This window comes from Pseudomonas sp. Bc-h (genome assembly GCF_002080045.1).
GTDB lineage: Bacteria > Pseudomonadota > Gammaproteobacteria > Pseudomonadales > Pseudomonadaceae > Aquipseudomonas.
The window spans coordinates 285,761-343,431 of the sequence record NZ_MUIN01000007.1 but is presented as its reverse complement, the minus strand read 5'-3'; the positions used below and the strand labels follow the sequence as shown (position 1 = coordinate 343,431).

Sequence of the window (57,671 nt, the reverse complement as noted above, 5' to 3'; positions counted from 1 at the left end):
AATCACCTTCGCTCCACATGTGTGGCGCAATCATGTTGTCCACGGCCTCCTTGGCGATCGCAGGCTCCAGCTTGAAGCTCTTGGCGAGGATGTCTGCGGCATGGTGCGGGTTGTCATAGATCGCTTTGACGCCCATTCGGCGGCCTTCGATGATCGCCTTCAGGCGGTCCGGGTGCGCCTTGGCGAATTCGCGAGTAGTGATGCCAACTGAGGTCGTCATCGGTGGCAACAGGTCGCTGGATATGTACAGCGTGGTGTATTGGTCTTTGCGCAGAATCGACAGAGGCTCGATCAGCACGGCGGCGTCGACGGCTTTCTGATCCAGCAGCGTCAGCCCGTTCACGTACCCGCCGGACGCGACTCGGGTCACCTTGTCGGCGTCGATACCCTTGGCTTTGAGCGACATCAACAACAGCATCTCCGACACGCCTTTTGGCGAGGTGATGGCGACCTTCTTGCCATCCAGTTGAGTAATGTCCTTCAGCGGTGAACCTTTAAGCGTGACCACCGAGGACTCGGCCACCGAGCGGGTGCCGATATTGACGATGACCAGATCCAGGCCTTGACGCTGAGCAGCCAGCGCCGCGGCCACGGCTACCTCGCCGTAGGGTGTGTCACTCGCCAGGATGTTGCGCACGGTGGTGCCACCACCCCCTGAACCGAGGATGCCGGTGATGTCGATGCCGGCTTTCTTGAACAGGCCGTCTTCCATGGCGATGGCGTACGGCAAGCCATACAGGCTGGTGCCCCATTGGGTCACGGAGATTTCATCGGCTCGGGCGATCGAGGCCACCAGCGACAATGCCGCCAGGCCGGCTACGGCGAGCTTTCTTGTAGAACGCGAAAGGGCTTGCTGTGCAGTCATTCTCCAAACTCCTAATAGCATCGGGGTGCTCTGGTCATGGCAAGAATAAGGTTTTAGCGGCGTTTTTTTAGTTTCTGTACGCTATTAAAAGTCTCTCAGCAAAATGCAGGCCAAGGGTGTTGGTGGTGCTAATACCTGATTCTTATTTTCTCAACTATCTGATAAATATAGATTTAAAATAAAATACGAATAGATGCTGCCTTTGTTGCAAATCATCGACACGCGTCCACAAACAAGCGTACACGTTGAATTGCGCGCGATTTCGGGTCATTGCCCCTAATGGCTGTGCTCGTGGCTTTGGCGTCCTTCTTTGGTGCGGCTCTCCAATCAGTGGCACTACACTGGAGCGAGTAGCGTGTACATCGTAAAGAGCGTCTAGACGGCTTTAGTATAAGGATGTCTGTTGTCAGCTGATTCTGCGTAAATTACAGACATGACTAATTTTTAATTCGATAAAAATCAACGTATTAGATATATGTTATTCGTACTTCAACTTTCTGTTCGGCGTTTTGGCGCCTATTTTGCTAACTCCTTATATCTAGCGTACACATTGTAAGTTGAGCGCTTTCGGCCTTGTCAGGCTCAAGGTTCACCAGCCGATCTGGAGGAGTGAAGAATGACGATTGCATTGAAAGGTGGTCCGGTCGAAACGTTGCGAGCCGCTCCGGATGCACGCACGCCGCATGTCACCCTGAGTCAAGTGACTCGCTCATTCAAAAAGGCTGGCACCCGCGAAATGTTTGCAGCGTTGGGGCCTATCGATCTGACGCTGAACAAAGGTGAATTCTTTTCCGTCGTCGGCCCATCGGGCTGTGGCAAATCGACGCTGATGGACGTGCTCTCCGGGCTGGCCCGTCCGACTTCTGGCGAAGTGATGTTCGAGGGCAAAGTCATTTCCAGTGTGCCGGACGGCGTTGGTGTGGTGTTTCAGGAAGACGCGTCGTTCCCGTGGCTGACCGTGCGCGACAACATCGCTTTCGGCCTGCGCCGCAGCGGTGTCGATGGACCCGAGGTCGAGCGTCGCGTTGCTTATGCGCTGGGCTTCATGGGACTGCGCGATTTCGCCGGCGCGTACCCGGCGCAACTGTCTGGCGGGATGCGCCAACGCGTATGCATCGCTCGCACGCTGGTGATGCAGCCGCGCCTGATTCTGATGGATGAACCCTTTGGGGCCCTGGACCAGCAGACCCGGCTGTTGATGGGGGATGAACTGCTGCGCTTATGGCGCGAAACGTCCGCCACTGTATTGCTGATCACCCACGCACTGGATGAGGCCGCGATGCTCTCGGACCGGGTAGGGGTGATGTCTTCTCGGCCCGGCCTGTTCATCGACATGGTCGAAACCGGCTGGGATCGCGACCGCGACAGTCGGGTGGTGTCGACGCCGCGGTTCGGCGAGATCAATGCGCGCCTATGGGAAAAGCTGCGCGTGGAGACCATGAAGGTCATGGGCACGCAGCACTGATCCGCCAGGTTATTTAAGAGGACATCGATTTGAATACCGAAAGCGTACTGCGATCCGCGTTGGTCGCCGGTTTCATCGGGCTGATCGAGTTGCTGTGTCGCACTCATGTCATCCCGCAAAGCGTGTTGATTCCACCGTCCACGATGTTTACGCACCTGGTGGCGCTGGTGTCTGACGGTCATTACGGCAACGACATCCTGTTCAGTTTCACCAATATTCTGGTGGCCGCTTTTATCGCGATCATCAGCGGGTTTTTCATCGGTCTGGCGGTGCATTCGATGCCGCGGTTTCGCTCCGCTCTGGAGCCATTGCTGGCGAGTTACTACGCCGTTCCGACGTTTATCTTCTACCCGGTTTTCATCGTCGTATTCGGGGTAGGTCATGGTTCGATCATTGCGATTGCCGTGCTGCTGGCCATCGTGGCGATGATCACCGCCACGCTGACCGGTCTTGATCGCATCCCGCCTGTGCTGCGTAAAAGTGCGGCGGTGATGCGCATGTCCCGGCTTGAGACGGCGTGGCGCGTGGAGCTGCCGGCGGCGCTGCCTTACCTTTTCGGTGGGGTCAAGCTGGCCGTGGCGTACTCGTTCATCGGTGTGATTGCGTCGGAGTTCATCCTGTCAGGGGCCGGCATCGGTTACGCGATTGCCTTTGCCTACAACAATTTTGAAAGCAACAACATGTACGCCCTCATGTTGCTGGTATTGATCAGCGTCACGCTGATCAATGCGGCGCTCAACTTCTTCGACCGCCGCTTGCAAGCGCGTCGTCAACGGTGACTGCCATGCAGAGAATTCTTCCGACGTTTTTACTGGTGGTCGCGCTGATCGCGGCGTGGCAACTGTTGCATCTGGCGATCGGTGCCGGAGCACTGACATCACCGTGGATGACCCTCACTCATCTGGTGTCGATGATGGGCACGGCCGAACTGTGGGCCAACGTCGGTGAAACCGCCAAAGCCTTCGCCTATGCCATGAGCCTGGCACTGATCGGCGGCATCGTCCTGGGCGTCTTACTGGGTGTAAATCGCCTGGCGGGCGCGGTGGCCGAGCCGATACTGCTCAACCTGTACGCCATCCCCAAGGTCACGCTGTACCCGCTGGTGCTGCTGTGTTTTGGCCTTGGACTCTCCTCGAAAGTGGCGTTCGGCGTGATGCACGGCCTGATCCCGATTCTGCTGTTCACCATGAATGCCATCCGCCAGATGCGCCCTGTGTATTTGCGCACCGCCGGGACGTTGCGCCTGACGCCGCTTCAATCGCTGTTCCATGTGCTGCTGCCGGCGATCCTGCCAGAAGTCGTGGCAGGCGTAAGGCTGGGGTTCGCACTGACGCTGCTGGGTGTGTTGATCGGCGAGATGTTCGCCTCGCAACGCGGCCTGGGCTACATGGCCGTCAATGCGATGGGCCTTGGCGATATCCCGACGATCATGGCCGTGGCGCTGTTGCTCACGCTCATTGCCGTCACCTGTAACAGCCTGATGCTGATGCTCGACAAGAAATTGCAGCACCGATAACCGACGTTCACCGAACTGTATCCACACATAGGGGTAACCACGATGTATGACGTATTCCAGACTGACCGCCTCATCGACCTTTGGCTGGCCGAAGACATCGGTTACTGCGATCTGACCGCTCAGGTGATGATCGAAGCGGACGAGGTCGGCGCTTTCTACATGAATGCCCGCGAGACGCTGATCGTGTCCGGTATCGACATTGCCGCTCGGGTCTTCAAGCGCTACGACCCGACGCTGGAAGTGATCGTGCGCGTCAAGGACGGCCAGAAAATCGAAGCGGGCACGGTGATGATCGATGTGCGGGGCAACGCTCGCAGCGTGCTGACTGCCGAACGCACTGCACTGAACATCGTGCAGCGCATGTCCGGCATTGCCAACGAAACCGCCAAGTACGTGGCCGCTGTAGCGGGCAGCAACGCTCGCCTGATCGACACCCGCAAGACAACGCCGGGCCTGCGCATGCTCGAGAAGCACGCGGTCACCTGTGGCGGCGGTCTGAACCATCGTCTCGGGCTGGACAACGGCGTGATGATCAAGGACAACCACATCGCCGTCTGCGGTGGTATCACTCAGGCCGTCCAGCGTGCCCGTCGCCAACTGCCCGTGCTGACCAAGCTCGAAGTCGAATGCGACAGCCTGACCCAGGTGGCCGAGGCGCTGGAGGCCAATGTCGATGTGATCATGCTCGACAACATGAGCGTGGTGGACATGACGGAGGCCGTGAAGATGGTCAACGGGCGTACCAAACTGGAAGCCTCGGGCGGTATCAACCTGTCTACCATTGGCGCCATCTCCAGGACCGGCGTCGACTACATCTCCACCAGCAAACTCAACCAGGCGGCGGTGTGTGTAGACATCGGCCTGGACGAAGCGGAGTAAGGCACATGGCGCAGGGCATCTTCTTCTTTGTTGTCGGCCCCAGTGGCGCCGGTAAGGATTCGTTGATCGAAGGCGCCCGCGCCCACCTCGGTGACACCGGTCGGTATGTGTTCGCTCGCCGTACGATCACGCGCCCCACGGGCGCTCCGGGCGAGGATCACAACGGCGTAACCGAGGCTCAATTCAGATCGTCCGTGAGCGCAGGAGAGTTCCTGATCACCTGGGACGCTCACGGCCTGTCCTATGGTTTGCCAGTCGATCTGCTCGCAGCGTTAAGCGATGGCTGCAATGTTATCGCCAATGGTTCGCGCAAGATGATCCGCCAGCTGGCAGGCGAGGTCCCCAGGCTGATCGTGGTGGAGGTGACGGCCTCGACCGACGTGCTCGCGGCACGGATTCTGGCACGCGGCCGGGAAACAGCGCTTGAGGCGCGGGCGCGAGTCATGCGCCAGGTCGAGCCGCTGCCAGTGGATATCGAGACCATCCGCGTCAACAACGACGGTGCGCTGGAGCAGGGCATCAACGCGTTTATTCATGCACTGGCCAATGCCACTCAACGCGTGCGATTACGTCGAGTGCCGGTGTCCACGGGACTTGAGCGGGTGGCGTATTTGCCCACAGCCGGTGCTGTCCTGTCGGTGGCCGATTATCTCGGCGGTTCGAAGGTGGACCTGCTGGCCGAGGGCACGTCCCTGAGCGTGCAGATTCATGGTCTGGATTCGGCTGCGTTACTTGCGCCCGATGAGATCGGCCTGAGCGAGGAGGCGTTCGTGCACTGGGGCGTGGCCGAAGGCGCCGAGATCGCTTTACGCCGCACGCCGTCGCCGGCCAGCCGGCAGGCATTGATCCAGAAGGTTCAGGGTCATGAACTGGGCGAAGCCGAGTACGAAATGCTGCTGCGCGACATCATCGAAGGGCGGTACACGGACGGTGAAATCAGTGCGTTTCTGGTCAGCGCCACGCGTAGCCTGTCCGACGCCGAGGTCATCGCTCTGGCTCGGGTACGCAGTCGTTTCACACCCACCATGAAGTGGGATCGCCCCATCGTGGTCGACAAGCACTCGATGGGCGGCGTTCCGGGTAGCCGTATCACCCTGCTGGTGGTGCCGATCGTTGCCGCCCACGGCATGGCAATGCCCAAGACCTCATCGCGCGCGATTACCTCTGCAGCGGGCACGGCAGATGCCATGGAGTCGGTGGCGCGGGTGGACCTGACCACCGCGGATGTGCAGCGCTGCGTGGACCAGGCGGGCGCGTGCATTGCCTGGAATGGCCGCCTCAATCATTCCGTCGTCGACGATGTCATGAACGCGATCACCCGTCCGCTCGGGCTGGATTCCAATCGCTGGTCGGTTGCATCCATCCTGTCCAAGAAGCTCACGGCCGGCTCGACCCATGTGGTCGTCGATCTTCCTTACGGCCCGCGCACCAAACTCAAGACCCAGGCGCAGGCTCGGGAGCTGGGGGATTTGTTCGAGCGCGTCGGGGCGGGTCTGGGGCTGACGGTGGTCGCCTTTGCCACCGACGGCAGCCGTCCGATTGGCCGCGGTATCGGCCCGTCGCTCGAAGTGCGCGACGTGCTCGCGGTACTGGCAAACGATCCGACGGCACCCCAGGACCTGCGCGACAAGGCGGTGTTTTTTGCGGGACAGATCCTGGCCTGGGACCCTGCGGTCGGCAGCGTGGAAGCCGGTAGCCGATTGGCCGAAAAATTGTTGGCAAGCGGCGAAGCGCATGACGCATTCGAGCGAATCATCGACGCGCAAGGCAGAAGAACAGCCGTGCTGCCGGGCGCGCTGACGTACTCGGTGTGCGCGACGGCCGAAGGGCAAGTGAGCGAGCTGGACGGGTGGCGCATCGGCGAGATCGCCCGACGCGCCGGTGCTCCGGCCGATAAATCCGCCGGCATCGACCTCAAGGTCGGGCAGGGAGATCGCGTGACACAAGGGCAGTGTCTGTATGTGATTCACGGCTCCAACAGTGCAGACCTTGAATCCGCCAGCGTGCTGGCACAGATGAGCGATGGCGTGAAGATCACGCGATTGCCGTGACCTGTGCCCGGAATAGACCGGGGTGCGGGCAAGAACCGAGGTGAGAACATGCGAGAAGCGATAACGACCACAAAGCGTTGGGTCATCCATGTCGAGAGTCGTCTGATCGCTGCAGCTGGCGGCTTGAACATTGACGCAATACACCGGCTGGCGGCTGAGGTGGCGACGCTGCACCAACAGGGCATCGAAGTGGTCATGGTGTCAGCCGGTGCGACCGCCGCTTGCGCAAGCCCGGCCGACGGCGACATCGTGCCGTTGCACGAAGCGCAGGCGCTGGCTGCCATCGGTCAGATCAAACTCACCAATGCATGGGCGCAGGGTCTGGCTGCGTATGGGTTGCAGTCTGCGCAGATCCTCCTGACCCAGGATGATCTGTCCCATCGCAAACACTATCTGAACGCCCGCAGCACGCTGCAGGTGCTACTTGGAAAGGACGTGGTGTCGGTGGTCAGTGAGAATGGCACTGTCGCCAGCCATGGTATTCGTGCGGGCGACACCGGCAGTCTTGGTGCGCTGGTGGTCAATCTGGTTCAGGCTGATGTGTATGTCCTGCTGACCGAGGTGAAGGGGCTTGTGATGCCGGATTCGATCCTTGACCTCGATCAGGCCGACGCCTTCATCGATCAGGCACCGGCAGCTGACTCCGCCCTGGATCGTTGTGCTCACGAGATGACTGAACGCTTTGGCTTCGACGTGCGCTCCTGGTTGCGCTCGGCACGGTTGGCCGCACGTTCGGGTGCGCACACGGTGATCGCAGACGGGCGCGAGGCGGGCGTCCTCGGCGCCATTGCCAGTGGCGCAAGCCTGGGAACACTGCTCACGTCGGACACGCACCCAACGGCTTCGCGGGACCGCTGGCTGGCCAATCAGCTGCCCATGCGCGGCGTGCTGGAAATCATCACCGGTTCAAACGACGGCGTTCCGGATGCGAGCGGCATTACTGCGCTGATGATACTGAGGGTGGAAGGTGTGTTTCAGCGCGGCGACATGGTGGTATGCCGAGGCGCGGACGGGGCCGAGCTGACGCGAGGGCTGGTCAATTACAGTTCTCAGGAAATCCAGAAATTGCGCGGTCAGTTCGTCGAGGCGTTCCCCCGGCAAATCGGGTATGTCGCCGAACCGGACATCATCAGCCATGAAAACCGGGTGACCTGCCCGGTGCTCTGACAGAGCGCGCCGGGGCGGTCCTCCTGCCGCGAACCTCAGTGCCGCCCATGGGAAGGCTGCCTGTAATGACCCGCTGCAAAATGCAACGCAGCGGGTCATGCTCGAAGCGGGGCAGAGCACGAGCGGCTTTCACGCGAGTTTGATAATGCTCGCGTCTCCAGTCTTTATGTCATATGCGACTAACGCTTCTTGAACAGCATCGGCACTGCAAACCCTTTCACCTTGACTGTTCCAGACGGCAGAACAACCTGCTGCTACAAAGTCATCGGCGGGACCTACACAGTTCGCCATTACCACAGTCATGGAATGCTTTTTAGCAATCATCGGATAATGACGGTTGGCCGATGCAGTACCTCGCTCAGACTTTGCCACGCTTGCCAGATACACCTGAGCGCCAGACTCTGCCGCTTCTTCAGCGTGGCGTGGTTGCAGTGATTCGTAGCAAATGGCAGGGGCGAGGACAACATCTGCCTGCCTCAATACGAGTCTTCGGGTGCCCGGAGTGAAAAAAGGTAATTCCTCGGCGTGCAGATACTGTTTTGAATAGCTCGTGCGCTCCAGCCCGGGCTGGAAACTGATCATGCTGATCTCGGTGCCTTTAGCCCCCCGGGTGGGCGCACCAACAGCGATGAGCATTCCATACCGGTCGCTCAGTCTCTGGAACTCATCGAGACGGCTATCACTCGGATCCACCGCCAAGGCCTCAGCGAGCCCCGGTTGATAACCGGTGAGGGAAAGCTCGGGAAAGAGCACGAGATTGGCACCTTGGCCGGCGGCCATATGGATGAGATCAACGTGTTTGGCGATGTTTTCTTCGTATTCCCCCGGCACAGGGAGGATCTGCGCAGCGATCAGCTTCATTTCCCGTCTCGCATCCATGTGTTGTGTTAGCGTCGACAGCGACTGGACTGACGCTTAGCCCCTGCTTGAACGTCAGCGCATGCTGCACGAACGTCGGGTTTTTGAAAAGTGCGCGGTCGAGAATTGCCACATCCCGATGTCAGCAAGGCGATGATCGACGATACGATCCGAGTCTGTATGTTCAGCACTCTCGCAAACGTGATCGCGGTGGATACGGAGGACACTGATACTCACGGTTTGCATGTTTCCCTCTACTGCCGCGCCAGTGGCAGCAAATGCGCCACGCACTACCGAAACGGCCATGAAGAAAATCAAAGGTAATATTTTCATGTTTGAACCTGCAGCTAAATTGAATATTCGGTGGTGATGTTTCTGTGCCGAATAGTATTGGTGCATCAATGGGCGTGATCAAACGTAATAACGGTGTGCTCGTTAGTTTTTTCGTATGGCGCGATAGTACGTTGGTATGTTTTTGGGGGGGTATATATGAACACTAAACGTCCGGGCCAAAGAATCGGGGCGTGAGCGCTATGTCTAGACAGTTGATAAGGCTTTGTCCATCAAAGGGTTTGGATAAGTAACAACATGCCCCAAGTCTGGCGGCGGCAAGACGTGGAGCCTCATCGGCAGAAGCGGTAATAAAAACCACGGGAATGTGATACCCCTGCATCAGCAGGTGTTGATACATCTGCAACCCGTTCATCCCCGGCATCTGGATATCGGACACCAGGCAATCCATGGAAGTCGCCATGGGTGAAGCGAGAAAACTTTCCGCGTCGTCATACAGGTGTACGGAGTAACCATATGACCGCAGCAGGCTGTCCAGAGATGTTCGAACGTTGTCATCGTCATCGATAATTGCTATTGCTGGGCGGGTGACCAATTTGGGTGCCTTCCGATGATAATGCTCAAGTCCGCAGACTGTCCCTTTTCATACCCTAACTCCTGTCCGCTCATCCTTGATTAATACTTGGGTATAAATATGTTATTTGACGTGTGTGGGTTTCAGGGTTTGCGCCATGGGTACCCACTCTGCAACTGTCCTGCGAGGGACGAGCATCCGCCTTTACAGATGCTGCATCGCCCCTGACGCGGTTCGCCAGTCTTTCCAGTGGCAGACTTGGGTACAGGGGCCTCGACTTTAAAACCCCTTCGTCTACGGGATATGACGAGAATTCCCTGACTTCTGCCAAGGTTCAATATTTCAAACTTCCAAATAGGCGGCAATGACAAGTAACGCGCTTTTCACGCCATGGGAATGATGGGATCACAACCCTGTTAGCGCCTCTCAAACCGTCATGGCAGGCTCAGGGCCATCAGTCAAAGCGACTCTTGATTGTCATTACGACTGCAAAGAAATGCGTGTCAATATGACTATTGTAGTTTTAACTTATTGAATTATAGGCACATTTATCTGTGGCACGGTTTCTGTTAAGCGTAGGCAGCGATACGTCCCAACCAACGGCATTAAGGAAGCAAGATGAATAATGAGTTCAACAACCGCTTGGCTGTGGTCACTGGCGCCAGCTCTGGAATCGGTCTGGCACTCACCGAAAGCTTGCTTGCTGCAGGCTCGTCCGTGATAGCGATGGCGCGGCACTCAGGAGGGCTTGATACGCTGCGCGACGTGTATGCGGATCAGTTGCATTGGCTGACTGGGGACGTCACGCACGCCGCTGATCTAAACCGCCTAAGTGACTATGCAAAAGGTATCGCGCCTGTGGATTTTGTAGTGCCAAACGCAGGTGTGGCCATGTTGGCAGCGGGTACGGACAATGCTGCGTTCGATCAACTTTGGGCAGTGAATGGAGCCGGTGCGTTGAATACGTTGGCTTCACTCAGGGCACAGCTGGCGAAGCCGGCATCGGTTGTATTCATAGGGACGTTCTTGTCACGTTTGGCGTTTCCCGGGCTGGCTGGATACATCGCTTCGAAAACAGCGCTCATCAGTCATGCGCGTACGCTGGCGGTGGAGCTGGCGGCCGCGGACATCAGAATCAATGTGGTCTCGCCCGGACCTACCGCCACGCCAATCTGGAACTCGTTAGGCCTGGGAGATTCGGAACTCGCTGCAGTGGCGAATATGGTGAACAGTCGCTTGCTCGACGGCAAATTTCTCGAGCCTCAAGCAGTAGCGGACGTGGTCATGTTTCTACTCTCCAATGGCGCTCGAAGTATCTGCGGACAGGAAATCGTTGTGGATGGCGGATATACCTTGCGCTGAAAACATGCATGGCCTGCTCCGGGGAGGAATAACCCGCAATCATTCAGAAGCCAGCAGGGGCCTCAGGAAGGTGTTCCAGCATTGATCCGGGGTCGCTAATCGATCATTCGGGTGGTCACGTTGCGCCGTTAATACTTGAGTATGTTTGCTTCATACCTTGGGGGCACTAAATGCAACTCAGGCTGTAAGAACTCATGCTGAGAGATCAAAAGGATGTTCTCCAGGATAAGTGCCTGCCGCTTCTTCGCGACTTAACGTAGCCGGTGTTAACACACCAACGAGGTCGTGATGAAGATCAAACTAATCCCGTTCGCCCTGTGCTTGAGCGTATCACTGGCCGGCAACGCTGCCGACTTTTCCCTGACCAGCCGAGATATTGCTGACAATCGGCCGCTGACCAGGCGTGAGGTATTCAACGGTTTCGGTTGTGAAGGGGAGAACACGTCCCCCGAGCTTTCCTGGAGCAACGCCCCGTCAGGTACGAAGAGCTTTGCTGTCACGGTCTACGACCCGGATGCTCCAACGGGAAGTGGGTGGTGGCACTGGACGGTAGTCAATCTCCCGCTGTCAACCAAAAGCCTGTCCAGCGATGCTGGGCGACACCTTCCACCTGGGGCGGTCCAGGGGCGGACTGACTATGGCCAACCGGGATTTGGCGGCGTGTGCCCCCCAGTCGGCGATAAGCCCCATCACTACCAGTTCACGGTGTGGGCGCTGAAAGTGGAGAAGCTGCCGCTTGATGCCCAGGCCGGCGGCGCACTGGTGGGCTATATGCTCAACGCTAACGTTCAGGGCAAAGCGACTATTACGCCTATCTACGGGCGTTAGTACCGCAACCCGCTTTCAGGCAAGCATCCGGACTCCTCCGGCACTGCGTTATATGGCTGCCGGATGCTCGAGACTTTCCGATCCCCCCTTCAATGCTTGCCACTTTATGGTCGTTACCTGGATGGAAAAGAGTCTGCAAATATTGTGGGAAGACGGCGAGCGCGTCATTTACCGCGAGCGGTGCATCAGCGACGGCACCACCTCGACACTGTTAGCGGTATCGCCCGCCATTGAGCATCCTCTGCGGGGTACGCTAGACCGTATTGCCCGTGAGTATGAGTTGAAGCGTGCACTTGTTGACGACTGGGCGCTGAAACCTCGGGAGCTCAGGTCTGAAGCCGGTCAGGTTCAGTTAGTGCTCGAAGATCCGGGTGGAGAACCCTTGGCACGATTGCTGGTTGCGCCAATGGAGACTGGGCAGTTTTTACGTCTGGCGTTGAACACCGCCAGAGCACTGAGCAAGCTTCACCAACACGGACTTTTACATAAGGATGTCAAGCCCTCCCATATCTTCGTCAATTGTCCTGACGGGCACACGCGCTTCACCGGTTTTGGTCTGGCCTCGCAGGTACAGCGCCATCGGCAACAACCCGAACCGCCCGACACCATCGCTGGGACTCTGGCTTATATGGCTCCCGAACAAACGGGCCGAATGAACCGATCTATTGATGCCCGCAGTGACCTGTATTCACTTGGGGTCACCTTTTATCAAATGCTTACCGAGTCGTTGCCATTCACGGCATCTGATCCGATGGAGTGGGTACACAGTCATATTGCAAAAAAGCCTCAACCCCCGAGTGAGCGCTTAACAACCATCCCTAAAACGCTCTGCCAGATGGTAATGAAGCTACTCGCCAAAAGTGCCGAAGAGCGTTACCAGACTGCTGCTGGCGTTGTGCATGATCTGCAACGCTGTCTGGAGGAGTGGCAGCGCGAACAACGAATAAGCGTCTTTGTGCTGGACGAGCACAGCATTCTCGACAAGCTGGTGTTCTCCGAAAAACTCTACGGGCGGGAGCACGAAGTTGAGGTTCTGACCGCTTCATTCGAGCGGTGCCTTGAGTTGGGTACGACGCAGCTGGTGCTCGTGTCCGGGTATTCCGGAATCGGTAAGTCTTCCGTAGTCAATGAGCTGCACAAGGTAATGGTGCCAGTCCGCGGCATGTTTGCCGCTGGTAAGTTCGATCAATATAAGCGCGATATACCTTACTCAACACTGGTCCAGGCTTTTCAGGGATTGGTGCGCACATTGCTCAGCAAGAGCAATCCGGAATTGGCTGAGTGGCGTGACTCATTGCTGTCAGCGCTAGGGCCTGAGGCTCAGTTGATGACCGATCTGATTCCTGAACTCAAGCACATCATTGGCGAGCCGCAGCCAGTTCCTCCCTTCCAGCCGCAGCAGGCTCAGCGTCGATTTCTGCGTGTTCTGCGTCGTTTCATAAGCGTGTTTGCAACGGCTGAGCACCCGCTGGTACTGTTCCTCGACGATTTGCAGTGGGTGGACCCCGCGACGCTGGATCTTATCCAGAACATATTGAGCCGTTCAGCGCCAGGGCATTTGATGCTGATTGGCGCTTACCGCGACAACGAGGTGGATGACTCGCATCCACTGGCGTGCAAGCTTGACCTGATCAAAGCGTCGGGCGTCAGGATCGAAGAGATTGTTCTGGCGCCACTTGCTCAAGAGCACGTCGAACGACTGATTGCCGATGCCCTGCATTGCGAGCCCGCGAATGTGCAGCCGTTGGCAAGGCTGGTCCAGGACAAAACGGCGGGTAACCCTTTTTTCGCGATTCAATTCTTGCATGCACTCGCCAGTGAACATCTACTGAGCTTCGATCATGATTCCCGGCGGTGGCGCTGGGATGCTCATCGCATCCACGCTAAAGGCTACACCGACAACATCGTAGACTTGATGGTGAGCAGGCTGGTTCGTCTGCCGAGTGAGACCCGGCAGGCATTGCAGCTGCTCGGTTGTCTCGGCAAGGGTGCAGCGGTCGGGACGCTCGCCACTGTTCTGGGCATTACGCAGGCACGCGTTCATGCGGTGTTCTGGGACGCGGTTTGTCATGAGATGGTCGAACGTCTGGGCGATGTCTACGCCTTCGTGCATGACAGGATCCACGAAGCAGCTTATGTGCTGATGCCGGAGTCTTCCCGAGCATCTGTGCATCTGCGAATCGGTCGGCTGTTCGCTGAGCAAAAATTGCCGGAAGGGTACGAAGAAACAATATTTGAAATCGTCGGGCACCTCAACCGTGGTGCAGCACTGATCACTGCTCAGGACGAGCGGGTGCAATTGGCCCGATTCAATCTCGCCGCAGGTCTTCGGGCCAAGGCATCTACCGCCTATGGCTCAGCGCTTGCGTATTTTTCTGCCGGTATCAGATTTCTGGTCGGTGGCTGGCAAAGCCAACATGCACTCAAATTTGCTCTGGAAATCCATTGTGCTGAGTGCGAGTTTCTCACGGGGCAGATCGGTGCTGCAGACGAGCGGCTGTCGGTGTTATCCGATATGGCTCAAGCAACGGTCGAACTGGCGGAGGTTGCTTGTCTGCACATAGACGTCTGCTTGTTCTTGAACAGGAACGATCGAGCAGTCAACGTCAGTCTCAACTATCTCAAATATGTCGGTATCGAATGGTCTGCCCACCCGAGCGATGATCAGGTCCGTACCGAATATGACCTGATCAGCCGATTGCTGGCTGAACAGAAAATCCCGGATCTGATCGACTTGGCGCCGATGCAGGACGAGACCGCGCTGGTGACGGTAAGAACCCTGATGACGCTGCTATCGCCAGCCTTTCATACCGATGAAAACCTGGCGTGCCTGACCGTCTGCAAGGCCATTAATCTCAGCCTGGTTTACGGTAACAGCGATGCTTCCTGCGTAGCCTACGCGAATCTTCCCAGGATCGCCGGGCCGCGTTTCGGTGACTATCAGATGGGGTTTCAATTTGGAAAACTTGGCTGCGATCTGGTCGAACGACGCGGGCATGAGCGGTATGAAGCGCGGACGTATCTTGCCTTTTGTCTTTTTGTCGCTCGCTGGGCAAGACCTGTACGTGATTGCACGGCGCTGTTGCATCGTGTGTTCGACGCAGCCAATCGATTCGGAGACCCTCCATTTGCGGCGTTTGCTTGCAACATCCTTGGTTCGAATCTCCTTTTTGCAGGTGAACCGCTTCTGGAGCTGCAAAGCGAAGTCGAACGCGGCCTCCAATACGTCAAGAAGGTAAGGTTCAGTCTCGTCACGGGCTTTCTGGAAAACCAGCTTGCGTTGATCAGGATGTTTCGTGGCCTGACGCCCGTTTTCGGGTGCCTGGACAGTGAATCGTTCAGTGAGACAGATACCGAAAAACGCCTCCCGCAAACCTCCCGAGTGCTCGCTGCATGGTATTGGGTTCGAAAATTACAGGCTTGTTTTTTTGCCGGTGATTACCGTGCCGCCGTTCACGCTGCATCCGAGGCTGGGCCACTGATCGCTGTTGCGCACTCCTTCCTCGAGGAGGTTGAGTACTACTTCTACGGAGCATTGGCCACGGCTGGCTTGATCGACACCGTTCCAGCCGACAACCGACAACTTCATCTGGAAATGTTGCTGACATTCGAGAAAGAAATTCAGACCTGGTCGCAGCTCTGCCCAGAGAATTTCGGATGCCATCGGATTTTGGTCCTTGCCGAAATCGCCCGTATCGAAGGTCGCCCGCTCGACGCCGAACATCGCTATGAGCAGGCTATCGAGTGCGCTCGTCAGAGTGGCTTCATTCATCTCGAAGCGCTGAGCAATGAACTCGCGTCGCGTTTTTACGCCGGACGCGGATTCTTGAAAATCGCTCGGGTGTATCTGCAAGATGCCCGATACGGTTATCTGCGCTGGGGAGCGGATGGCAAGGTACTGCAACTTGATGCAGCCTTCTCATTTCTGAAGAGCGAACAACGTCTAACAGGTCCGACAGCCACCATCATGACACCCATTGAACAACTTGATCTGGCAACGGTACTCAAAGTCTTGCAGGCCGTTTCGAGCGATATCGTTCTGGAGAAGTTAATCGATACGATCATGCGCACAGCGATCGAGCAGGCTGGGGCTGAGCGTGGTCTTCTGGTTCTGCTGGACCGTGGTGGGGCGTACATCGCTGCGCAGGCGACAGTCGAAATGGGTTCCACCCAGCTGCGACTGACCAATATGTCGGTGAGCGCGACGCTGGCGCCGGAGTCGGTCCTGAATCATGTTCTTCGCACGGGCGAAAGCGTCGTACTCGACAACGCATCGGTACATAGGGTGTTCGCCACAGATCCTTACGTCCAGCAACACCTTGCCCGGTCGGTGCTGTGTCTTCCCTTGATGAATCAAGCCACGCTCACGGGCGTCCTTTATCTTGAAAACAACCTTTGCGTTCAGGTCTTCAACTCCGCTCGTCTCACGACACTCAAATTGCTTGCTTCTCAAGCTGCCATCTCGCTTGAAAATGCTCGGCTGTATAGCGAGATCGCAGATCGAGAAGCCAGGATACGTCGCCTGGTGGACGCGAACATAATTGGCATTGTCGTCTGGACCACTGGCGGCGACGTGCTGGACGCCAATGACGCGTTTCTCGATATGTTGGGATATCAGAAGCAGGACATTGCATCGGGGCGCTTGCGATGGAGAGACCTGACCCCGCCAGAGTTTCGAGATGTCAGCGAGCGCTCCATGTTGGAGGCCGTCAATCGTGGCCGGGCGAGCCCCTTCGAAAAGGAATACTTCAAAAAGGACGGGAGCCGTTTGCCCGTCATTGTCGGTCTGGCCATGTTCGAATCGAGTCTTGAACAAGGCGTAGCCTTCGTGCTCGACCTGACCGAACGCAAACAGGCGGAGAGAAACGTCAGTGAAAGTGAGCAGCGCTATCGACAAGTGCTCACGGAGTTGGCACATGCCAATCGCGTCGCAACGATGGGCCAGCTTGCAGCCTCTGTTGCCCATGAAGTTAGCCAGCCAGTGGCTGCGACGCTTAACAACGCTCATGCCGCATTGCGTTGGCTGGATGCGCAACCTGCCGATCTTGAAGAAGTAAAACTGGCGCTCACCGGCATTACCAGAAACGGAAAACGGGCGGCGGATGTTCTGGCGCGAATTCGTGGGCTCATTCGTAAAGCACCGCCGCAGAGAGAGTCGGTGGCCATGAACCTGGCTATCCAGGAAATGGTCGATTTAACCGGTAATCAGGCTGCCGCAAGTGGCGTCGTCGTGCACACAGAGTTGATGGACGGGTTGCCATCGGTCCACGGAGATCGGATCGAACTGCAACAGGTATTTCTGAACCTAATTATTAATGCTTTCGAGGCGATGAGCGATGTGAGTGACGGAATGCGCGAATTGAGGATCAGTACTGCGCTCAACGACTCCGGAGATGTGGTGGTAGCAGTTGCCGACTCGGGTCCAGGCTTCGACTCGACATCCTCGGGGCAAATCTTCAGCCCTTTTTACAGCACCAAAGCCAACGGCCTCGGGATGGGGCTTTCGATTTGCCGCACGATCATCGAGGCGCATGGGGGACAAATGCTTGCTAGTTCCAACAGGCCACGCGGCGCCATCGTTCAGTTCAATGTTCCTTTGATGCATCAGACTGATGAAGAGAGTGTTCTGGACTATCAACGGCACACTCATCGGGGCCAATGAGGCTTCTGCCCGTTTCACTCATGCCCCGACGAGTAACGCCACTCAACCGGTCGCTGCGGGGCGGTCTTCCGGGAGGGTCGCTCGCGTCTTGGGCTTGCCCAGAACATAAGTCACGCCACCGTCCTTGGTGCTCGCCACAAACCCCAGCAAGCGCCACCCCTGATCGAGTAGCTGGTTAGCTTCCTGGGCGGTGTGGGCTTCTTTGACAACGGCGATGGTTTCGAACGACATATTTGGCCCCGGCTGATTGATCCTCTCTTAACGTAGAGCATCGAGCCGGCGTCGGGGTTCCATCAGCGGCGAAAGGCTTCGCGGCGTGGCGCCCTGCAGCGCCATTGATCCGGGGCAGGCGTCGTCAAGAACAGCCCGGCTGTGCAGCGATGGTTCGCCCCAGACTCTTTTCATAATGACTCAAAAAATATTGCCACTCCGATTCGCTCCAGTAAGAGTGGCGTTTGAGCTGTGCGATGTCGTGTCGTGCTGCCCGCAGGGAGCTTGCCCGGCCGTGGGACTTTTCGAGATCGAGCAGGGCGAGGTCGAACTCGGGACCGTTCGACGTCGTGTTCACTTTTATAAAGATGTGCTTGGAGCGCATGCAGCCGTGCTGCCAGCGGCCGAGGTGCATTCGCGCCAACAGCGACGCGAGTTTTTCAAGGACCTTGTCGTGCTCGTTCGAGGTGAGCTGGGCCCGTGCACCTTGGTCATACCACGTGTCCAGGTCCTGGAATCCGTTTAGGTCCTTGGTGACCAGGATGCCGTGCCAGAGACCTTTGATCTTCTGCGCACCATAGAATATTGGCTGAGGTGCGTTGACGCCCAACTGCAGCAACTTCGAGAGCGCGCGGCCTTCGCGCATGGCTGTGGGACGCCCCAACGGGTATTTCAGGCTGCGAAACAGATGCCCGGTCTGACGCTTTACATACACAGTGCTGCCGTCATGCATGACGCGCTGCACGCCACTGGTGCCGCTGCGCCGCACATTTGGCTCCTCGACCCACGGCCCTGAGGTATTCCACCAGTAAGAAAAAAGCTGCTCGGATTGGCGCATTGCGCACTCCTGTCTTGGAATTATATTCAGAGGCTGTTATCAGGCTTGCGCCTAGTCTGTTGTTAGACGACGTCGGTCCTGCTGTTCAAATTTCCGCGCCAATACTAGGCGAGTTCGGCATGATCGTCAGCTTATCGTTTGATGCACTGCGCAGATACTGACGTGTGGGAACTGCATTAGTTGACGCAAATCATTCATTTGAGTTGATTTACCAAAGCCGAGGCATGCATTTAACCTCTTCTTCTTTCTTGATCTTCTCGTGACTGGTTTTTCTTCCATGCGCTGAATACTAACTAACGTGGGTATCTATGTTTCGAGGCGCAATGCCCAAAGTGATAAATAGATCCGTTGCAAGCGCTCAGCAGGAGACAAGGAGGTTTTCATGCTCAGCGCCTTGACGTGGCCTTATTTGGAATCCGATTCCCATCATGTTGGCAACGCACTTCTTGTTGCCAGTGCCGATGCCTATCTCCGCGCTCAGCTCAGCTTTCGGCTGAATTTGGTCTCCATCACGATATGGGATGAGGTGTGGGCGACACCCTTGATTGTGTTGATTCGCGTGAGCTCGGCATTGAGTTCGCTCAAGGTCGAGGTGGCCAAGTGGATGATGAAATCGGATTCGCCGGAAACGGCGTATACCGCCTGCACCGCGTCCATCTTGCGCAGGGCGGTCATGACGTCGGTGTAGCTCTTGTTCGTGCAGGAGGTCATCGTGAAGCAATTGATGGTCTGTTGCAGCCGGTCCTGATCGATACGCACGCTGTACCCGGTGATGACGCCAGCCTTTTCCAGCCGAGCGATGCGCTCCTGCACCGAGGAACGCGACACGCCGAGTTTGCGGGCCAGCGACGCCGTGGCTTCGCGGGCGTTGGCTTGAAGCAGGCTAAGCAGTTGCCTGTCTTTGTCGGTCAGGTTGAACAACGGGCCGGGCTTCTGTGCTTCCATGGACGCTACCTTGACCTGGTTCTGATTCAGTGGGGTGACGCGGCCTTGCGCTGGGAACGTGTTTCCTGGAAGAAGTCCATGATCTTGAGGCCAGCGTAGACCGTCTGCGCTGCAGCAGGCCCGAGGGGGCCGCCGTTCCATTCCAGGCCGTAGGCATCGAACAGGCGGTAGCGATCGGTTTCGCCGCAAATGGCTTCTGCGATCACACGTCCGCCAATAGGCGCGGTGTTCATACCATGGCCGCCAAACGATGCACAAGCCCACAGCCCGGTTCCGAGCGGCGCGATGTGGGGCATTTTGTGCCGGGCATATCCCATCAGGCCGGACCAGGCTTTTTCGATCCTCACACCCCGCAGCTGTGGGTAGACATCGAGGATGTCGGCGGTCAGCAATTCTCCCAGGCGCTTCTCGTCCTGCAGGTTTTTGGTGGTGATGCGCCCACCCCAGAGCAGGCGGTCGCCGTCGACGATTCGGTAGTAGTCGGAGGCGCGACGATTGTCGCCCACAGCGTCGGTGGTATTCACCGCTTGTGCCAGCCGTGAACCCAGGCGTTCAGTCAGCACAGCGTACGTTGCGATGGGCAGGAAGGCTCGGCGCAGAGGGCCGAACTCAGGGCCTCCATAGCCGCCACAGCAATACACCACATCCCGGCAGTCGACGGTTCCCGAATGAGTGACTACCCGATGGCCCGCGTCTCGACGCTCGACCCGCACCATCGGGGATTGTTCATGGATCTTGCCGCCACTGCGTTCGATCAGCCCGGCCAGGCCGAGGCAGTAGTTCAAGGGATGGAAGTGAAAGCCGTGGTTGTCGCGCAGCGCCTGGAAATAGAGGTCGGTTTTGAGCTTGTCGCGCACCGCGTGGCGATCCAGATAATCCAGGTGAAAGTCGAAATCCTTCGCCATCTTGTCGCGTAATCGCCTGAGATTATCGGCATCGTCATAGCGAATCACGCTCAACTTGCCGGGCGTCGTTGCGCAGCCTGGCAACCCATGACGGACAATGGTGTCGCGCACGATGTCGACTCCCTCCAGCGACAGTTTGAACAGCGCGGCTGCGGTGGGTTTTCCGCAGCGTCGTTCGATGGCGGACAAGCCTTCGGACCAGCCCTGAAGCACGAATCCGCCGTTACGGCCCGATGCGCCCCAGGCCACTCGTCCCGCCTCGAGCAACACAACGGACTTTCCCCGCGAGAGCAGCTCCCAGGCAGTGCTCAACCCTGCGAGCCCGGCGCCGACGATGCAGACATCCGCGCGAACCTTGCCGGAAAGCGGGAGCCGCTGCGTCGTCTGCTGCATCGTCGCTGTGTAGTAGTTGTTGTTGTAGGTGAACATCGAAACCGTTGTCCTTTTCCGAGGGCGCAGGTATGCAGAACGCCGCGTCGGGGACGGGCGTCTGCAGTACAGGGGTGGGTTTACTGAACCTGGGTGAGGTCGGCGCCGTACCATTTTTCCGAGAGCTGCTTCAGCGTGCCGTCGGCTTTCATGTCGGCGACGATTTTCGTCAGCGCGCTGTCGAACGCCTCATCGCCTTTATCCACTGCGATGGCAAGAGGTTCGTAGTAGGCCGGCTTACCTTCCACCCTCACGATGGGGTAGCCATTCTTGACCGCTGCGACAATGGTCGGCAGCGCGGACAACGTGGCGTTCAGCCTGACGCCGTTACCCATGCGCAGATCGTCCAGCGGGCCCATGCTGTCGCCATAGGTCTGCACCTGACCCGGCGTCACGTCGTAGGTGAAGGCAGGGACGTCCGCCGCGTCGATCTTGAGACGACGGTTGATGTAATCCTCCGAAGTCGTACCGGCCTCGACGCCGATGGTCTTGCCGTTCAGGTCCTCAGGTTTAGTGCCGGCGGCGTCTTTATGCACCGCAAAGACATACGGGGTGTAGTAATAGATGGCGGGGAAATCCAGCACTCGGGCGCGTTCGGTCGTAGGGGTCATGGAACCGACCGACAAGTCCCAGCGTTTCGACCAGCGCCCTGCAGTGATGATCCCGTACTCCGGCGTCACGAACTCGGTCTTGCTGCCCAGACGCTTGCCGATTTCGTTCGCCACGTCGATGTCGAATCCTTGCAGTTTATTGTCTGGCCCCAGGAACGATTGCGGGGGCCAGTTGGCGGCAGTGGCCACCTTGATCACTTTCGTCTCATGGATACGATCAAGGGTGGCGCCTGCCCAGGCCGCTCCCGTGGCGAGGGTGAGGGCAGTGGCGACAGCGGTGGCAAACAAGCGCGTGAAGGGGATCATGGGTAAGCTCCGGATGTCCTGATTGGTTTTTGTTTTTATCGTTGACGCTGGAAGGTACGGCGATGCATCTCAGTGACTGAGAATCTGCGACAAGAACTCCCGGGCACGTTCGTGTTGCGGGTTGTCGAAAAAGTCGTTGGGCCTGGCCTGCTCGATGATGCAGCCCTGATCCATGAAGATGATTCGATCGGCCACCCGCCGGGCGAAACCCATCTCGTGGGTCACGCAGACCATGGTGATGCCGTCGTGCGCCAGTTCACCCATGACATCCAGCACCTCCTTGACCATCTCGGGGTCGAGGGCCGACGTGGGTTCGTCGAACAGCATGATGCGAGGGCGCATGCACAGGGCGCGAGCGATGGCCACGCGCTGTTGCTGTCCGCCGGAGAGCTGGCCGGGGTATTTGTCGGCCTGATTCCTGATTCGCACGCGGTCGAGGTACTCGTAAGCCAGTTCGCGGGCCTTCGACTCACTGAGCCTGCTCACCAGCCGAGGCCCGAGCATGAGGTTTTCCAGGACGGTCATGTGCGGGAACAGGTTGAACTGTTGAAACACCATGCCGATCTGCCGTCGGATGCCCGCTACGCAGAGGGCATCACGGGTCAACTCGACACCGTCGATGAACACGTGGCCCTGCTGAAAATCTTCCAGCAGATTGAGGCAGCGAATCAGCGTGGATTTGCCGCTGCCTGACGGCCCGCAGACGACCACGATTTCGCCGGCCGCGATATGCAGGTCGATGCCCTTGAGCACGTGAAAGTCGCCATACCATTTGTGCATCGCCTGAATCGAAACGGCCGGATACGAAGCCGAGGCTGCTGAACCTGAAAGCTGATTCATCGTCGTGTTCCTGTCAGCGGTGGGCGCGGTTGAAGTGTTTTTCCAGGCGTGCCTGAACGGTTTCCAGCACGATGGACAAGAGCCAATACAGCACGGCAGCGGTGATGAGCATTTCCAGGTGACGGAATTCGGCGCGGCCTTGAGTTCGTGCCAGGAACATCAGTTCCCAGACGCCGATCACGGACACCAGCGAGCTGTCCTTGAGCATCGAGATGAACTGGTTTCCAGTCGGCGGGATGATCAGTCGCATGGACTGGGGAAGGATGACCCGCGTCATTGTCTGAAAGGGCGTCAAACCAATCGCCCGCGACGCCTCCCACTGGCCGCGCGAGATACTGCTGATCCCTGCCCGGAAGATCTCCGTCATGTAGGCGCCGTAACACAGCGAGAGCGCCAGAATCCCTGCCGGGACGGCCCCGACCACATAGCCGAGTTGCGGGATGCCCAGGTAAATCAGGTAGATCTGGATGAGCAGCGGCACGCCGCGAAAAAAGGAGGTGTAGAAGCTGGCGATGGCAATCGCGAAGCCGTTGGAAGACAAACGCGCTGTCGCGCCCAGCAACGCCAGGACGAACGCGATGGCAATGGAAATGGCGGACACGTAGACCGTGGTGAACACCCCTTGGGTGATCATGAAACCGACTTTGGTCGCGATGAAGCTATAGGAGAGGTTGAACGTATCGAAGAACAGCAGGAACAGAACGAGCAGTTCGAACCAGACCGTGATGATCTGAGCCCGTAACGGGAAGCGACCCAGCAGAAACAGGTTCAGCATGGCCGTCAAGGTGAAGGTGCCACCCACCGCCAGGTTGCGCGCCAGCGGTGACTGCAGATCAAGAACGATGGGGCCCATCAGGTTTGAAAGTCGACTGTCTCCGACGCCGCAGATCAGCGTGATGCTGAAAATGACTGCGGCGATGGCGCCCATCATCACGACGCTGTCGGTGAAACGAGCTTTGACAATATGGTCTTTGTACATCGCTTGCTGGCCTCAGGGTGAACCCCGTTTGTTGTTGTGAGGCCATTATGGGCGGACGAAATGCCGGGCGGCAGCCTGCGATATGCCGGCTTTGCAGGTTAATTTCGCAAGATTCGCAGGTAGTGACCCTACGTCTGTCGGCAATTGTCGAGAGTGCGCCGGGTAAACCCTATTCGTCCTGACGCCGCGTGTAGTGCAGCAGGCGATCGGTTTCAGTCTTGACCACCAGATAGCACTCGCAACTCAAGCGTTCGAGGCGTGGACGATCCAGCACGGTGATCTGGCCGCGGCTGTATTCGATGACGCCCTGGCGCTGGAGTTTGCCCGCCGCTTCGGTCACGCCTTCGCGCCGCACCCCGAGCATGTTGGCGATCAATTCCTGGGTCATGTTCAGGTGGTTGCCGTGCAACCGGTCCAGCGACAGCAGCAGCCAGCGGCACAATTGCTGATCGATGGAGTGGTGGCGGTTGCAGAGGGCGGTCTGTGACATCTGGGTGATCAGCGCCTGGGTGTAACGCAACATCAGCAGCAGCAGATCGCCATGGCGGTTGAACTCCTTTTTCAACTTCTCACCCGGCAGACGGAAGGCGAAACCGGCGCTTTGCACCACCGCACGACTGGAGGTGCTTTCGTCGCCCATGAACAGCGCGATGCCGATCAGGCCCTCGTTTCCGACCACGGCGATTTCGGCGGACGAGCCGTTTTCCGTGACGTGTAACAGGGACATGATCGCATCGGTCGGAAAATACACATGCCGCAACGTGTCGCCCGGCTCATAGAGCACGTCGCCCAACGCCAGGGACACCTGCTCCAGATGCGGGGCAAGGCGCTTGAGGTCGTCGGCCGGAAGCGCTGCTAGCAGATGATTGTGGCTGGGTTGGGGTGGGGCATGCATGGCGAAGCACCGTGGTGAAGGAGAGGCGTACCGGGTCAGGTTACTCCCCTGCGCCCGCGCACTGGGGTTCAATCGCTATTCATCGACGGCGTGCTCAAAGCTCAGCGTCTGGGAATGAGGAGTACGATGGCAACAGTTCGGTCTGCACGAAAAGCTTGCTGAAGGCCGGGTGCATGGCGTCGTTGCTCGGCGAGGTCAGCACCACTTCAGCGTAGGTGGTGATCTCCAGCGCCTTGGTCGACGACGCGCGGTTGGTGACGTGCAAGCGGCGCAACTCGATGTCGTCCTCGGGCGACACGACAATTTCCAGGTGGGTGTCGAAATCCAGATTGCGTGCCCTGAACTCGGCGCGAGAGTCGCTGAAAATGGCTTCGTGGCTTTCAGGTTGATGCAGCGTGGGTTGATGCGCAGCTGACCAGACCGTCGCGCTCTCGACATCGCGCAGATAGCAGAACATGCCCCAGTTATCCTGGGTCGTGTCTTCCTGCCAACGGGTGACCGCCATGTCGTTGCGGCGACTGTAACCGCCGCCGCTGGTCAACATCACGTGGTAGCGACCGTTGGACAGCAGCTGCACGGCCGGGCGTTTGCGGCCTGGATCGGCAAATACTCGGAGGCCCGGATCCTGACCGGCATCGCCACGCACCGGCGATTGCGCGGTCTGCAGATACGGCGCAGCGGCCTTGGGCACGCGCTCCTGTAGCAAGAGCAGCGCCGATTGCAATACCGGGTCAGTCTCGAAGCGTCGCTGCATGGGCTGATCGAGCAACAGGCTGGTCAAGGCCAGCAGGCTCATGCCCTGATGGTGGGCCATGAACGACTGCACCACCGCGAACGGCTGTCCCCGTGGCAAGCGCGCTTCGGTGTAATCCACCGCTTCATACAGGCCGAAGCGCCCCGATGAGCCTTGCAAGGCCAGACGTTGCAGGTTCTTGCAGGCCGCGTCGGCGTCAATCATCAAGGCCAGTGCGCTGGCGTAGGGGGCGATCACCACGTCGTCGCTCAGCCCGCGTTTGAGACCCAGACCCTGAACCCCGAACGCGCGATATTGATAATTGAAATGCGCATCGAGGGTGTAATACCCCGACTCTGACACGCCCCACGGAATGCCCAGGGCGTTGCCGTGTTCGATCTGCACCGCCACGGCCGCGCGGCAGGTCTGGTCCAGCAGGCTGCCGTCGTAGTTGGGCATCACCAGCATGGGCATCAGGTATTCGAACATCGAGCCGGACCAGGAAAGCAGCGTCGGCACCCCGGCGTTTTCCCCCAGCAACCTGCCGAGGGTGAACCACGCACGTTGGGGGATTTGACCCTGGGAGATGACCACGAAGTTGGTCAGCCGCACTTCAGACGCCAGCAGGTCGTAATAGCCGCTGTCGAGACGACGTTCCTCGGCGTTGTAGCCGATGACGAACAGGTCGCGCTGGCTGTCGTACAGCAGCGAGAAATCCATCTGCGCCATCGAATTCGCCAGTGCGGCCAGCCGATCCAGGTTTTCGAGTCGTTCACCGGCGAGACCGCGAACCCGCTCGACGTCGTCACGGTGTCCGGCATCCGTGGTCGTAGTCCATTTTCGGCAGGACCGACGGCAACAGGCTGAAGGTGACCAGCCAATTGATCAGGCTGATCGCCAGGCGGCTGGTCATGATCAGGCAGGGTACCGCCAGCACCAGCAGTGCCAGATCCGGCATGGAGTCGCGGTGTGCGGACGCCATCAATGGCCAGGCGAATATGAATGTCAGCAGCGACACCGGCGCCAGGTAAAACATCAGGGGGGAGCGTTGCAGCAGGCGTTTCCATCGCTCATGAATTGGGACCCGAGCTTTGAGGCGCTGCTCCAGCGCGGGCAGCCCGGCGCCGATCAGGTAATACCCGACATGATGCGCCAGCAGCTCGCAGGAGGCCGTGGCGGTCTGGGCAGTGGCGAGGTTGATCGCAAGCCGCGCTACCTGGATTTCCGACTGCTGCGGGCTGCGCCGCGCCAGACGCTCGACCACGTGCCGATAACTGTCTCGGGTGCCGAAATCCATCGTTCGATAGACTGCTGCCGGGTCTTCACTGAGGATCTGTTCGACGTGGCTCATCGACTCGACTAACTCGCGCCAGTCGGTGGCGGACAGCAGCCTCAGGCTGCCAATACTGTTGCTGATGGAAACCTGATCGGCGGCCTGTTGCTGTGCGTCGAGTTGAACCTGGCGCTCGGTGCTGGAGCCGGTTTCGCCGAGCATCTGCTCTATCCAGTTGAGGGGCAACGCAAGCGCTGCACTCTGGCCCTGCAAGCGGCGGGTGAATTCGGCCACGAACGCGGCGGTCATCGGCGGGGTGGAGCGGGCCATGTCGGCCACTGTCAGCACGACGCTTTTGATATCCCGCTCAGAGGTCTCGATCAGACGCTCGGCCCAATCATCGGCCAGGTTGCGATCATCGGCGTTGGCCATCACCCGTGACGCCACCCTTCGCAGGTTTTCGATCAACGCCAGCCGCAACATGATCGGGATCGCCCACAGCTCGCCGAGCGCCAGCGGCATCACCGTCTGGTAGGAAAGGATGAAGCTGCTCAGACTCTGTTCGTCGACGCGCCCGTCGCCATGGGAAATGGTCTCCAGCGCAATGTCGTAGACCCGGGGCAGCCCTGCCGACGGGCCGTTGATCAGGCGCGGCAGCTCACGGCTATAGCCCTTGGGCAGGTGAGTTCTGGCGGTGCGGATGTGGTCTTCGATCAGGAAATAATTGTCCAACAGCCACTCGGCGGCCGGGGTGACACGGCGGCTGGACAGCTGCGCCTCGGTGAGTGCCGTGCAGCTGAGCTTGAGCAGCGCCTCGTTGTCGTCCAGCCTGCTCAGCATCGAATCCCGAGCGGACAGGGCCGTCAGCTGATGCTGCCCGGCCAGAGCGATGCCGTGGCTGGCCATCTGATCGGCGCTGAACAGCTCAGAGCGCAGAATCGGCTCATATTCGAATCGGGGTTGGGAAAACGAACCGGTTCGGTAAAGCCCGGACGAGCGAGCAACCACCCTCCGTACGCGTGTCCATATGCTGTTCATAAGGTCCTGAGCCTGAAACGCACCGTAGTGATTGCGCGCGTTTTGAGAGTGCGCAGGCGTCGCGCGCCAGCGCCGAGCAGCGCCTTATAGGACGTAGCTTTCCAGCGTCAGTGTGTCCATTTGCAGGTGGGTTCGTCTGTGCGCTGGCGAACATAGCGCAGTTAGCTCAACTGAAGGGTTACGTCGTCACAGGGGCGTGGATCACTTCCAACCTCTCCTGCGGGACGCGAGCCGTTTCAGGTTCAGGAAAATAACTTCCACGGTGTGAAACACGCGGTATCTGGCGCAGATAAACCGAACCCGCCACACTGGCGGGTCCGGGCAGGGCGGTCAGAGTTTTGGCAGTTGGCCGATGCGTCCCATCATTTCGGTGACGATCTGCAGATCCATCAGGAATTGCTCGGTGGTCTTGAATTCGCTGTCGGTGTGGCCGGTGTATTTGACGTCGGGCTTGGCCAGGCCGAACTGGACGCCGTTAGGCAGTTCGTGGACCGAGGTCGCGCCGGCGGAGGTGCCGAACTTGTGTTCCATACCGAGGTTTTCGGTGGCGACCGCGAGCAGCGACTTGACCCATTCACCTTCGGGGTTGCGGTACATCGGCTCGGCGATGGAGTAGTCGAACGCAGGTTTGATGTGGCTCTTCTGCGTCCAGGCATCGAGCTTGCCGGCGATTTCCGATTTGAGTGTTTCGGGGGATTTACCCTTGGGTACACGCAGGTTGACCGCGAGTTTGAAGGCTTTGTCGTCCATGGCCACGTAGGTCAGCGAGGCCGTCAGCGGGCCCATGAACTCATCGGCAAAGCCGACGCCCAGTTTGCTGCCCAGGTAATCCAGCCCCCAGTTGTCCGAGGCGTAACGAGCGGCGTCGGTGATCGGGTTGTGCTTGAGCGCGACCTTGCCGTCCAGGCTGTTGATGAAGTCCAGCATCCGGGCCACCGGGTTGACCCCAGACTCCGGCTCGGATGAGTGGGCGGAAACGCCGGTCACGGTGAGGTTGACGTTTTTGCCGTCGACCGTGGCGCTGATCTTGAAGTCGCCGCCATTGTGCTGCGCATACTCGGCCCCGGCTTTTTGCAGCGAGGCCGCCAGTTCGGCGGGTTTGTCTGTGACGAGGATGGCGACCGAACGCGAGGGAATCTGGTTGGTGGCCATGCCGCCGGTCATCGAGATGATTTCCGCGCCCGTGCCTTCAGCCTGACGTCGCGGGAACCTGGCCATGACCGTGCCGTAGCCCTTTTCGGCGATCACCACCGGGTAGCTGCCATCCAGCGCGAGATTGTATTCCGGGGTCGGGTTGCGCTCGAAGTAGTAGGGGATCGCGTCACCGGCGGTTTCCTCGGTGGTGTCGATCAGCAGCTTGAAGTTTCTGGCCAGCGGCAGCTTCTCCTCCTTGATCACTTTCATGGCGTACAGCGCCACCACGATGCCGTTCTTGTCATCCTCGGTGCCGCGACCGTACATGCGGTCGCCAATCAGCGTAACCTTGAACGGGTCCAGTCGGGTGCCATCCTCCAGCACCCAGTTTTCCGGCGTCACGGGCACCACATCGGCGTGAGCATGGATGCCGACCAGTTCCTTGCCGCTGCCTTCCAGCGAGATCTCGTACACGCGGTTGTCGATGTTGCGGAAGTTCAGATTGAACGACTGCGCAAGGCTTTTGATCTTCTCGCCGATCTTGATGAACTGAGGGTTCTCATGCTGGGCCACGCCGTCCACGCGAACCGTCGGGATCTCCACCAGCTCGCGCAGGGTTTCGGTCGCCGCGCTGCCGTATTTCACCCGCGCATACAGGCCTAGCAAGCGATGGATCTCGTTCTGCTGCTCTGCCGTTAACGTCTTGTTGCCGAGGAAGGCATTGATGGCCGGGGAGAGGTCAGCGGTTTTCGCGACATCGCTCTTGGCCACACGGCTCAGGAATTCCCTGAAATCGCTGACCGAGGCGTCATTGAGGGTGCTTAGAATCTGCGCGCTCTGCTGGGCGCTGATGTTGGCAGATGCAGGAGCAGTGAAGGCACATAGGCTGGCGAAAACCAGAGTGGCGGCAGCGAGCTTCTTGAGTGAAAAGTCCATTGCTGGGGCATTCCTTTGCAGGCAGTTTTTGAGAAATAGCTGATCAGACGATCAGAAAGATTCGCAAACTATCATCCTGAGCGAATCAACGGGACCCTTGATTCAAGATGTGTCGCCCTGAAATGCGAAAGCGGCGCAGATATGAAAAAACGCGAAAGTGTTTTCAGTCGTCCGGGGCACTGCGTCGCTGAGTTCCGGGCATGCCGGGCCACTGACCTGAATGGACCTCGCTGCCCCGGTCACAGCCTCAAGTCACTGCTTCAATCTCAGGTGCGCGTTGACCTTTTTGGTTGCGGGATCGACGAACCAGTACTCGTTGTTGGCGGTCTTCACCTGGCTGCATTCTTTCGGGTAATCCTTCGGTATCACGCAGACCACACCATTGGTGAGCGTCCAGCTTTCTTTTTCCGGCGGGCTGCCGGACATCAGAAACACGTCCGTCCCATCTGCCGAAAAGGTAATCGAGTAAGGGTAATCGCCTTTGCGCGTGGTTCCGTACAGTTTCTTGTTCATCATCGTGCTGCGAATCTGCTGATCGTCGAGCGTTGTGGCGGACGCAGGCACTGGCGGCGGTTCATAAGCCGAGGCGCTGGAGCACCACGCCAGACTGAGCAGAAAGACCGATGGGCCGAGCTTTGAAGAGGTCATATCGCACCTTCCTTGTTATGGCCGGAAACCGTTTCCGGCAGGTCAAGCTTAGGCAGCGCTGGCTGGGAGCCTGCGGCAGGTGCTGAACGGTCGGTTTTCAAGGGGTGCATGGACAAATAACGCATCCTGCGGACAGATCGCGCAGGGATTTTCATTCCTCGGAAAACTGTAATATTCGGTCTCAATTCGACACAGATAGTGGGCAGCCCCAATGCTTTTCCATGAGGCTGTATCGAGTTTCAACGTCTTCTGTGTTCGCTGTCCGTTCTGAGCCTGTCCATCGCCGCTGCCCACGCCGCCGAGACCGCCGCACTCGATACCCCGCGATTGACTGGTATCGATAACTTCCGGGATATCGCGGGCACCACCACCGCGTATTCGACAGCCAATGACGGCACGATGCGGGGCGGTGTTTTCTACCGTTCCAACGCACTGACGCCTTCGGCGGTGGATCTGGCGACGCTGAACGGCCTGGGCATTACCGCCGTATACGACCTGCGCACCCCAAGCGAAATCGCCGCCACGCCAGATACGATGCTGACGGGGGCGACCTACAGCAACATCGACATCATCGGTAGCGGCAGCTCGGCTTCGAACATCACCAGCATTTCGGTCAGTAGCGCCGCCGACGCGATTGCCATGATGGAAGGCGCGAACCGTTCCTTCGTCAGCGATGCCGGTATGCGCAGCCAGTTCAATACGCTGTTCAATGAGCTGGCTTCTGCCGATGGTGCTGCATTGTTCCATTGCACCGCCGGCAAGGACCGTACTGGCTGGACCGCTGCGGTGTTGTTGAGTATTGCGGGTGTCGACAGCGGCACGATCATGAACAATTACCTGGCGACCAATGACTACACCGCTGCCCGTGTGGCGGCGACACTTGCCGCCATGCCGGCGAGCATGGCCGCTGTCTACGGGCCGTTGCTTGGCGTGCAGGCCAGTTATCTGCAGGCCGGTCTGGATGAGGTGACCGCCGAATACGGCAGCATGGACAACTACCTCAAGCAGGGTCTGGGTCTGTCGCAGGAGACCATTTACGTGCTGCGCGGCAAGATGGTGTTCTACAACAGCCTGCCGGGCCAAGTGGGGTTGACCGGTAACGCGGCCGCCGGAGCGGGGTTGTTACAGCAGTTGCAGAACACCGGGTTGTCAGGCACCTACAGCGCCTACAACTACTACCTGCAATCGGCCATCGATGCCGGCACCCTCGGCGGCGTGGAGGCCACGGTCGGTGGTCAACTGCATGCCGACGCTGCCAGCTATCTGCTGCGTCAGGACGCAATGATCGAACAGGCGGCCGCGCCTTACGCCAGTGGCACCGACCTCAAGGTCGGTCAGTCTCGCCTGTGGAGCACGGCGCTGGCGGGGTATCTCGGCACTGACGGCTCGTCGCACGCCGCCAGCAGCAACGAACACAGCCAGGGCATGATGATCGGCCTGACCCAGCGCTTCTCTGAACAACTCAGCGGTCGCGTCGGCTTTGGTTACAGTCGCGGTACTGTCGGTTCGGCGGGTGGCGAGGCGGATACCGACCTGACCTTCCTCAACCTTGGCGCACGCTTCGCACCGGATGGCCTGGAACGCGGCCTGTTTGTCGACGCCAATGCCAGCGGCGGCTGGATCGACTACGACAGCAAGCGTGATATCGGCGGCGGACTGGGCACGCCCAAGGGCGACAGCCATGGCACTCTGGCGGGCGCAACGCTGGTGCTGGGTTATCGCCTGCCTATGAGCAGCGTGGTGCTGGAACCAGGCCTTGGCCTGCGCGTCAGTCACCTGGACCTCTCGGGCTTCAGGGAGAAGGGCAGCGAGCTGGCACTGGACGTCGACGGCATCAATGAAACCCGCCGCAGTGCGGTCGCCAACCTGAATGCATCACTCACCCCGATAGCGCTGGGCAGCTGGCAACTGACGCCGGGCGCGCAAGTGGGTTACGAACATGTGCTGGGCGATCATCAGGTCGACAGTCAAGGGCACCTGCTTGGGCTGGACGTCGAGCAGCGCGCAGCCTTCGACAACCGCGATCAGTTCACCGGCGTCGTCAACGTCATGGCCAGCCTTGGCGCGTTGAGTGTGGGTGCAGAAGTGGGTGCCAATGGCGGTGGGGACAGTCATGGCTTCAGTGGCGGCTTGAAGGCCAGTTGGTTGTTCTGATCATGCAAACCGGGCGGCCTCGCGTTTGATCGTTCCCACGCTTTGCGTGGTAACGCAGCTCCAGACGCTCTGCGTCCGCCGTTGGTGACGCGGAGCGTCACAGGATGCATGCCCACGCGGAGCGTGGGCACGATCAGTTTCCTGTAGCGGATTCCAGATTGATTGATCGTTCTCACGCTCTGCGTGGTAACGCAGCTCCAGACGCTCTGCGTCTGCCGTTGGTGACGCAGAGCGTCACAGGATGCATGCCCACGCGGAGCGTGGGCACGATCAGTTTCCTGTAGCGGATTCCAGATTGATTGATCGTTCCCACGCTCTGCGTGGTAACGCAGCTCCAGACGCTCTGCGTCTGCCGTTGGTGACGCGGAGCGTCACAGGATGCATGCCCACGCGGAGCGTGGGCACGATCAGTTTCCTGTAGCTCAGCGCCTCAATCCCTTCCTCACCTGCGCAGGGCTCACGCCGTATGCGTTCTGGAAGTACAGACAGAACCTGCCGACATTGCTGAACCCCAGCTTTAGGGCGACGTCCGTCACCGAAGGCGGGGTGCCCTGCATCAACAGGTCATGAGCCCGTTGCAGGCGTACCTGGCGCTGATACTCGATGATCGACATACCCATGAACCGCCGAAAACCTTCCTGCAAGGCCCGCAAACTGGTGTTGCTCAAACGAGCCAGATCCGTACCGCTGACCAGCGCATCCGGATGCTCTTGCAGAAATTCGGCGGCCATTTTTACATGACGCGGCGCGATGGCAGCGGCGGGGCGGCGCAGCGCTTCGCTGAAGTTGTGTGGCCAGGCTTCCAGTACCGCGTCGATCAGCATTTCCCGAAGCCGAGAAGGCATCAGCGTCCCGGTGTTGATCAGCAGATCGAATTCGGTCCCGGTGGCAAGGTCGATCAGTGCCTTGATCCCCTGAAACGCCGGGATTTTCAGATCTACCGTCGGCTCGAAATGCAGCTTCTTCAGGATCGGTCTTTGCAGCAGCGTCGATAGCCGTTCGGTGAGCAGGCCGCGGCTGACCGACATGCCGTGCTGGGAGTGATTGTCGAGAAACCGCGTTGAGCGGATATCGGCCTTGTCGATGGCGAGTCCCACGTGGGACATGCCGACCGATTCGGTGGCGTGATCGAAGACGATCTTGCCCGACGTGGGGATGACAAAGGTGATTTCTTCCTGAAGGTCCGGGAGCACCACGGTGAAGTCCCCGTGGTAGTGCATTCGACGGAAACTCACGCCTTCATGCCTGCCGTAGACGCCGCCGATGACGATGTTCTTCGGCAGCGGCTGTGAGTCGGAGTACCGATTGCCGAACATTTGCGAAAACAGCGCGCCGAAGTCGTCGGAGCGCATGGCGTCGGATCGCAAGATGATCGGTCTGCGGGTCGTGGCGGGGTTCACCTTGAATGTCGTCCTGAGCAAGGGTAGGGCGGGCGTTACAACGGCGGGACGCTATCAGGCCAATGTGTCAGAGCCGTGACATTATCGCTGCGGTCGATAGTCAGCATTACCCATTACAAGTTCTGTTGCGGCGGCAGAACTGGAAAATGGCCCCTGCATTGAAGCTCTGCCAGACCGGCAGCATTTTTTTACAGGTATCCGCCGATGCGTAATTTGTTTGCCCCAGCCCTGTTGATTGCCAGCTCGCTTCTGGCGGCTTGCGCCTCCGCCCCCAACGAACCGACCCTGACCCTGGAAACCGCGAAGTCCCCCGAGCAGTTCACCGCGTGCGTGATGCCCAGACTGCAAGGCCCGGTTCTCTCTCAGACGCAGCGGCATTACCGCATCGTTGTCCCCAGCTCAGTGGCGGCCGACAACGTGATCGAGGCTTACAAGGCCAATGGCGGCGGCAAGGTCTTCGTGTACGAGCGCAGCCTGCTGACATCCGGGTTCGGTCAGGCAGCGAAGGCCTGCGTGTAATCGCAGTCCTCGCTTCTTAAGCGCCTGCCATATGCGCCCATATCGCCGCCGAAAGCCCTGGCGAAGGTGTGTCAGCCTTGTTCGCACGACCACAACTGCACGCTTGGCTGGCTGGTATTCGGGTCGCCGATCCATTGACTCATCGCGTGGCACTGGCCGTCGAAACACAGTTGGTAATCGCCGGCCTCGGGTGTACGCCCAAGGTTCAAGGGTTGCAGGGGCGGCAGGTGGCGATGGTAGTGCCAGCTGCCGTTTTCCAGCCGCGCATCATCGGGGATTTCCATCCCTGCGCCGTTGCCGCGCACGCGGGCTTCGGCCAGTAGCAGGCCTTGCGCGGTGACGCGGTAGTCTTCTTCCCAGCGGATTTTTTCGATGGTGTGGTTCCACGCCAGGGTAAAGCTGGACACGGGCAGTTGGGCCCAGACCACACCGGCCAGGCCCAGACACAGTCCGATCATGCCTTGGCCAGTGCCGTATGACGCGAGCGCCAGAAGTGCTGGCCGATCACCAGCGCGCCGAGCACGAAGCCCGCTTCGTCGGTCAATGGCAACGCTACCACCAGCAAAGCGCCTGCGGCGAAGGCGAGCAAGCGTTCCCACAACGGCATTTTCTGTTGCAGGTAACCGGTCGACGCCATACCCCACAATCCTACCGCCAGAGTCGTCTTGATCAGCATGTAGGCGGTCATCCACAGGTTGTCGCCTTGCAGCATCAGCGCCGGGTTGTAGACCGCCATGAATGGAATGACGAAACCCGCCAGAGCGATCCTCACCGCCCAGAGGCTGATCTTGAAGCCGGTCTCCTTGGCGATGGGCGCCGCCGCGAAACAGGCCAGTGCGACAGGCGGCGTGAGGTCGGCGAGGATGCCGAAATAGAACACGAACATGTGCGAGACGATCAGCGGAACACCCAGCTCCAGGAGCGCAGGGGCTGCGATGGAGCTGGTGATAATGTAGTTGGGGATTGTCGGGATGCCCATGCCCAGCACCAGGCAGGTGATCATCGTCAGCACCAGTGATAACAGAAGGTTGTCACGGCCGATCGCCAGAATGTACCCGGCAAACGTCGACGCCACCCCGGTCAACGACACGACGCCGATGATGATCCCCACCAGCGCACAGGCGATGCCGACCGGCACCGCGTGACGCGCGCCATCGACCAGCGCGTGGAGGCAGATCGCCAGGGTTTCACGCCCGCCCTTGATGAACCAGCAGGCGATCACCAGCGCTGCGATGACCGCGAAGATCACCCCGATGCCCAACTGGAAGAACCCGACACAGAGCACGCCCAGCGCTATCCAGAAGGCGCAACGCAAGGCGAAGCTGGACACCCTGAGAATGATCGCCGAACCGAGAATCACGATAGCAGTGAGGGCCAGACCGACCATGCCGGAAAACAGCGGCGTGCGCCCGGAGAACAGCAGATAAACCAATACCAGCAACGGAATCAGCAGGAACCAGTTTTCTTTGACTGCGCCCAGTGCGCTGGGGCATTGGTCCTTGGGCAGACCTTTGAGGTTGGAGCGCTTGGCCTCCAGATGCACCATCCAGAACACCGAGCCGAAGTAAAGAATGGCTGGAATAAGTGCCGCCTTGGCGATCTCCACAAAGGGTACATTGATGGTTTCGGCCATGATGAACGCCACCGCGCCCATCACCGGGGGCATCAACTGGCTGCCCATGCTGGACGTCGCTTCGACCCCGCCGGCAAACGCAGCTCGATAGCCAAAGCGTTTCATCAGCGGAATGGTGAACTGGCCCGTGGTCACCACGTTGGCGATCCCGGAACCGGTGATGGTGCCCATCAACGCGGAGGAGGCCACCGCCACTTTGGCGGGGCCGCCGAGCTTGTGGCCGAACAGGCCCATGGCGAAATCGGTGAACAGCTTGATCATCCCGGCCTGTTCCAGGAAGGCGCCGAACAGGATGAACAGAAAGATATAGGTCGCCGAGACATAGGTCGGCGTGCCGTACAGCCCCTCGGTGCCGAATGCCAGTTGGTTGACGATCTGATCGAAGCCGTAGCCGCGATGCGCAAGCTCGCCTGGCAGGTATTCGCCAAACAGGCCATACGCCAGAAATAGCCCGCAGATGATCGGCAGCGCAATGCCCATGACACGGCGTGCGGCTTCAAACACCAGCGCGATCAAGATCAGCCCGATCAGCATGTCGCCGGTGCTCAGGTCTCCTGAGCGCTGAATCAGATCGGCTTCGAACACCCATTGGTACGCCGCCGTGGCGATACCCGCCAGGCTGAGCAGCCAGGCCATGGGTTGCCAGGGCCGATTCTTGCCGTAGGCGGGGTAGCTTAGAAACACCACCCACAGCAGAAAGCCAACGTGCACGGCGCGCAGCACCTGGCTTGAAATCGGAGAAAACGCAGCGGTCACGATCTGAAAGATCGAAAACGCCAACGCCACGTAAAACAGTGTTCTTGGCCAGTCCCGGGGGTTCGCGGGGATGCCGTGCTGATCTTCACTCATTGGCTGCCTGCCTCATGACCACATCGAAAAAAGGACGTAAACAGGCCGCGGTGTCGGGGACGACACCACGGCCGTATTCGTTACAGCGCGCCCTTTTCCTTGTAGTAGCGTTCGGCACCGGGGTGCAGCGGGATCGGCAGGTTCTTGGCTGCCGTTTCAAGCTTGATGTCCTTGGCCGCCGAATGCGAATTACCCAGGCGGGTGAGGTTGTCGAACATCAGTTTGGTCATCTCGTACGCCACCTCATCCGGGACGTCTGCCCGGGTGACGAGGATGTTGGTGATCGCCACCGTGGGCACCGCTTCCGGTTGGCCGTCATAGGTGTTGGCGGGGATCATCGCGCTTTGATAGGCCGGATTACCGATCTTGGCGACGACGTCAGTGGGAATCGACACGTAATTGAGTGGCATCACCGATGACAGGTCACGAATGGCCGCCATGCCAAGCCCCGACGATTGCAGCGTCGCGTCCAGTTGCCGATTCTTGATCAGCTCCACCGACTCGGCGAACGGCAGGTATTGCACCTTGCCCATGTCCTCATAGGTCAAACCTGCTGCCTTGAAAATCGCCCGTGCGTTCAGCTCGGTGCCGGATTTGGGTGCTCCGACGGAAATGGTCTTGCCCTTGAGGTCAGCCAGGGTCTTGATCCCCGATTCTTTGCTGGCGACGATCTGGATGTAATTGGGATAGGCGCCGCCAATGGCCCGCAGTTTGGTCAACGGTGCCTTGAAGCCTGCGTCCTCGACACCGTTTTTGGCATCGGCCACGGAGTCGCCCAGTGCCAGCGCGAGCTCACCGCGACCCGCTTGCAGCAGGTTGAGGTTCTCCACTGAGGCCTTGGTGGCCTGAACCGACGTCTTGGACCCCGGAATGCCGTCGCTGTAAATCTGCGACAGCCCCACGCCAATCGGGTAATAGACCCCGCTGGTGCCGCCGGTCAGGATGTTGATGAATACAGGCGCTGCCTGTGCTGCGGTGGTAACTGCCAGTGCGGCCGCAGCGGCCAGCAGGGTAAAGCGGGTGTTTACTCGCATGAGGGGACTCTCCGTCTTGTTATGGCTTTATGCAGAGTTATTCCAATGTAGTAGATAGTTGGGCAGAAGGTGGCGAGTTGATAGCTAATCTGTGAATTGATATGTCGCACAGGTGATAAACGTGTAAGGTTTTGCCGCAAAGCGCTTGGTCAGCCTCGATATAGAGCTATTTGGAGGTTGCGACCAATTTGGTTAGTCTTGCCGTCAACATCGTGTCGTACTGCAACGGGAACTCCCTCGGGTGATCAAACCGATAACACTGCTCCGTCGTCGTTTCGCTTCCATGCGTTGGCGCACTCGCGTCACGTTGTGGGCTGCTGCCACCGTTGCCGGGCTGTTGGTGGTGATGTTTGCCCGGCTGGCGGATATGGCCCTGGCGCAATTCGCCCAGCAGACCGCCGACCGGCCCTGGTTGCCGTTCATTTATACCCCGCTGGTCGGCATGCTGGTGGTCTGGCTCACCACGCGCTTCTTTGCCGGCTCGCAAGGCAGCGGTATTCCGCAGGTCATTGCCGCGACGCGCCTGGTGCATCAGGGCAAGGCCATCGACAAACTGGTGTCCCTGCGTATCGCCTTCGGCAAGATCTGCCTCGGTACGCTGGCGCTGACGGGTGGTTTCTCGGCGGGGCGTGAAGGCCCTTCGGTACAGGTCGCGGCGTCGATCATGCACTTCTTCCATCGGTTTCTGCCCAACGCGCGCATCGTGCGGGCCGAAGACTTGATCCTGGCAGGCGGTGCAGCGGGTATCGCGGCTGCGTTCAACACACCGCTGGCGGGGATTGCCTTCGCGGTGGAGGAGTTGGGACGCAAACTGGAAACCCGCACCAGCGGGGTCTTGCTCAGCACCATCATTCTTTCAGGGATGGTCGCCATCGCTTTGCAGGGCAATTACAACTATTTCGGTCACTTCGATGTGCAGGGCGTCAGCCTCGATATCGTCGCTCCAGCCCTTGCGATCGGCATCGGTTGCGGCCTGCTCGGAGGGTTGTTCAGCCGCATGCTCCTGTGGCCACAGCGCCATAGCCGGTTCGTGCTCTGGGAATGGCGCCGCGCTCACCCAGTCTGGTTCGCCGGTATCTGCGGGTTGATCGTCGCGATACTCGGCTGGATCAGCGGGGGGATGTCATTTGGCAGTGGTTACGGCATCACTTCACAAGTCATAGCCTCCGATATCGGGCTGCCGTGGCATGCGCCGATCACGCGGTTTCTGGCCACCGTGGTCACCTATTTTTCCGGTATTCCGGGCGGTATTTTCGCGCCGTCGCTGGCGGTTGGCGCTGCGGTGGGTAGCAACGTCGCCGATTTCTTTCATCTGGCTGCCCAGCCCATCATCGCGCTGTGCATGGTCGGCTTTCTAGCTGCGGTCACCCAGTCGCCGATCACCTCGGCGATCATCGTCATGGAAATGATCGACAGTCACGGCCTGGTCATCAGCCTGATGGCGGTGGCCCTGATCGCCAAGGCCGTCAGCTCCAGAATGGGGCCGGAGCTTTACCAGCAACTGGCGAAAGGATTTCTGCAGGCGGCGGAGACGAAGACCACGCCGCCCAGGAAGGCTGAGTAACAAGTTTTACAGAGTCCGGCTCAGTTCGACGAGCCTGTCTTTCTCTTCCTGTAGCACCAGGAGGGCATCTGATCGTTTGAGCAAAAGGTCGGCCTGGCGGGCGCAGGCTCCCCGGAACCTTTCGGGGTTGATTCCGGCGAGCGTGATGAGCGCTTTGAGCAGGCGCAGATTCACCTCGATCAGGCCGGCGCCATCGCGGCTGATGGGGGCGAAGAAGTCGTCGAACAGGTCATCTACCTCCAGGCCGCGGATATACACCTGTTCGCACGCAGGCTCGATGTCCCGCACGGGCAGCCGTGACTTGCCCCACGCGGTCAAAGTCCTGACGCCGCGGCCAATCACGTCAATCGCTGTGCCCGGGTCGTTGACTGCCGGGGACAAGGCCCGTGATGCGATTTCCGACAATACCGACAGCCCGAACCTGGGGTCGTGCTCGAACGTGCGTCGAACGCCGATGCTCAGGGTCGCCATGATCTTTTCGGCGATCGCCTCTGGCGCTTCGAGGGGCCCTGAGTTCATTGGGACGCAGTACGCCAGCGGCATGTCCTGATGCACGAAACTTCCAGGCACCACGTCGACGTAGATCCGGATGTTGTGCGTCTCGGTGATGAGACCCAGTGCACTGACGTCGACGTGCTGGATGTATCCGGTACAAGGGCACATCACTGGCTGGGCCGAAGCGGGCAGCCGGAGATCGGCGGGATAGGCAACACCTCCCAGGAACGGCCATTGCACACGATGCTCGATGGCTAAGATTGCCGCGGTCTCGACCCGGTCGATGGTTTCACCGACGCGTCCGAGCCTGGACAGGTGATCGATCCAGCGCAGCAGGGTGTAGACGATCAGAATCACCACCGCGATGGTCACGGCAAACAGCAGCACTCGACCTTGCGTGCCGTATGCGCCCGTGCTCAGCGCGATGATGCCCACCAGGCTGAACAGGAAAGAACCGATAAAAGTCGCCAGGGCATTCTGCGTGGTGGTGTCTTCCATCACCAGCGTGGTGGCGCGGGGTGTCACGCCGGTGCTCGCGGCACCGTACGCGGTCACCATGGTGCTCAATGAAAAAGTGGTCACGGCCAACATGCTGGACGCAATGATGCCCAAGATCTTGTCGACGGCATCGGCGCCGATGCGGGCGGGCAGTGACGCAGGAATGAAGTCGTTGAAGACCACTGCCAGCAGCGCCGTCGCTATGCCGAGTAAAGAGAACAGGCTTGCCCGGAACCACAGTCGTTTGGTGATTTGATGAAATAGCCAGCGCCAGCGAGCGATCATGTTCAGTACCCGGATCAAAAGAGCGAGTCGCGACCGACTCGATAACGAATACGCTCGCTACGGCAGATTGATTGATCCCTCGCGTAGAAGTTTCATCCGGCGCCATCAAATAGCCATTTGCATCTGCTGCCTCAGCTTCTTATCATCGCCGTGGGTGCGCTGTTGCATACGGCACTGCGCAGGTTAAAGCTCAAGCGTTGGTCGGGCCGCCAACGGAGAGTGATCGTGCCTGATAAAACCCCGGCCCCCGCGGCCATTCCTCGCCCACAGGTTTTGACCGAACGCGCACTGTCAGCGCTCGAACGGTTCTCCCATATCGAAGCCGTCAGCGGCATCGTCCTTTTACTCGCTGCCGTAATCGCACTGGTCTGGGCCAACAGTCCATACGCCGCGAGCTATGAGCATTTCTGGAACACTCAGCTCACCATAGGGTTGGGCGACTTCACTGTTTCCAGGTCGCTGCACTTTCTGGTGAACGATGGGCTCATGACCATCTTCTTTCTGGTGGTCGGCGCCGAAATACGTCAGGAAATCAAGGACGGCGCCCTTGCCAGCCTGAAGCTTGCGACATTGCCACTCGGCGCGGCGCTGGGCGGGGTGATGATGCCAGCGATCATTTACATGCTGCTCAATCACGGCACGGAGGCCAGGGCTGGTTGGGCGATTCCGACGGCCACGGACATCGCATTCGCGGTGGGGGTGTTGGCGCTGCTCGGCAAATCGATCCCCAGCGGCGTGCGTATCTTGCTGCTGGCGCTGGCGATCATCGATGACATCGTGGCCATTCTGATCATTGCCGTGGGTTACACCGTCAGCCTGGATTACCACGGGTTACTCGTCGCTGTCGGCGGGCTTGCGCTGGTGCTGGTGTTTCAACGTATGGGCATCAGCAAGGCCTACGCGTATTTGCTGCCCGGCGCTATTGTCTGGTTCGGCCTGTTGAAGACCGGAGTGCATCCTACCCTTGCCGGGGTGATTCTCGGGTTGATGACGCCGGTCAATCGCAAACCCGCCACCGAGCGGCCGCTGGAGACGATCGGTCGTACCCTTCACGAACTGATGGAGCGCGTGTCTCATTCCGATGAAGGCGCGCAGTCCGTCGCCAAACCCCTGAAGCAACTGCGTCATGCGCAACGGGAGGTCCTGCCACCGGTCCAGCGTATTCAGGTCGGGCTGCATCCCTGGGTCGCGTTTGGTGTGATGCCGCTCTTCGCACTGGCCAACGCTGGCGTCAGCCTGGCGGGCGCCAATCTGAACGAGGCCCTGTCGCAAAGTGTTTTCGTCGGCGTCATGCTGGCGTTGGTACTGGGCAAGCCCATCGGTGTAATTCTGGCCAGCGTGGCCCTGGTCAAACTGAATATCTGCAGGCTGCCAGATGGTGTCACCTGGACCGGCGTTGTGCTGGTGGGGTTGCTGGCGGGGATCGGCTTCACGATGTCCATCTTCATTTCGTCGCTGGCATTCACCGATCAGGCGCTGTTGTCAGCGGCCAAACTCAGCGTGCTGGCAGCGTCGTCCATGGCGGCGGTGATCGGATTGATCTGGGGGAAAGCGAAATTCTCCCCCCGTCAGCCATAACGGCTCAGACGCTGCCTTCGCTCTCCACCACCAGAATGCGCGCCACCCCCAGTGGATGGGCAACGTGGGCGGTGCCGACCGAGGCGTAGAACACGTCGCCAGTTTCGAGGATCGTCGAGTGCTCGACACCGTTGTCCTTGAAGTGCATTTCCACTCGCCCGTCCAGCACGGCGAACACTTCCTGCCCGTCGTTCACATGCCATTTGTAGGGCTGATTGGTCCAGTGCAGGCGCGTGGTGATGCCGTTCATGTTGGCGATGTCCAGTGCGGCCCAGGCGCGCTCGCCGGTGAAGGATTTACTGCGGATGATCTTCACGGTTCTTACCTTTTATTCAGGCCAGCCGACGGCACAGGTAGGCTTGGGTTTGATAGGGGAAGGCAATGGTCTCGCGCCCACGCAGCGCCGGGTGGGTGTTGATCAGTTCCCGTAGCTGTTCGGTGACCGTGGCCTTTTCGGCAGCCGGAAGCGCTGCGATGAAACTCACCGACAGAAAGCGGTTCATGATCACTGTCTCGGCATTGCCGGTGTGGCTGTAGTTGAAGCAGGTCATTTCAGGCGCGGAAAAATAACGGCCGTCGAAGGGGAGGCGCCAGTTGCCGGTGTGAAAGCGCGGCGTGTCGCCTTCGTAAGGGGTAATGATGCGGGTGATCTCGGCGACCCAGTCCACTGACTCATCGCGCACGTTCCAGACCAGCCCCAGCTTGCCGCCAGGCTTGAGCACGCGGTGGATTTGCGCAAGCGCTGCCGAGTCTGCGAACCAGTGAAAGGCCTGAGCGCAGACCACTGCATCAGCGCTCGAGTCGGGCAGCGGGATGGATTGCGCGGTGCCTGGCACGATCCGCACATCCGGCAGATGCGCGGCGAACTCACTGCGCATGGCGTGTACCGGTTCTACGCCGATCAAGTGTTCGGTCAGCGGCTTGAGCAACCGGGTGAACTTGCCGGTGCCGGCACCCAGATCGACCACCGCGGACGTGGCGCCTATGCCCAGCGCGCCCCTGAGCCATGTGTTCAATTCATGCGGATAGTCCGGACGGCCCTGAGTGTAGGCACCCGCCTGCGTTGAAAACCCCACCTGAGCAGCGTTGTGAACGACTGTCATGATCAGCAATCCCCTGCGTGGAAAATGGCCGGCGCATTATGCGCTTCGTGTCATCGATCAGCCATTGGCAGTCGTAGATTCATCCTGATTTCGTCAACAGTCTTTGTCCCGTGGACCGCTATTTGGCCCATGAGCAAACACCTAGTATCGGTTCTACCCACCGAGCAAACGAAACTTCTTTCCAGTAGCTCACGGGATCAACCCGACACTTTCAGACGATAAGGTGAATGCGATGAGCTTTTCAAAAATTGCGACGTTCCTGGTACTGGGCGGCCTGTTTGCACCGGCTTTTGCAGATGACAGTCCTGCCACTTCCACTCCGGTAGAAACTTACACTTACCAGACAAAACTGGATATTCACAAAGTGCTTGCAGTCACCGATATCTCGGACCACTGCGGCCCGATCCCGGTACAGATGACCTATGAAGATTCCAAGGGTCAACGTCACGTTATCGAGTATCAGGCCATGGGAACTGCCTGTTCCAACGGCTGATTGTGGTGCGGGCGATGGAGGGTCGACACTCCATACCGGCTGCGAAAACCTTGAACCGTTTCGTTATTGTTTTCTTTTAGAACCCGCCACTTTTTCATCCGCTGCCAACAACTCGGGAATGGTGTTTTTCAGAAACTCCACCCAGGTTTTTATTTTTGCATCGAGAAACTTTCGCGACGGATAGATCGCGTACAGGTTCAACTCCTCCAGATGATATTCCTGTAATACCCGCACTAACGTCCCCGCTTTAAGTCCCTCCACGGCCGACGCAACAGGCTGAATGCCGATTCCCATTCCATTCTTGATCGCCACCGTCATGGCATCGGCCGTATTCAAGTGCAGCGGCGACAGCGCGATGTTCACCGTTTCAACACCCTGCGGCCCTTCGAATGCCCAGTTTTCGGCGGGCATGACCGTGTTCACGATTCGCAGGCAGTCATGTTGATGCAGGTCGTCGGGCGAATGCGGCATACCGCTTTTTTTCACGTAGCCCGGTGAGGCGCAGAGAATGTTGTAGGTGATGCCCAGGCGCTGGGCCACGAACCCCGAGTCGGGTAGGTCTCGGGCGAGCACGATGGACATGTCGTAGCCTTCTTCGAGCATGTCCGGCACCCGATTGGTCAGGTTCAGATCGAACATCACCGAGGGATGAATCTCCCGGTAGCGAGCAATTGCGCCGATCACGTAATGGTTGCCAATCGCCGACATCGCGTGAATCTTCAAGCGACCCGAAGGTTTGATGTGAGTGGTGCCGGCTTCTTCGTCGGCTTCGCGCACTTCTTCAAGGATCCTTTCGCAGCGTTGCAGATAGCGTGTGCCGGCCTCGGTCAATGCCAGGCGGCGCGTGGTGCGATTGATCAAGCGTGTCTGCAGCCTGGCCTCCAGGCTGGAAATGGCCTTGGAGACGTTGGTCGTGGTGGTGTTCAGCAATGCCGCCGCTGCGGTGAAACTGCCGCTTTGCGCCACCGCGATAAAAAAACGCATGGTCTGGAAGGTGTCCATCGATCAGGCCTTGAGAGATGACTAGAGCTGGGCTGGTGACAAGTCGTGGAATCGAGCAGGTGCAGGGTAGCCGTTTTCACGGAGAGGCGGATGACGCCGCACAGGCGAGTTTCCCGGGGGGTGGGAAACCTGCCTGATGACGCTGAATCAGTTGGCTGCCTGACTGGCGTTGCGGTAGGAAGCGCGTTGATCGAACACACCTGCCGAATTGCCGCCCAGCGCAACAAACAGACGTACGGTGTCCAGATACTGCGCAGTCTTCACGCGGATCTGCCCCAGTAATGCCTGTTCGTACGCACGTTCTGCTTCCAGCACTTGCAGGATGCTGTTTTCGCCTTGGGCATATGCCTGCTGGTTCAAGCGCAAACTGGTTTCGGCGGAGCGCAATGCGTCGTCCTGGGCCTGGAATTGCTCGGCATCGTGGTTGATCGCCTGCAGGGTGTCGGCAACCTGGCCGAACGATTTGATCACGGTCTGCTGATACCCGGCGAGCGTCGCCTTGTAACCATCGACCGCCGCTTGACGCTCGGCTTCCAGCGTACCGCCGCTGAAGATCGGCGCGGTCAAGCCCGCCGCCAGACCCCAGAGTGCTGCGCCGCCATTGCCCGACGCGGACTGCGCGAGGGCGGCGGACAGCTCGACGTGGGGGTAGAGATTGGCGGTGGCGATACCGATCTCGGCGCTGGCCATGTGCAGTTCGGCTTCGGCCTGGCGCACATCGGGCCGGTTGTGCGCGGTTTCCGAAGGCAGGCTGACGGGCACGTTCGCGGGCAACACGAACTCGGCAAAATCGAACTCCGGCGCGGTCCAGTCGCCAGGACCTTTGCCAGTCAGAATGGCCAGGGCATGGCGCGCCGAGTCCCGTTGTTGGGCCAGTGGCGGCAGCAGCGTGCGGTCCTGCGCGAGCCGGGTTTCGGCCAGCGATACGTCGATCTGCGTGGTGCTGCCACTCTGCTGGGCCATGCGCACCAGCTTGAGGTTTTTCTCGTCGTTGGCCAGCAGGTTCTGCACCGCCGCCATCTGCGCGTCGGCCGAGGCAATCAGGATCGCCTGACTGCTCACGTCGCCGGTCAAGGTCAACCAGGCGGCTTCGTAGCGATGTTTCTGCAACTCGGTGAACGCGGCCTGTTGTTCGACCCGACGCTTGTTGCCGCCGAAAACGTCCAGATCGAAACTCACCCGTGGGCCGATGGCGTAGAAGTTGTCGACCGATGCCTCAGGCGCGTTGTGAGTTTTTTGTCGACCGCCCTGAGCGGCGAAATCGACTTGCGGGTACAGCGCACCTTCCGCCGCCGCCACAGAGGACGCAGCCTGGCGAATCGTGGCGTCGGCTGCCACCAGTTCCAGGTTGCCGTCGATGGCGCGGCGCATCACCTGATCGAGCCTGGGCGACTTGAAGGTCGTCCACCAGTTGCCGCTCACCGACTTGCCCAGCTCGATGTGCTGACGGCCAGTGGTATCGCCGTTCTGAGCAAGGCGCTGTTCGGCCTGTTGGTCGTAGTGTTGCGAAGTGCCTGGGGTGGGCGCCTGGAAGTCCGGGCCCACGCTGCACGCCGAGATGAGCAGAGCGAGTGACAGGGCACCGATCCGGAACGGGAAGGGCGGTCTTCTGAATGCGAGCATGTTGAAGTTCATTTGGCTGTTCCACGAAAATTAGTTGGTCGCAACGGGTTTGCGAAGAAACGCTACCAGCGGGATCACCACCACCATCGCCAGCATCAGAATCTTGAACTGGTCGACGACCGCGATGAAGGCCGCCTGGCCCGTGATCATTTCGTTGAGCGCCCCAAAGGCTTGCGCAGGTGTCGAGGCCGTCAGGGAATGCACGGCGCTGCGATAGGGCGTCAGATGGCTGGCAAGCGCCTGGTGCATCGCTCGCGTGTTGTTGTAGAAGTACGTCTGCACGATGGCGATGCCCAGGGTGCTGCCGTACACCCGCGACAGGTTGAAGAGTCCGGTACCTTCCGGGCGAAACTTCGGGTCGAGGGTGCTGAACGCGGCTTTGCTGATCGCAGGCATCAGGATGCCCATGCCCACGCCTTGCACGAACCCGGCGATGGACACCGGCGTCCAGTCCATCAGCGGTGAGTAACCCAGCATCAGCCAGTTGGCGTAGATGACGATGAGCATGCCGATGGCGATCATCAATCGGCTGTCGATTCGCGCAGGCAGTTTGCTCATCAGCAGGAACGTGCCCACCAGCCCGACGCCACGGGGAATTGTCAGGTAGCCGGTGGTGATCGGCGGGTAGCCGAGGATCTCGTCGAGCATCGGCGAGGTGAGGGCCAGGGTCGGCAGCAGCACAAAGCCGAAGGCGAAGAACATGATCGTCGACAGCACGAAATTGCGATCCTTGAACAGGTGCTTGCCGAGGAAATACGCGTTGGCGGTCCAGCGGTGGGCGAAGAACAGATAGAAGCCGAGCGCCGAGGCCATCGCTTCGATCCAGATCTCCCGCGACTCGAACCACTCCATGCGTTCGCCACGGTCGAGCAGCATCTGCAGCGCGATCACCCCGACCGTGAAGCTGGCGTAGCCAAAGAAGTCGAACACCGGGAGCGCCGCAGCCTTTTTCCGCTCCATGGCCGATTGCGCAATGAAGAAGATCAGCGCGGCGATCGGCATGCTGGCGTAGAACATCATGTGCCAGCCGTGATACTCGGCGATCAGGCCGCCGATGGCCGGGCCGCTGACGATGCCCAACAGCACCGCTGCACCATAGGGCACGCCGAATTTTGGCCGTTGCGCGGCGGGCACTGTTTCCAGTGCGATGCCCAGCGACAACGGGGCGATCAGCCCGGCGGCGATGCCTTGAACGATCCGCGCGGCCATGAACTCCAGCGGCGTGGTGGTCAAGGTCGCCAGCCACAGGCCGACGGCGAACAGCACCAATGCCGCCTGATACACGGTCTTTACGCCAAAACGGGCTGCCAGCCATTGGGCCACCGGCATCGAAATCGCCGTCGCCGCCAGGTATGACGTGAAGATCCAGCCGGCCTGATCGTCGGTCATTGAGGTGCTGGCCTGGATAAACCGCAATACCGCGTTCGGAATCGAGACGTTCACCGATTGTAGGTAGGTCGCGAGCAGGGCTGCGTACCTCAAGGTGCGCAAGGCGCCTGCCGCAGGGGTTCGCGCAGCACTGGCGTTCATCGGAAGTTACCTGCGGTCAGCAAGCTTTTCAAAGGCGTCCACCAAGGGCTGCGAAAACCGGTGTCGACCTTGACCGTCGCACTGATGCCCGAATACAGCGGATGCTCGTGGTCGACCGCTTCGAGTTCCAGGCGAACCGGTACTCGCTGAACCACTTTGACCCAGTTACCGGTGGCATTTTCCGGGGGCAGCAGGGCGAAGTCCGATCCGGCGCCAGGGCTCATGCTGATGACGCGGGCCTTGAACACGTGACCGGGGTAGGTATCGATACTGATGTCGGCTTCCTGACCGGGGCGCATGTGCGTGACTTCGGTCTCGCGGAAGTTGGCCTCGACCCAGATCTGTTTGTCGGAGAGCAAGGCAAAGGCTGGCGCGCCGTTGTTGACGAAGCTGCCGAGTTGCAGATCGTCGACCTTGGCGACGATGCCGTCTTCGGGCGCATAAACCGTTGCATAGGAGAGGTAGAGCCTGGCCTCGTCGAGCTGCGCCCTGGCCTCACGAACGCTCGGGTGGCTGTCGACCTCGACGTTGGGATTGCCGTTCAGCGCGACAACCGTGTTGGCGATCTGCTGTTCAACGGCGTTGATCCGTTGACGCGACACCTTGAGGTCGGTGTCGGCGCGTTCGTAGATGGCCCGGGAAACGAACTCGGTGGCGACCAGAGCCTTTTTACGGGCGAATTCCTTCTGGTCGAAGTCCGCCTGTTCCTTCGCCGATTGCAGTTCGGCCTGCTGCTGGCGATAGCTGGCCTTGAGGCTGTCGATGCGCAAGCGCGCCATGCTCAGTTGCGCTTCGGCGCGGTTGACGGCGATCTGGAATGGGTCCGGGTTGATGCGAAACAGCACGTCGCCCTTGTGCACCTGCTGGTTGTCCTCGACAGCAATGTCCACGACCTGGCCGGAAACCCGTGCATTGATCGAGGTTTTGGCGATGCGCGCGTAAGCGTTGTCGGTCGAAACGTATGGAACGCCGGCGGTGTAGTGGGCGATGCCCGCGACAGCGGCGACCAGCGGCACGCCGAACATCAGCCAGGGACGCAGCTTTGCCTTGAACGGTTTGTTCGCAGGAGCGATCTGGCCGGGGCCGGGATGCTCGATGGCGGGTGTCGCTGAGTTGTCGAACTGTTGAGTCATGATCGAATTCACCTGTTAACCGGGGAAAACGGGCGGCAGCGCTGCTGGCGACCCTGATGTCTTGAATTGCTGTGAGGACTCAGGCCCTGAACAACCGGCCTTTCTCACAAAAAAACAGCCATTGTCGCGTGCGGTCTGGAGGGTCGCTCCACCGCACCTGTTTCGTTGCCGCAACACTCAGTTCGAGCTCGGCCACAACAAACCGTGGATTCAGAAATTTCTAGTTTCTGAATTTTGTGCGATGGTGTAAAAATATAGCCACATCCATCGCGACGCAAGGATTTTGTACGACATGGCACAAAATAAAACCGGAGAGGGAAAAGGCCGCGGCCGCCCTCGTGCGTACGACCCCGATGCGGCGCTGCAAAAGGCGCTGGGGGTGTTCTGGAGCACTGGCTACTCAGGCTCTTCACTGGACAGCATCGCCATCGCGGCCGGCATGAACCGCCCAAGCCTGTACGCGGCATTCGGCGACAAGCACGCGATCTATCTCAAGGCGCTGGAGCAGTACTGGGATTTCGCCGCCGCAGACATACACCAGGCGCTGACCAGTACCGAATTGACCCTGCCCGAAGCATTGATGCGTTTCTATGAGGGGCAACTGTCGATCTATTATTCCGGCGAAGGTCAGCCTCGAGGTTGCTTCGCCATCGGTACGGCGACAGCAGAGGCAGTGGAGCATGTGCAGATTCGCGAGCTGTTGGCGGAGCGATTGAGCCGACTGGACGCCGAACTTGAAGCTCGGTTGCGATCAGCGGTCGAGTCCGGCGAACTGGACACCGAGGCCGACCCAGCGGCGTTGGCCGTACTGGCATCGGCAATGCTGCACAGCATTTCTATCCGCGCCCGAGCCGGCAAACCCCGCGAAGAACTCACCGAGCTGGCGCGCAACGCCGTCAACGTCCTTTGCGGATAACGATCCCCCCGATCCTTGTCGGTTGAACGAGGTGTGCATTGGCTGAAGGCCTGAAAGACATCGTCGCAGGAAATCTGGCCGTGATTTTCTGTGGCATCAACCCGGGCATCACCGCCGCTGCCCAAGGGCGGCATTTCGCGGGTCGGGGCAATCGTTTCTGGCGCACGTTGCATCTGGCCGGTTTTACGTTAGAAGAACTGCGCCCTGAGGATGACCGCTCGATTCTGCACTATCGATGCGGGCTCACAGCGGTGGTCGCGCGGCCCACTGCGCGGGCGGATCAGCTCTCGTTACAGGAGTTCAAGGCAGCGGCGGCGGATTTCGAACAGAAGATCGCCCGCTGCGCGCCGCGTTTCGTGGCTTTTCTGGGCAAGGCTGCGTATGCCGCATTATCCGGACAGAATGAGCTGAAATGGGGGCGTCAGGGTGTGACGTTCGGCAATGCCGAGGTTTGGGTGCTGCCTAATCCCAGCGGGCGAAACCTGGGGTTCTCGCTGGAGCAACTGGTGAGCGCCTATCGCGATTTGTATCTCGCAGCGCTGGAACCTGAAGCCGCCTGAGCCATTGTCATCGCGCCGTTGGCGCCGCTTCCATCATGCGCAGCAGGGGCGCGTATTCGGCGTGGCTGACCGGGACGATGCCGGAGGCTTCCTGGGAGTCGAGAAATTGCGCCAGGCCTTGCTGATCGTTGAGCATTGCGTTGCGGATGCGTTCCTTGAGAGCGCCGCATAAGGTGCCGCTGAAGACGAACGGGTCGTAATAGATCGGCGCCGAACGCCACAGGACCTTGAAGGTGTCGCGCCCGATCAGGCCCCGGTTGATGTATTCGTCGGCTCGCACGCTTGAGACAAACACCGCGTCCGCCTTGCCAGCCAGTAGCGCATCCAGCGATTTGTCGTGGGAGCCTGAGTACGCGACAGCACCGAAAAACTGCGCCAGCGGCAGGCCCACTACGGCCGAGAACTCGGCGTTTGGCACGATATTGCCCGAGGTGCTGGCCGGGTCCGTCAATACCACTCGCTTGCCGCGAAGTGCCTCGATGTCGGGGACTTTGCTTCCAGCCAGCAGCAGCGCCTGATAGTGATGACCGGCCGGTGTGAAATAGCCGTGGCTGATGGTGAGGCTGGCGAAGGGCTCGATGCGCGGATCACGCTGGTAGGCGAGCATGTAGGACGCCGGCCCCAGCCAGGCAATGTCGACGCCGCCAGAGACAATCGCATCGACCACGCTTTCGTAAGACGAGGAGGGCACGATTTCCACCGCAATACCGGTCGCCTTGCTGAGCCGCTCGATCAACGGCCTCTGCTCCTGGAGCAATTCTTCCATGCTTTTTTTCGGGATGACGGCGATGCGCAGGCTCTGTTGCGTGCATTGAGCGGCTTGAACCACAGGCGCCAGCAACAGCGCTGCCAGCAAAGCGATGAGACAGGTTACGGAACGCATGTTTTTTCCCGTTCATCCTTGAGTGCCGCATTGGCGAACGGCGGGTATTCACGCAGTTGTGGCACCGATAACGGCCGGCTGAAGTGATAGCCCTGGGCGATATCGCAGCCAGCCAGCTTCAGGCACACCACTTGCTCGCGGGTTTCCACGCCTTCGGCGACCACCACCAGTCCCAGGCGCTTGGCGAGAATAATGGTGGACGAGACGATGGGGCTGTCGTCGGGGCTGTTGGACAGTGGGGCGATCAGTGTGCGGTCGATCTTCAGCTTGGTCAGTGGCAGCGATTGCAGGTGAGCGAACCCGGCGTAACCCTTGCCGAAATCGTCGAGGCTGATGTTCATCCCGGCATCGCGCAGGCGTTGCAGATGCTCGATGGCGCGTCCCTCCTGATCGAGCAAGGCAGTCTCGGTGATCTCCAGCTCCATCCACTGCGGTTCGATGCCGTGACGGGCGAGCTTGGCGAGCACCCGGTCGCTGAAATCGTGCTGGTGCAATTGCAGCGCCGAGACGTTGACTGCCAGTCGCAGTTCGCGCCCTTCCGACTGCCAGAGTTCCAGGGTTTCGCAGGCCAGGCGCAGCACTTCCCAACCCAGTGCGATGATGAAACCGCTGCGCTCGGCCAGTGAGATAAAGCGGTCGGGATAGAGCAGGCCGAACTCGGGATGTTCCCAGCGCACCAACGCCTCGTAGCCATCGACGAGCATCGAGTCCAGACGAACCTGTGGCTGGTAATGCAGGACGAATTGGCGTTCCTTCAGCGCGCTGCCGAAAGCCTGCTCCAGAATGAATTCCTCGACGTCGGCCACGTTCAGCGAGGGGTCGAAGAAGCGGTATTGCCCACGGCCTGCACGCTTGGCCGAGTACATGGCGGCATCGGCGCTGCGAATCAGGTCTTCGACATCCTGACCGTCGCGCGGGCAAATGCTCACGCCGACGCTTGGGCTCGTGGTGACTTCGTGTTCGCCGAGGGAGTAGATCGCCGACAGTTTTTGCACCAATGTCCGGACCCAGGCATCGATCTGATCTTCGGAGCGCTCGCCCGCCAGCAGCACGACGAATTCATCGCCGCCAAACCGCGCAGCCTCATCGTCGGTCTCCAGCATACGGCTGATGCGCCCGGCCACGGCTTGCAGCAGCATGTCGCCGACCTTGTGGCCCAGCGAATCGTTGATGGATTTGAAGCGGTCCATGTCGATGAACAGAATGGCCATCAGGCGCCGCTTACCGCGCTGGGTGGACAGGGTGCGCGCAGCGACATCAAGGAACTGACGTCGGTTGTGCAACCCGCTCAGGTGGTCGGTGGCGGCGGCGTGACTGCTGCGCCGGTGCTCTTCTTCGAGGCGATCGATCAACTGCTGATTCACCTGCTGCGCGTCTTCCAGCGCATTGAACGCCTCCTGACGGTTGCGCAGTACGCGCAAGGTCCAGAACAGACTGCCCAGCAACAGCACCGTCATGCACAGGTTCAGCCACAGTTGGCGCTGATAGGTAAGGCGCGAAGAGGCGAGAATCTCGTCCTCGGCCTGGCTCACCATCACGCTGAAACCGCGCTGTGGCACCCGCAGATACATGCTCTGGTAAACGCTGGGCCCGGCCTGTTGAACCAGCCTGCCTGACGATTCGCCTTTGCCTGGCAGGTCAGGTGCCATCGACTCACCGGCCACCACCACGCCGCTGCTGCTGATGCGCAGCCGTTCGCGGCCGTCGTTGTCCAGCAGACGCATCAGGCCGGTCTGGCCTAGATCGATGTGTTCGAACAGCGCAGCGATGTAGCCCACATCCAGCTGCACCACCAGAATGCTGTCCATCTTGCCGGTTGCAGAGTCGATCAGCGGCAACAGAAACGGCAAGCGCCAACTGGGCAACAACGCATTGGTCTGGGAGGGCGCGATATCGGGCAAGAGCGCTTTGTAGCCATAGTGCTCGGCGTGTGTTTGCAACTGCGCCAGCCAATCGGCAGACAACTGGCGAGGCTCGTCGAAATGGCTGGCGGATAACAATTGGCCGTCGTTGTCGTACAGGCTCATGCGTTTGAACACCGGGTCTTCGGCGAGCATGCGCACCAGCCCGCGATGGCGTTGGCCGAGGTCATCCATGTCGCCGCGAGTGACCCTGCCGATGGCCTGGGCGCGGTCGACGAGCTGGCGCAGGTTCTCTGCGGCGATCGTTGCCAGGTTCAGGTGTTCAGCGGATTTGGCCGCCAGCGCTTCATGGTGCGACGTGGCTTTTTGCTGAAAATACAGCGCCCACAGAAACACCAGCGTTGCGGCGCACAGGGTCATGAGCAGCAGTTGCAGAAAGCTGAGGGAAGAGAAAGATCGGCGGATCACTGCTTGAATTTCCTGCCGCGAGATGATGGCAGAATACTACTAGTTTATGACTGATTCGTGACGGCCACGCCTGACCCCTCAAGTGCGCACCACCAAGCGATGAATCATGAATCGATGATCCGCCGAGAACAGCCGCCGAAACGTCAGCAACACCGCGCAGACAGTACCCAACGCCGAGCCGGCAGCGATCAGGAACATGATCATGATCTGATAACGCACTGCGCTTTCGGGGTCCTGTCCGGCCAGGACCTGACCGGTCATCATGCCTGGCAGGCTGACGATGCCGACCACGGTCATCTGGTTCAGCGTCGGCATCATCCCGGCTCGCACTGCTGATCGCGCCGCCGATTGCGCGGCTTCCCAACGGGTTCCACCCAGCGCAAGAATCATCTCGATGGTAGTGCGACCTGAGGTCAATTCCTGAGTCATGCGCTCCATTCCCAGTGAAACGGCGGTCAGCGTATTACCCAGAATCATCCCCAGAATCGGGATCGCATATTGCGGCTCGTACCACGGGCGGATGTGAATGACCACGAACAAACCGATGGCGGCGACCAGCCAGGAACTGCTCCAGACCGACAGCACGCTGTCGATCAATTGCCCGGCGTAGGTGCGTTTGCCTCGGCCTGCCGCCGAAATCCCAGCGACCAGAGTCATCAGGCACATCAGCGGCAACACCACGTACCAGTGCGCATTGGCGAACACCCAGCCGAGGACGTAACCCACGGCCAACAGCTGGACCACGGTACGAATCGAGGCCCAGAGTAGCTGGCGCTCCAGACCGAGCTTGAGCATCACCGACAGCGCGCCATTGATGAGCATCAGCGTGGCGGCGATGGCCAGGTCGATGGCGGTCAGATTCTGATAATTCATGGGGCATCTCCCGACAGCAACACGCCTTTGTTCATCGTCAGGTGCACTGTGCTCATGCGCCTGGCCTGTTGCGGGTCGTGGGACACCCAGATATAAGCGCGCGAGCCAGCGCCAGCGTCGAACCAGTGCCGCACCAGGGATTCGACTGCGCCCGCCGATTGCGGGTCGAGGGCCGAGGTGGGTTCGTCGAAGAGCATCACCTGCGGCTCCAGTTGCAGTGCGCGTACCAGCGCGATGATCTGCGATTCGCCACCGGAAAGATCCCCGGCAGGCTTGCTCAGGAATGACGCGTCCTTGCCAGCCTTAGCCAGCAGATCGGTCGCGACGTTCAGGTTGAAGGTGCGTTTGCGCAGGCTTCTCAGGGTGTACGGGAACTGCAGGTTGTCCAGCACCGTGCCTTCGATCAATGCCGGGCGCTGTGCCAGATAGCAAACGCAGGTGCGGTAGGCAGGAATCATGTCGTTCGGCACAGGTTGATGCTGCCACAGAATCTCGCCGCTGGCCGGTGCGTCGAGCATTGCCAGCGTGCGCAGGAACACGCTTTTGCCAGATCCCGAGGGGCCGGTGATCGCAATCTGCGCGCCAGGCATCAGCACAAAGTCGGTAGGTTTGAGGAGTTGGGTGACGCCGGTCGGGTCGAGACGACTCAATTGCCTGACATCGAGCAGGGCCTGGGGTTTCGGGGTAGGAAATGAGGTGCTCGACGACACAGTGATTCCTTACCGGGCGGGCATGGGCAGAGGTTTTGTATTATTGCCCATTCAGCCGTAGCAGACACGGGGGCTGAATGAATCAATGGGAGGGAGCTTGCTCGCGGAGACGGTGGATCAGAGGCATTGATGCCGACTGACCCGGCGTCGTCGCGGCCCTCGTAACCTCGGAACCCTCCCACGGGATGGTTGTGAGCCGCAGAAGTGCGGTCCATTTTCGGCATGTGGCCGTCCTTGCCCATCAGCCCTGCGCAAGGCCCTGGATTTGATGTGATCCACAATATCCAGGCCAGACACACATCAACCGTGGGAGGGAGCTTGCTCGCGAAGGCGGTGGATCAGAGACATTGATGCCGACTGACCCGCGCCTTCGCGGCCCTCGTAACCTCGGAACCCTCCCACGGGATGGGTGGTGAACCGTAGATGCTCGGTAAACCCTGGATTTGATGTGATCCTACGATATCCAACCCAGACACACATCAACCGTGGGAGGGAGCTTGCTCGCGAAGGCGGTGGATCAGAGACATTGATGCCGACTGACCCGCCGCCTTCGCGGCCCTCGTAACCCCGTAACCCCGGAACCCTCCCACGGGTTGGGTGGTGAACCGTAGATGCTCGGTAAACCCTGGATTTGATGTGATCCTACGATATCCAGGCAAGACACACATCAACCGTGGGAGGGAGCTTGCTCGCGAAGACGTAAGTACCTCAACGTTTATTTAGTGGATGTACGTCAGCTCTCGCGAGCAAGCTCCCTCCCACAGGTTCAACGTTTGTGCCGTGCCGTGGCGTTCAAACGCTACACCACCGCTGCCTTGGCGATATCCCCCGCATTGGCCAGTTTCTCCACCGACCAGCAGGTGTCGATCAATTTGCGCACTTGAGCGTCGGGCAGGATGCCCTTGGCCAGGTCGGTGAATTTGGCCTCCAGCTGCTGATCGCTCATCGGCACTTCCAGACTGCCGATCGCATGTTCGATGAATTTATGCAGCACGCGGCCGTCTTTCAGGGTGATGGTCATGTCCACCTGTTCCGGTTTGATCGCCGGGTCGACCGTCGCCGTGACCCGTTCGCGCAAAGCGATCACTTTCGGATCGTTGACTGCGCGGTCGCTGTACTGCCGTTCTCCCGCCGCGCCTTCGATGATCGCCACGGCCACGGAGTGGTAAATGCTGAACTTGCCCTCCAGACCGATTTTCGGCGTCTTCTTGCCCGTCAGCTCGATGACCAGCGGATGCACCTTGAGGTCGATGCGCGCGATTTGATCCTCGGTCAGCTTGTTCTGATTGCGCAGCTGGATCGCCGCGTCCAGCGCCGGGTGGATCACGATGCCGCAGGCGAAAGGCTTGTAGGTGTTGAGCGCTGCTTCATAACGCTGGCCCAGGCCCTCGGTGATCTCCCGATAATCCTGCTTGGTGCTGATGGTGTTGGCCCATCCGCGTTTGGCTTCGATCATGCCGTCGGAACTGGTGTAGTCCTTGGAGGCCAGCAGCGCTGCGAACAGGCCGTTGCTGGCGGCGCGACCGGGGTTGAAACTCTTGTTCATCGAGCCGAACGATTCACGCAGGCCCACCGGTTGCGAGGCCGCGAGTCCCAGCGCCCAGACCATCTGCTGCTCGGTAAGGCCCAGAATCTTCCCGGCCGCCGCTGCTGCGCCGAACACCCCGGCGGTCCCGGTGATGTGCCAGCCCACGTCGTAGTGGTTGGGGTAGACCGCGTTGCCGATCCGGCATTCGGTCTCGACGCCCAGCACCACCGCGTTGAGGAAGTCCTTGCCCGACACCGGGTGGTATTCAGAGAGCGCAAGAATCGCTGACACCACCGGGCCTGCGGGGTGAATGATGGTTTTCAGGTGGGTGTCATCGAAATCGAAAATGTGGCTGGCCACGCCGTTCAGGAACGCCGTGTTCATGATGTCCAGACGCTCAGAGCGGCCCAGAAGACTCGCCTGCGCCGGGCCGGAAAACGGCTTGAGCGCAGACAGCGCGCGCTCCACCGTTTCATGGTGAGAGCCACCGACCGCCACGCCGACCCAGTTCAACAGCGTGCGCGTACCTTCCTTGCGCACGTTGGCGGGAAGGTCTTCATAGCGGGCGTTGACCAGGTAACGGGCCAGGATGCGCGTCACAGGTTCAGGCGCTGAAACGGGCGCGGGTGCAGGATCGGCAGCTTTCATTTTCTCCCCCTGGGCCAAGGCTGAAAGGGACAGGCCGGGTGTCGCAGCGGCGACCGAGGCGATGGCGCCAGCCTTGAGCAGGCCGCGTCGAT

The 57,671-nt window shown here is 59.6% G+C and carries 46 protein-coding genes and 1 pseudogene (2 of these 47 running past the window's edge); 16 read left to right on the top strand and 31 right to left on the bottom strand.

The annotated features are described in order from the left end of the window. On the bottom strand, nt 1-865 hold the 5' portion of the coding sequence (locus BWR59_RS14440) for an ABC transporter substrate-binding protein (RefSeq protein WP_081566312.1). The gene continues 122 nt to the left of window position 1, outside the view; 865 of the gene's 987 nt are visible here — the first part of the coding sequence; its start codon is at nt 863-865; its stop codon lies off the left edge, out of view. A gap of 616 nt (nt 866-1,481) precedes the next feature. Between BWR59_RS14440 and BWR59_RS14435 the strand changes: the two genes are divergently transcribed. The 6 genes from BWR59_RS14435 to proB are packed head-to-tail and all read left to right on the top strand — an operon-like array spanning nt 1,482 to nt 7,943. Beyond that, entirely contained in the window at nt 1,482-2,330 is an 849-nt protein-coding gene (locus BWR59_RS14435; protein ID WP_081566311.1) for an ABC transporter ATP-binding protein, read from the top strand. A 29-nt stretch (nt 2,331-2,359) separates the two neighbouring features. Further along, complete coding sequence (locus BWR59_RS14430; protein ID WP_081566310.1) at nt 2,360-3,109, top strand: ABC transporter permease; 750 nt, start codon at nt 2,360-2,362, stop codon at nt 3,107-3,109. Between the two features lie 5 nt (nt 3,110-3,114). Continuing rightward, nucleotides 3,115-3,846 carry an ABC transporter permease subunit gene (locus BWR59_RS14425; protein ID WP_081566309.1) on the top strand — a complete coding sequence of 244 codons (732 nt, stop codon included), beginning with the start codon at nt 3,115-3,117 and terminating at the stop codon, nt 3,844-3,846. Between the two features lie 42 nt (nt 3,847-3,888). Then, nucleotides 3,889-4,725 carry a carboxylating nicotinate-nucleotide diphosphorylase gene (nadC, locus tag BWR59_RS14420; protein ID WP_081566308.1) on the top strand — a complete coding sequence of 279 codons (837 nt, stop codon included), beginning with the start codon at nt 3,889-3,891 and terminating at the stop codon, nt 4,723-4,725. Nucleotides 4,726-4,730: 5 nt separating this feature from the next. After that, on the top strand, nt 4,731-6,776 hold the full coding sequence (phnN, locus tag BWR59_RS14415) for a phosphonate metabolism protein/1,5-bisphosphokinase (PRPP-forming) PhnN (protein ID WP_081566307.1): 2,046 nt from the start codon (nt 4,731-4,733) through the stop codon (nt 6,774-6,776). A gap of 48 nt (nt 6,777-6,824) precedes the next feature. Beyond that, on the top strand, nt 6,825-7,943 hold the full coding sequence (proB, locus tag BWR59_RS14410; protein ID WP_081566306.1) for a glutamate 5-kinase: 1,119 nt from the start codon (nt 6,825-6,827) through the stop codon (nt 7,941-7,943). 129 nt (nt 7,944-8,072) lie between these two features. Here proB and BWR59_RS14405 read toward each other — a convergent pair whose 3' ends face one another. From BWR59_RS14405 to BWR59_RS14400, 3 genes are all read right to left on the bottom strand, one after another. Next, nucleotides 8,073-8,804 (bottom strand): carbon-nitrogen hydrolase family protein, encoded by a 732-nt coding sequence (locus BWR59_RS14405; protein WP_178111228.1) that lies wholly within the window; start codon nt 8,802-8,804, stop codon nt 8,073-8,075. Between the two features lie 72 nt (nt 8,805-8,876). Beyond that, the gene (locus tag BWR59_RS31995; protein WP_143490828.1) at nt 8,877-9,134 is read right to left on the bottom strand and encodes a hypothetical protein; all 258 of its coding nucleotides are present in this window, start codon (nt 9,132-9,134) and stop codon (nt 8,877-8,879) included. Between the two features lie 163 nt (nt 9,135-9,297). Next, complete coding sequence (locus tag BWR59_RS14400; RefSeq protein WP_081566304.1) at nt 9,298-9,687, bottom strand: response regulator; 390 nt, start codon at nt 9,685-9,687, stop codon at nt 9,298-9,300. A 597-nt stretch (nt 9,688-10,284) separates the two neighbouring features. On the opposite strand from BWR59_RS14400, the gene BWR59_RS14395 reads away from it, so the two are divergent. The 3 genes from BWR59_RS14395 to BWR59_RS14385 all read left to right on the top strand — a co-directional run bounded on the left by BWR59_RS14395 (nt 10,285) and on the right by BWR59_RS14385 (nt 17,518). Beyond that, nucleotides 10,285-11,028, top strand: coding sequence for an SDR family oxidoreductase (locus tag BWR59_RS14395; protein WP_081566303.1), 744 nt, complete (start codon nt 10,285-10,287; stop codon nt 11,026-11,028). Between the two features lie 288 nt (nt 11,029-11,316). Beyond that, the gene (locus BWR59_RS14390; RefSeq protein ID WP_081566302.1) at nt 11,317-11,856 is read left to right on the top strand and encodes a YbhB/YbcL family Raf kinase inhibitor-like protein; all 540 of its coding nucleotides are present in this window, start codon (nt 11,317-11,319) and stop codon (nt 11,854-11,856) included. Nucleotides 11,857-11,989: 133 nt separating this feature from the next. Further along, nucleotides 11,990-17,518, top strand: a complete 5,529-nt coding sequence (locus tag BWR59_RS14385; RefSeq protein ID WP_081566459.1) for an AAA family ATPase — start codon at nt 11,990-11,992, stop codon at nt 17,516-17,518. Between the two features lie 42 nt (nt 17,519-17,560). Here BWR59_RS14385 and BWR59_RS14380 read toward each other — a convergent pair whose 3' ends face one another. The 11 genes and pseudogenes from BWR59_RS14380 to BWR59_RS14330 form a co-directional block, all read right to left on the bottom strand. Continuing rightward, nucleotides 17,561-17,749 (bottom strand): hypothetical protein, encoded by a 189-nt coding sequence (locus BWR59_RS14380; RefSeq protein ID WP_081566301.1) that lies wholly within the window; start codon nt 17,747-17,749, stop codon nt 17,561-17,563. Between the two features lie 124 nt (nt 17,750-17,873). Next, nucleotides 17,874-18,566, bottom strand: coding sequence for a lipopolysaccharide kinase InaA family protein (locus BWR59_RS14375; protein ID WP_081566300.1), 693 nt, complete (start codon nt 18,564-18,566; stop codon nt 17,874-17,876). 477 nt (nt 18,567-19,043) lie between these two features. After that, nucleotides 19,044-19,511, bottom strand: a complete 468-nt coding sequence (locus BWR59_RS14370; protein WP_081566299.1) for an Lrp/AsnC family transcriptional regulator — start codon at nt 19,509-19,511, stop codon at nt 19,044-19,046. A 26-nt stretch (nt 19,512-19,537) separates the two neighbouring features. After that, entirely contained in the window at nt 19,538-20,845 is a 1,308-nt protein-coding gene (locus BWR59_RS14365; protein ID WP_081566298.1) for an FAD-binding oxidoreductase, read from the bottom strand. Nucleotides 20,846-20,925: 80 nt separating this feature from the next. Continuing rightward, nucleotides 20,926-21,762 (bottom strand): transporter substrate-binding domain-containing protein, encoded by an 837-nt coding sequence (locus BWR59_RS14360; RefSeq protein WP_081566297.1) that lies wholly within the window; start codon nt 21,760-21,762, stop codon nt 20,926-20,928. Nucleotides 21,763-21,831: 69 nt separating this feature from the next. Beyond that, on the bottom strand, nt 21,832-22,602 hold the full coding sequence (locus BWR59_RS14355) for an amino acid ABC transporter ATP-binding protein (RefSeq protein WP_081566296.1): 771 nt from the start codon (nt 22,600-22,602) through the stop codon (nt 21,832-21,834). Nucleotides 22,603-22,615: 13 nt separating this feature from the next. Next, nucleotides 22,616-23,581: an amino acid ABC transporter permease gene (locus tag BWR59_RS14350; protein ID WP_081566295.1), complete on the bottom strand. Its 966-nt coding sequence runs from the start codon at nt 23,579-23,581 to the stop codon at nt 22,616-22,618. A gap of 169 nt (nt 23,582-23,750) precedes the next feature. Beyond that, the gene (locus BWR59_RS14345; RefSeq protein WP_081566294.1) at nt 23,751-24,476 is read right to left on the bottom strand and encodes a Crp/Fnr family transcriptional regulator; all 726 of its coding nucleotides are present in this window, start codon (nt 24,474-24,476) and stop codon (nt 23,751-23,753) included. A 130-nt stretch (nt 24,477-24,606) separates the two neighbouring features. Further along, nucleotides 24,607-27,520: pseudogene (locus tag BWR59_RS14340) on the bottom strand (glucoamylase family protein); the annotation flags it as partial. A 330-nt stretch (nt 27,521-27,850) separates the two neighbouring features. Continuing rightward, nucleotides 27,851-29,590: a dipeptidase gene (locus BWR59_RS14335; RefSeq protein ID WP_081566293.1), complete on the bottom strand. Its 1,740-nt coding sequence runs from the start codon at nt 29,588-29,590 to the stop codon at nt 27,851-27,853. Between the two features lie 252 nt (nt 29,591-29,842). Next, nucleotides 29,843-30,238, bottom strand: a complete 396-nt coding sequence (locus BWR59_RS14330; protein WP_081566292.1) for a hypothetical protein — start codon at nt 30,236-30,238, stop codon at nt 29,843-29,845. A 231-nt stretch (nt 30,239-30,469) separates the two neighbouring features. Between BWR59_RS14330 and BWR59_RS14325 the strand changes: the two genes are divergently transcribed. Continuing rightward, on the top strand, nt 30,470-32,392 hold the full coding sequence (locus BWR59_RS14325) for a tyrosine-protein phosphatase (protein ID WP_081566291.1): 1,923 nt from the start codon (nt 30,470-30,472) through the stop codon (nt 32,390-32,392). Between the two features lie 422 nt (nt 32,393-32,814). Here the strand turns inward: BWR59_RS14325 and BWR59_RS14320 are convergent, their stop codons facing one another. Next, the gene (locus tag BWR59_RS14320; RefSeq protein WP_081566290.1) at nt 32,815-33,792 is read right to left on the bottom strand and encodes an AraC family transcriptional regulator; all 978 of its coding nucleotides are present in this window, start codon (nt 33,790-33,792) and stop codon (nt 32,815-32,817) included. Nucleotides 33,793-33,996: 204 nt separating this feature from the next. Between BWR59_RS14320 and BWR59_RS14315 the strand changes: the two genes are divergently transcribed. After that, entirely contained in the window at nt 33,997-34,311 is a 315-nt protein-coding gene (locus tag BWR59_RS14315) for a hypothetical protein (RefSeq protein WP_081566289.1), read from the top strand. Nucleotides 34,312-34,382: 71 nt separating this feature from the next. Here BWR59_RS14315 and BWR59_RS14310 read toward each other — a convergent pair whose 3' ends face one another. The 3 genes from BWR59_RS14310 to BWR59_RS14300 form a co-directional block, all read right to left on the bottom strand. Beyond that, the gene (locus BWR59_RS14310) at nt 34,383-34,769 is read right to left on the bottom strand and encodes a DUF1850 domain-containing protein (RefSeq protein WP_081566288.1); all 387 of its coding nucleotides are present in this window, start codon (nt 34,767-34,769) and stop codon (nt 34,383-34,385) included. After that, complete coding sequence (locus BWR59_RS14305) at nt 34,766-36,793, bottom strand: TRAP transporter permease (RefSeq protein WP_081566287.1); 2,028 nt, start codon at nt 36,791-36,793, stop codon at nt 34,766-34,768. Before BWR59_RS14305 ends, BWR59_RS14310 begins: the two co-directional genes overlap by 4 nt. An 80-nt stretch (nt 36,794-36,873) precedes the next feature. Further along, complete coding sequence (locus BWR59_RS14300; protein ID WP_081566286.1) at nt 36,874-37,827, bottom strand: TAXI family TRAP transporter solute-binding subunit; 954 nt, start codon at nt 37,825-37,827, stop codon at nt 36,874-36,876. Between the two features lie 241 nt (nt 37,828-38,068). Here BWR59_RS14300 and BWR59_RS14295 point away from each other — a divergent pair, with 241 nt between their 5' ends. Beyond that, nucleotides 38,069-39,391 carry a chloride channel protein gene (locus BWR59_RS14295; protein WP_081566285.1) on the top strand — a complete coding sequence of 441 codons (1,323 nt, stop codon included), beginning with the start codon at nt 38,069-38,071 and terminating at the stop codon, nt 39,389-39,391. A 6-nt stretch (nt 39,392-39,397) separates the two neighbouring features. Here BWR59_RS14295 and BWR59_RS14290 read toward each other — a convergent pair whose 3' ends face one another. Beyond that, the gene (locus tag BWR59_RS14290; RefSeq protein WP_081566284.1) at nt 39,398-40,669 is read right to left on the bottom strand and encodes a DUF2254 domain-containing protein; all 1,272 of its coding nucleotides are present in this window, start codon (nt 40,667-40,669) and stop codon (nt 39,398-39,400) included. 225 nt (nt 40,670-40,894) lie between these two features. Here BWR59_RS14290 and nhaA point away from each other — a divergent pair, with 225 nt between their 5' ends. Continuing rightward, nucleotides 40,895-42,247, top strand: a complete 1,353-nt coding sequence (gene nhaA, locus BWR59_RS14285) for a Na+/H+ antiporter NhaA (RefSeq protein WP_081566283.1) — start codon at nt 40,895-40,897, stop codon at nt 42,245-42,247. A gap of 4 nt (nt 42,248-42,251) precedes the next feature. Here the strand turns inward: nhaA and BWR59_RS14280 are convergent, their stop codons facing one another. Continuing rightward, entirely contained in the window at nt 42,252-42,563 is a 312-nt protein-coding gene (locus tag BWR59_RS14280; protein WP_081566282.1) for a cupin domain-containing protein, read from the bottom strand. A gap of 16 nt (nt 42,564-42,579) precedes the next feature. Next, complete coding sequence (locus BWR59_RS14275; protein WP_081566281.1) at nt 42,580-43,350, bottom strand: class I SAM-dependent methyltransferase; 771 nt, start codon at nt 43,348-43,350, stop codon at nt 42,580-42,582. A gap of 232 nt (nt 43,351-43,582) precedes the next feature. On the opposite strand from BWR59_RS14275, the gene BWR59_RS14270 reads away from it, so the two are divergent. Then, nucleotides 43,583-43,843, top strand: coding sequence for a DUF2790 domain-containing protein (locus BWR59_RS14270; protein ID WP_081566280.1), 261 nt, complete (start codon nt 43,583-43,585; stop codon nt 43,841-43,843). Nucleotides 43,844-43,906: 63 nt separating this feature from the next. Here the strand turns inward: BWR59_RS14270 and BWR59_RS14265 are convergent, their stop codons facing one another. The 4 genes from BWR59_RS14265 to BWR59_RS14250 form a co-directional block, all read right to left on the bottom strand. After that, nucleotides 43,907-44,845, bottom strand: a complete 939-nt coding sequence (locus BWR59_RS14265; RefSeq protein ID WP_081566279.1) for a LysR family transcriptional regulator — start codon at nt 44,843-44,845, stop codon at nt 43,907-43,909. 147 nt (nt 44,846-44,992) lie between these two features. Next, nucleotides 44,993-46,480, bottom strand: a complete 1,488-nt coding sequence (locus BWR59_RS14260) for an efflux transporter outer membrane subunit (RefSeq protein WP_081566278.1) — start codon at nt 46,478-46,480, stop codon at nt 44,993-44,995. Nucleotides 46,481-46,498: 18 nt separating this feature from the next. Beyond that, the gene (locus tag BWR59_RS14255) at nt 46,499-47,998 is read right to left on the bottom strand and encodes a DHA2 family efflux MFS transporter permease subunit (protein ID WP_081566277.1); all 1,500 of its coding nucleotides are present in this window, start codon (nt 47,996-47,998) and stop codon (nt 46,499-46,501) included. After that, on the bottom strand, nt 47,995-49,131 hold the full coding sequence (locus BWR59_RS14250; protein ID WP_081566276.1) for an HlyD family secretion protein: 1,137 nt from the start codon (nt 49,129-49,131) through the stop codon (nt 47,995-47,997). The genes BWR59_RS14255 and BWR59_RS14250 overlap by 4 nt, the downstream gene beginning before the upstream one ends. 292 nt (nt 49,132-49,423) lie before the next feature. Between BWR59_RS14250 and BWR59_RS14245 the strand changes: the two genes are divergently transcribed. Together BWR59_RS14245 and mug are read left to right on the top strand one after the other, a co-directional pair. Beyond that, the gene (locus BWR59_RS14245; protein ID WP_081566275.1) at nt 49,424-50,047 is read left to right on the top strand and encodes a TetR/AcrR family transcriptional regulator; all 624 of its coding nucleotides are present in this window, start codon (nt 49,424-49,426) and stop codon (nt 50,045-50,047) included. Between the two features lie 38 nt (nt 50,048-50,085). Next, nucleotides 50,086-50,607, top strand: a complete 522-nt coding sequence (mug, locus tag BWR59_RS14240; RefSeq protein ID WP_081566274.1) for a G/U mismatch-specific DNA glycosylase — start codon at nt 50,086-50,088, stop codon at nt 50,605-50,607. 7 nt (nt 50,608-50,614) lie between these two features. Here mug and BWR59_RS14235 read toward each other — a convergent pair whose 3' ends face one another. The 5 genes from BWR59_RS14235 to BWR59_RS14215 all read right to left on the bottom strand — a co-directional run. Next, nucleotides 50,615-51,490 carry a phosphate/phosphite/phosphonate ABC transporter substrate-binding protein gene (locus BWR59_RS14235; RefSeq protein WP_081566273.1) on the bottom strand — a complete coding sequence of 292 codons (876 nt, stop codon included), beginning with the start codon at nt 51,488-51,490 and terminating at the stop codon, nt 50,615-50,617. Next, nucleotides 51,478-53,820, bottom strand: a complete 2,343-nt coding sequence (locus BWR59_RS14230) for an EAL domain-containing protein (protein ID WP_081566272.1) — start codon at nt 53,818-53,820, stop codon at nt 51,478-51,480. Before BWR59_RS14230 ends, BWR59_RS14235 begins: the two co-directional genes overlap by 13 nt. Before the next feature lie 78 nt (nt 53,821-53,898). Beyond that, nucleotides 53,899-54,693, bottom strand: a complete 795-nt coding sequence (gene fetB, locus BWR59_RS14225; protein WP_081566271.1) for an iron export ABC transporter permease subunit FetB — start codon at nt 54,691-54,693, stop codon at nt 53,899-53,901. Continuing rightward, nucleotides 54,690-55,403 (bottom strand): ATP-binding cassette domain-containing protein, encoded by a 714-nt coding sequence (locus tag BWR59_RS14220; RefSeq protein ID WP_230982008.1) that lies wholly within the window; start codon nt 55,401-55,403, stop codon nt 54,690-54,692. The genes fetB and BWR59_RS14220 overlap by 4 nt, the downstream gene beginning before the upstream one ends. Before the next feature lie 799 nt (nt 55,404-56,202). After that, a protein-coding gene (locus BWR59_RS14215) for an MmgE/PrpD family protein (RefSeq protein WP_081566270.1) crosses the window boundary here: on the bottom strand, nt 56,203-57,671 show its 3' portion. 13 nt of this gene lie beyond the right edge of the window; only the last 1,469 of its 1,482 coding nucleotides appear in the window; the start codon falls outside the window, past its right edge — the gene reads right to left on this strand; it ends in the stop codon at nt 56,203-56,205.

What these genes read in the sequence shown, in the direction of transcription:
- BWR59_RS14365 (WP_081566298.1), bottom strand. Translation starts at nt 20,845, where the DNA reads ATGTTCACCTACAACAACAACTACTACACAGCGACGATGCAGCAGACG.
- BWR59_RS14390 (WP_081566302.1), top strand. Translation starts at nt 11,317, where the DNA reads ATGAAGATCAAACTAATCCCGTTCGCCCTGTGCTTGAGCGTATCACTG.
- BWR59_RS14395 (WP_081566303.1), top strand. Translation starts at nt 10,285, where the DNA reads ATGAATAATGAGTTCAACAACCGCTTGGCTGTGGTCACTGGCGCCAGC.
- BWR59_RS14350 (WP_081566295.1), bottom strand. Translation starts at nt 23,581, where the DNA reads ATGTACAAAGACCATATTGTCAAAGCTCGTTTCACCGACAGCGTCGTG.
- BWR59_RS14235 (WP_081566273.1), bottom strand. Translation starts at nt 51,490, where the DNA reads ATGCGTTCCGTAACCTGTCTCATCGCTTTGCTGGCAGCGCTGTTGCTG.
- proB (WP_081566306.1), top strand. Translation starts at nt 6,825, where the DNA reads ATGCGAGAAGCGATAACGACCACAAAGCGTTGGGTCATCCATGTCGAG.
- BWR59_RS14245 (WP_081566275.1), top strand. Translation starts at nt 49,424, where the DNA reads ATGGCACAAAATAAAACCGGAGAGGGAAAAGGCCGCGGCCGCCCTCGT.
- BWR59_RS14300 (WP_081566286.1), bottom strand. Translation starts at nt 37,827, where the DNA reads ATGCGAGTAAACACCCGCTTTACCCTGCTGGCCGCTGCGGCCGCACTG.
- BWR59_RS14345 (WP_081566294.1), bottom strand. Translation starts at nt 24,476, where the DNA reads ATGCATGCCCCACCCCAACCCAGCCACAATCATCTGCTAGCAGCGCTT.
- BWR59_RS14360 (WP_081566297.1), bottom strand. Translation starts at nt 21,762, where the DNA reads ATGATCCCCTTCACGCGCTTGTTTGCCACCGCTGTCGCCACTGCCCTC.
- BWR59_RS14370 (WP_081566299.1), bottom strand. Translation starts at nt 19,511, where the DNA reads ATGGAAGCACAGAAGCCCGGCCCGTTGTTCAACCTGACCGACAAAGAC.
- BWR59_RS14315 (WP_081566289.1), top strand. Translation starts at nt 33,997, where the DNA reads ATGCGTAATTTGTTTGCCCCAGCCCTGTTGATTGCCAGCTCGCTTCTG.
- BWR59_RS14310 (WP_081566288.1), bottom strand. Translation starts at nt 34,769, where the DNA reads ATGATCGGACTGTGTCTGGGCCTGGCCGGTGTGGTCTGGGCCCAACTG.
- BWR59_RS14255 (WP_081566277.1), bottom strand. Translation starts at nt 47,998, where the DNA reads ATGAACGCCAGTGCTGCGCGAACCCCTGCGGCAGGCGCCTTGCGCACC.
- phnN (WP_081566307.1), top strand. Translation starts at nt 4,731, where the DNA reads ATGGCGCAGGGCATCTTCTTCTTTGTTGTCGGCCCCAGTGGCGCCGGT.
- BWR59_RS14375 (WP_081566300.1), bottom strand. Translation starts at nt 18,566, where the DNA reads ATGCGCCAATCCGAGCAGCTTTTTTCTTACTGGTGGAATACCTCAGGG.
- BWR59_RS31995 (WP_143490828.1), bottom strand. Translation starts at nt 9,134, where the DNA reads ATGAAAATATTACCTTTGATTTTCTTCATGGCCGTTTCGGTAGTGCGT.
- BWR59_RS14335 (WP_081566293.1), bottom strand. Translation starts at nt 29,590, where the DNA reads ATGGACTTTTCACTCAAGAAGCTCGCTGCCGCCACTCTGGTTTTCGCC.
- BWR59_RS14355 (WP_081566296.1), bottom strand. Translation starts at nt 22,602, where the DNA reads ATGAATCAGCTTTCAGGTTCAGCAGCCTCGGCTTCGTATCCGGCCGTT.
- BWR59_RS14435 (WP_081566311.1), top strand. Translation starts at nt 1,482, where the DNA reads ATGACGATTGCATTGAAAGGTGGTCCGGTCGAAACGTTGCGAGCCGCT.
- nadC (WP_081566308.1), top strand. Translation starts at nt 3,889, where the DNA reads ATGTATGACGTATTCCAGACTGACCGCCTCATCGACCTTTGGCTGGCC.
- BWR59_RS14405 (WP_178111228.1), bottom strand. Translation starts at nt 8,804, where the DNA reads ATGAAGCTGATCGCTGCGCAGATCCTCCCTGTGCCGGGGGAATACGAA.
- BWR59_RS14265 (WP_081566279.1), bottom strand. Translation starts at nt 44,845, where the DNA reads ATGGACACCTTCCAGACCATGCGTTTTTTTATCGCGGTGGCGCAAAGC.
- BWR59_RS14270 (WP_081566280.1), top strand. Translation starts at nt 43,583, where the DNA reads ATGAGCTTTTCAAAAATTGCGACGTTCCTGGTACTGGGCGGCCTGTTT.
- BWR59_RS14380 (WP_081566301.1), bottom strand. Translation starts at nt 17,749, where the DNA reads ATGTCGTTCGAAACCATCGCCGTTGTCAAAGAAGCCCACACCGCCCAG.
- fetB (WP_081566271.1), bottom strand. Translation starts at nt 54,693, where the DNA reads ATGAATTATCAGAATCTGACCGCCATCGACCTGGCCATCGCCGCCACG.
- BWR59_RS14425 (WP_081566309.1), top strand. Translation starts at nt 3,115, where the DNA reads ATGCAGAGAATTCTTCCGACGTTTTTACTGGTGGTCGCGCTGATCGCG.
- BWR59_RS14305 (WP_081566287.1), bottom strand. Translation starts at nt 36,793, where the DNA reads ATGAGTGAAGATCAGCACGGCATCCCCGCGAACCCCCGGGACTGGCCA.
- BWR59_RS14260 (WP_081566278.1), bottom strand. Translation starts at nt 46,480, where the DNA reads ATGAACTTCAACATGCTCGCATTCAGAAGACCGCCCTTCCCGTTCCGG.
- BWR59_RS14290 (WP_081566284.1), bottom strand. Translation starts at nt 40,669, where the DNA reads ATGATCGCTCGCTGGCGCTGGCTATTTCATCAAATCACCAAACGACTG.
- BWR59_RS14330 (WP_081566292.1), bottom strand. Translation starts at nt 30,238, where the DNA reads ATGACCTCTTCAAAGCTCGGCCCATCGGTCTTTCTGCTCAGTCTGGCG.
- BWR59_RS14250 (WP_081566276.1), bottom strand. Translation starts at nt 49,131, where the DNA reads ATGACTCAACAGTTCGACAACTCAGCGACACCCGCCATCGAGCATCCC.
- BWR59_RS14275 (WP_081566281.1), bottom strand. Translation starts at nt 43,350, where the DNA reads ATGACAGTCGTTCACAACGCTGCTCAGGTGGGGTTTTCAACGCAGGCG.